This window comes from Candidatus Limimorpha avicola (assembly GCF_056978975.1).
Genome location: NZ_DBMCYK010000001.1, coordinates 115,343 through 173,013, shown reverse-complemented (window position 1 = coordinate 173,013; position 57,671 = coordinate 115,343). Strand labels below are relative to the sequence as shown.

At 38.3% G+C, this 57,671-nt stretch carries 48 protein-coding genes and 3 tRNA genes (2 of these 51 running past the window's edge); 15 read left to right on the top strand and 36 right to left on the bottom strand.

Annotated elements, in window-relative coordinates:
- The 4 genes from infB to ACZOVS_RS00685 form a co-directional block, all read right to left on the bottom strand.
- On the bottom strand, positions 1-517 hold the beginning of the coding sequence (gene infB / locus ACZOVS_RS00700; RefSeq protein WP_483995314.1) for a translation initiation factor IF-2. Its footprint begins 2,696 nt before the window's first position; only the first 517 of its 3,213 coding nucleotides appear in the window; it begins with the start codon at positions 515-517; its stop codon lies off the left edge, out of view.
- Between the two features lie 48 nt (positions 518-565).
- On the bottom strand, positions 566-1,819 hold the full coding sequence (gene nusA, locus ACZOVS_RS00695) for a transcription termination factor NusA (RefSeq protein ID WP_483995313.1): 1,254 nt from the start codon (positions 1,817-1,819) through the stop codon (positions 566-568).
- Positions 1,820-1,840: 21 nt separating this feature from the next.
- Positions 1,841-2,302, bottom strand: a complete 462-nt coding sequence (gene rimP / locus ACZOVS_RS00690) for a ribosome assembly cofactor RimP (protein WP_483995312.1) — start codon at positions 2,300-2,302, stop codon at positions 1,841-1,843.
- Positions 2,303-2,358: 56 nt separating this feature from the next.
- Positions 2,359-2,429, bottom strand: a tRNA-Gln gene (locus tag ACZOVS_RS00685).
- Between the two features lie 216 nt (positions 2,430-2,645).
- Between ACZOVS_RS00685 and ACZOVS_RS00680 the strand changes: the two genes are divergently transcribed.
- Entirely contained in the window at positions 2,646-5,720 is a 3,075-nt protein-coding gene (locus ACZOVS_RS00680) for a protein O-mannosyl-transferase family (RefSeq protein ID WP_483995311.1), read from the top strand.
- Between the two features lie 71 nt (positions 5,721-5,791).
- Here the strand turns inward: ACZOVS_RS00680 and cysS are convergent, their stop codons facing one another.
- Both cysS and ACZOVS_RS00670 read right to left on the bottom strand, forming a co-directional pair.
- Positions 5,792-7,261 (bottom strand): cysteine--tRNA ligase, encoded by a 1,470-nt coding sequence (gene cysS, locus ACZOVS_RS00675; protein WP_483995310.1) that lies wholly within the window; start codon positions 7,259-7,261, stop codon positions 5,792-5,794.
- 153 nt (positions 7,262-7,414) lie between these two features.
- Entirely contained in the window at positions 7,415-7,936 is a 522-nt protein-coding gene (locus tag ACZOVS_RS00670) for a nitroreductase (RefSeq protein WP_483995309.1), read from the bottom strand.
- Between the two features lie 222 nt (positions 7,937-8,158).
- Here ACZOVS_RS00670 and kbl point away from each other — a divergent pair, with 222 nt between their 5' ends.
- Both kbl and ACZOVS_RS00660 read left to right on the top strand, forming a co-directional pair.
- On the top strand, positions 8,159-9,346 hold the full coding sequence (kbl, locus tag ACZOVS_RS00665) for a glycine C-acetyltransferase (protein ID WP_483995308.1): 1,188 nt from the start codon (positions 8,159-8,161) through the stop codon (positions 9,344-9,346).
- Positions 9,343-10,290 (top strand): NAD-dependent epimerase/dehydratase family protein, encoded by a 948-nt coding sequence (locus ACZOVS_RS00660; RefSeq protein ID WP_483995307.1) that lies wholly within the window; start codon positions 9,343-9,345, stop codon positions 10,288-10,290. Before kbl ends, ACZOVS_RS00660 begins: the two co-directional genes overlap by 4 nt.
- A 239-nt stretch (positions 10,291-10,529) precedes the next feature.
- On the opposite strand, the gene ACZOVS_RS00655 is transcribed toward ACZOVS_RS00660, so the two are convergent.
- Positions 10,530-10,934, bottom strand: a complete 405-nt coding sequence (locus tag ACZOVS_RS00655) for a DUF2147 domain-containing protein (RefSeq protein WP_483995306.1) — start codon at positions 10,932-10,934, stop codon at positions 10,530-10,532.
- Positions 10,935-11,217: 283 nt separating this feature from the next.
- On the bottom strand, positions 11,218-12,081 hold the full coding sequence (locus tag ACZOVS_RS00650; RefSeq protein WP_483995305.1) for a class I SAM-dependent methyltransferase: 864 nt from the start codon (positions 12,079-12,081) through the stop codon (positions 11,218-11,220).
- Between the two features lie 1,021 nt (positions 12,082-13,102).
- On the opposite strand from ACZOVS_RS00650, the gene ACZOVS_RS00645 reads away from it, so the two are divergent.
- Together ACZOVS_RS00645 and ACZOVS_RS00640 are read left to right on the top strand one after the other, a co-directional pair.
- Complete coding sequence (locus tag ACZOVS_RS00645; RefSeq protein ID WP_483995304.1) at positions 13,103-13,867, top strand: winged helix-turn-helix domain-containing protein; 765 nt, start codon at positions 13,103-13,105, stop codon at positions 13,865-13,867.
- Between the two features lie 122 nt (positions 13,868-13,989).
- The gene (locus ACZOVS_RS00640; protein ID WP_483995303.1) at positions 13,990-16,302 is read left to right on the top strand and encodes a TonB-dependent receptor; all 2,313 of its coding nucleotides are present in this window, start codon (positions 13,990-13,992) and stop codon (positions 16,300-16,302) included.
- A 659-nt stretch (positions 16,303-16,961) separates the two neighbouring features.
- Here the strand turns inward: ACZOVS_RS00640 and ACZOVS_RS00635 are convergent.
- From ACZOVS_RS00635 to ACZOVS_RS00555, 17 genes are all read right to left on the bottom strand, one after another.
- Positions 16,962-17,498 carry a ferritin-like domain-containing protein gene (locus ACZOVS_RS00635; protein ID WP_483995302.1) on the bottom strand — a complete coding sequence of 179 codons (537 nt, stop codon included), beginning with the start codon at positions 17,496-17,498 and terminating at the stop codon, positions 16,962-16,964.
- 53 nt (positions 17,499-17,551) lie between these two features.
- Positions 17,552-18,112 (bottom strand): phosphoribosylglycinamide formyltransferase, encoded by a 561-nt coding sequence (purN, locus tag ACZOVS_RS00630; RefSeq protein WP_483995301.1) that lies wholly within the window; start codon positions 18,110-18,112, stop codon positions 17,552-17,554.
- A gap of 6 nt (positions 18,113-18,118) precedes the next feature.
- Entirely contained in the window at positions 18,119-20,455 is a 2,337-nt protein-coding gene (locus ACZOVS_RS00625) for a hypothetical protein (protein ID WP_483995300.1), read from the bottom strand.
- Positions 20,456-20,501: 46 nt separating this feature from the next.
- Positions 20,502-21,575 (bottom strand): butyrate kinase, encoded by a 1,074-nt coding sequence (locus ACZOVS_RS00620; RefSeq protein WP_483995299.1) that lies wholly within the window; start codon positions 21,573-21,575, stop codon positions 20,502-20,504.
- Between the two features lie 150 nt (positions 21,576-21,725).
- Positions 21,726-23,246 carry a cell division protein FtsZ gene (gene ftsZ, locus ACZOVS_RS00615; protein ID WP_483995298.1) on the bottom strand — a complete coding sequence of 507 codons (1,521 nt, stop codon included), beginning with the start codon at positions 23,244-23,246 and terminating at the stop codon, positions 21,726-21,728.
- A 6-nt stretch (positions 23,247-23,252) separates the two neighbouring features.
- Complete coding sequence (ftsA, locus tag ACZOVS_RS00610; RefSeq protein ID WP_483995297.1) at positions 23,253-24,596, bottom strand: cell division protein FtsA; 1,344 nt, start codon at positions 24,594-24,596, stop codon at positions 23,253-23,255.
- Between the two features lie 5 nt (positions 24,597-24,601).
- On the bottom strand, positions 24,602-25,381 hold the full coding sequence (locus tag ACZOVS_RS00605) for a cell division protein FtsQ/DivIB (RefSeq protein WP_483995296.1): 780 nt from the start codon (positions 25,379-25,381) through the stop codon (positions 24,602-24,604).
- The gene (gene murC, locus ACZOVS_RS00600) at positions 25,378-26,721 is read right to left on the bottom strand and encodes a UDP-N-acetylmuramate--L-alanine ligase (protein WP_483995295.1); all 1,344 of its coding nucleotides are present in this window, start codon (positions 26,719-26,721) and stop codon (positions 25,378-25,380) included. Before murC ends, ACZOVS_RS00605 begins: the two co-directional genes overlap by 4 nt.
- A 2-nt stretch (positions 26,722-26,723) precedes the next feature.
- Complete coding sequence (gene murG / locus ACZOVS_RS00595; RefSeq protein ID WP_483995294.1) at positions 26,724-27,851, bottom strand: undecaprenyldiphospho-muramoylpentapeptide beta-N-acetylglucosaminyltransferase; 1,128 nt, start codon at positions 27,849-27,851, stop codon at positions 26,724-26,726.
- Entirely contained in the window at positions 27,808-28,977 is a 1,170-nt protein-coding gene (locus ACZOVS_RS00590; RefSeq protein WP_483995293.1) for an FtsW/RodA/SpoVE family cell cycle protein, read from the bottom strand. The genes murG and ACZOVS_RS00590 overlap by 44 nt, the downstream gene beginning before the upstream one ends.
- Positions 28,974-29,540: a hypothetical protein gene (locus ACZOVS_RS00585; protein WP_483995292.1), complete on the bottom strand. Its 567-nt coding sequence runs from the start codon at positions 29,538-29,540 to the stop codon at positions 28,974-28,976. Before ACZOVS_RS00585 ends, ACZOVS_RS00590 begins: the two co-directional genes overlap by 4 nt.
- Before the next feature lie 10 nt (positions 29,541-29,550).
- Positions 29,551-30,831 (bottom strand): phospho-N-acetylmuramoyl-pentapeptide-transferase, encoded by a 1,281-nt coding sequence (locus ACZOVS_RS00580; protein WP_483995291.1) that lies wholly within the window; start codon positions 30,829-30,831, stop codon positions 29,551-29,553.
- 15 nt (positions 30,832-30,846) lie between these two features.
- Complete coding sequence (locus ACZOVS_RS00575; protein ID WP_483995290.1) at positions 30,847-32,307, bottom strand: UDP-N-acetylmuramoyl-L-alanyl-D-glutamate--2,6-diaminopimelate ligase; 1,461 nt, start codon at positions 32,305-32,307, stop codon at positions 30,847-30,849.
- Entirely contained in the window at positions 32,291-34,435 is a 2,145-nt protein-coding gene (locus ACZOVS_RS00570; RefSeq protein WP_483995289.1) for a penicillin-binding protein, read from the bottom strand. The genes ACZOVS_RS00575 and ACZOVS_RS00570 overlap by 17 nt, the downstream gene beginning before the upstream one ends.
- 2 nt (positions 34,436-34,437) lie before the next feature.
- Positions 34,438-34,860 (bottom strand): FtsL-like putative cell division protein, encoded by a 423-nt coding sequence (locus ACZOVS_RS00565; RefSeq protein WP_483995288.1) that lies wholly within the window; start codon positions 34,858-34,860, stop codon positions 34,438-34,440.
- Complete coding sequence (gene rsmH / locus ACZOVS_RS00560; RefSeq protein WP_483995287.1) at positions 34,857-35,756, bottom strand: 16S rRNA (cytosine(1402)-N(4))-methyltransferase RsmH; 900 nt, start codon at positions 35,754-35,756, stop codon at positions 34,857-34,859. Before rsmH ends, ACZOVS_RS00565 begins: the two co-directional genes overlap by 4 nt.
- Before the next feature lie 23 nt (positions 35,757-35,779).
- The gene (locus ACZOVS_RS00555) at positions 35,780-36,247 is read right to left on the bottom strand and encodes a division/cell wall cluster transcriptional repressor MraZ (RefSeq protein ID WP_483995286.1); all 468 of its coding nucleotides are present in this window, start codon (positions 36,245-36,247) and stop codon (positions 35,780-35,782) included.
- Between the two features lie 293 nt (positions 36,248-36,540).
- Here ACZOVS_RS00555 and glsA point away from each other — a divergent pair, with 293 nt between their 5' ends.
- From glsA to yihA, 3 genes are read left to right on the top strand one after another with little or no spacing between them, the layout of a single operon-like run.
- Positions 36,541-37,398 carry a lyso-glycine lipid O-acyltransferase GlsA gene (glsA, locus tag ACZOVS_RS00550; RefSeq protein WP_483995285.1) on the top strand — a complete coding sequence of 286 codons (858 nt, stop codon included), beginning with the start codon at positions 36,541-36,543 and terminating at the stop codon, positions 37,396-37,398.
- A gap of 3 nt (positions 37,399-37,401) precedes the next feature.
- Positions 37,402-38,358, top strand: coding sequence for a glycine N(alpha)-acyltransferase GlsB (glsB, locus tag ACZOVS_RS00545; RefSeq protein ID WP_483995284.1), 957 nt, complete (start codon positions 37,402-37,404; stop codon positions 38,356-38,358).
- Positions 38,355-38,981 (top strand): ribosome biogenesis GTP-binding protein YihA/YsxC, encoded by a 627-nt coding sequence (yihA, locus tag ACZOVS_RS00540; protein ID WP_483995283.1) that lies wholly within the window; start codon positions 38,355-38,357, stop codon positions 38,979-38,981. The genes glsB and yihA overlap by 4 nt, the downstream gene beginning before the upstream one ends.
- Here the strand turns inward: yihA and ACZOVS_RS00535 are convergent, their stop codons facing one another.
- From ACZOVS_RS00535 to ruvX, 3 genes are read right to left on the bottom strand one after another with little or no spacing between them, the layout of a single operon-like run.
- A complete protein-coding gene (locus tag ACZOVS_RS00535) occupies positions 38,982-39,491 on the bottom strand; it encodes a tetratricopeptide repeat protein (protein WP_483995282.1) in 510 nt (169 codons plus the stop codon).
- 3 nt (positions 39,492-39,494) lie between these two features.
- Positions 39,495-40,064 carry a peptide deformylase gene (def, locus tag ACZOVS_RS00530; RefSeq protein WP_483995281.1) on the bottom strand — a complete coding sequence of 190 codons (570 nt, stop codon included), beginning with the start codon at positions 40,062-40,064 and terminating at the stop codon, positions 39,495-39,497.
- Between the two features lie 11 nt (positions 40,065-40,075).
- Positions 40,076-40,507: a Holliday junction resolvase RuvX gene (gene ruvX, locus ACZOVS_RS00525; RefSeq protein WP_483995280.1), complete on the bottom strand. Its 432-nt coding sequence runs from the start codon at positions 40,505-40,507 to the stop codon at positions 40,076-40,078.
- 90 nt (positions 40,508-40,597) lie between these two features.
- Between ruvX and ACZOVS_RS00520 the strand changes: the two genes are divergently transcribed.
- Positions 40,598-41,413, top strand: coding sequence for a 2,3,4,5-tetrahydropyridine-2,6-dicarboxylate N-succinyltransferase (locus ACZOVS_RS00520; protein WP_483995279.1), 816 nt, complete (start codon positions 40,598-40,600; stop codon positions 41,411-41,413).
- A gap of 148 nt (positions 41,414-41,561) precedes the next feature.
- Here ACZOVS_RS00520 and ACZOVS_RS00515 read toward each other — a convergent pair.
- Positions 41,562-41,637, bottom strand: a tRNA-His gene (locus tag ACZOVS_RS00515).
- Between the two features lie 334 nt (positions 41,638-41,971).
- Here ACZOVS_RS00515 and ACZOVS_RS00510 point away from each other — a divergent pair.
- Complete coding sequence (locus ACZOVS_RS00510) at positions 41,972-43,111, top strand: ABC transporter permease (protein ID WP_483995278.1); 1,140 nt, start codon at positions 41,972-41,974, stop codon at positions 43,109-43,111.
- A gap of 66 nt (positions 43,112-43,177) precedes the next feature.
- Here the strand turns inward: ACZOVS_RS00510 and ACZOVS_RS00505 are convergent, their stop codons facing one another.
- Positions 43,178-44,680, bottom strand: a complete 1,503-nt coding sequence (locus ACZOVS_RS00505) for a DUF5723 family protein (RefSeq protein ID WP_483995277.1) — start codon at positions 44,678-44,680, stop codon at positions 43,178-43,180.
- Positions 44,681-44,906: 226 nt separating this feature from the next.
- Between ACZOVS_RS00505 and ACZOVS_RS00500 the strand changes: the two genes are divergently transcribed.
- The 4 genes from ACZOVS_RS00500 (at position 44,907) to clpX (ending at position 48,080) form a co-directional block, all read left to right on the top strand.
- Positions 44,907-44,988 (top strand) — tRNA-Leu (locus ACZOVS_RS00500).
- Between the two features lie 20 nt (positions 44,989-45,008).
- A complete protein-coding gene (locus ACZOVS_RS00495; protein WP_483995276.1) occupies positions 45,009-46,103 on the top strand; it encodes a trigger factor in 1,095 nt (364 codons plus the stop codon).
- 29 nt (positions 46,104-46,132) lie between these two features.
- Positions 46,133-46,801, top strand: coding sequence for an ATP-dependent Clp endopeptidase proteolytic subunit ClpP (clpP, locus tag ACZOVS_RS00490; protein ID WP_483995275.1), 669 nt, complete (start codon positions 46,133-46,135; stop codon positions 46,799-46,801).
- A 52-nt stretch (positions 46,802-46,853) separates the two neighbouring features.
- The gene (gene clpX, locus ACZOVS_RS00485) at positions 46,854-48,080 is read left to right on the top strand and encodes an ATP-dependent Clp protease ATP-binding subunit ClpX (protein ID WP_483995274.1); all 1,227 of its coding nucleotides are present in this window, start codon (positions 46,854-46,856) and stop codon (positions 48,078-48,080) included.
- A gap of 9 nt (positions 48,081-48,089) precedes the next feature.
- Here the strand turns inward: clpX and ACZOVS_RS00480 are convergent, their stop codons facing one another.
- Genes ACZOVS_RS00480 through ACZOVS_RS00470 form a run of 3 tightly spaced genes read right to left on the bottom strand, consistent with a single transcriptional unit; the run spans position 48,090 to position 51,465 of the window.
- Positions 48,090-49,505 carry a sugar transferase gene (locus tag ACZOVS_RS00480; protein WP_483995273.1) on the bottom strand — a complete coding sequence of 472 codons (1,416 nt, stop codon included), beginning with the start codon at positions 49,503-49,505 and terminating at the stop codon, positions 48,090-48,092.
- Between the two features lie 10 nt (positions 49,506-49,515).
- The gene (locus tag ACZOVS_RS00475) at positions 49,516-50,418 is read right to left on the bottom strand and encodes a hypothetical protein (protein ID WP_483995272.1); all 903 of its coding nucleotides are present in this window, start codon (positions 50,416-50,418) and stop codon (positions 49,516-49,518) included.
- A gap of 57 nt (positions 50,419-50,475) precedes the next feature.
- Positions 50,476-51,465: a Gfo/Idh/MocA family protein gene (locus ACZOVS_RS00470; RefSeq protein WP_483995271.1), complete on the bottom strand. Its 990-nt coding sequence runs from the start codon at positions 51,463-51,465 to the stop codon at positions 50,476-50,478.
- A gap of 58 nt (positions 51,466-51,523) precedes the next feature.
- Between ACZOVS_RS00470 and ACZOVS_RS00465 the strand changes: the two genes are divergently transcribed.
- On the top strand, positions 51,524-52,177 hold the full coding sequence (locus ACZOVS_RS00465; RefSeq protein ID WP_483995270.1) for a protein-L-isoaspartate(D-aspartate) O-methyltransferase: 654 nt from the start codon (positions 51,524-51,526) through the stop codon (positions 52,175-52,177).
- 232 nt (positions 52,178-52,409) lie between these two features.
- Here the strand turns inward: ACZOVS_RS00465 and ACZOVS_RS00460 are convergent, their stop codons facing one another.
- The 3 genes in view from ACZOVS_RS00460 to ACZOVS_RS00450 are tightly spaced (at most 18 nt apart) and all read right to left on the bottom strand, a layout consistent with a single transcriptional unit that may run on beyond the window.
- On the bottom strand, positions 52,410-53,219 hold the full coding sequence (locus ACZOVS_RS00460; RefSeq protein WP_483995269.1) for a SusE domain-containing protein: 810 nt from the start codon (positions 53,217-53,219) through the stop codon (positions 52,410-52,412).
- Positions 53,220-53,227: 8 nt separating this feature from the next.
- The gene (locus ACZOVS_RS00455; protein WP_483995268.1) at positions 53,228-54,814 is read right to left on the bottom strand and encodes a RagB/SusD family nutrient uptake outer membrane protein; all 1,587 of its coding nucleotides are present in this window, start codon (positions 54,812-54,814) and stop codon (positions 53,228-53,230) included.
- A gap of 18 nt (positions 54,815-54,832) precedes the next feature.
- On the bottom strand, positions 54,833-57,671 hold the 3' portion of the coding sequence (locus ACZOVS_RS00450) for a SusC/RagA family TonB-linked outer membrane protein (protein ID WP_483995267.1). Its footprint extends 164 nt past the window's final position; only the last 2,839 of its 3,003 coding nucleotides appear in the window; its start codon lies beyond the right edge, outside the window; its stop codon occupies positions 54,833-54,835.

Below are 57,671 nucleotides of genomic sequence, written 5' to 3'. Positions count from 1 at the left end.
CCTGTACAGGTTCCTGTTTAGGTTCCGCGACAGGCCGGACAACAGAGACAGGTGCCAATTTCACCTCTTCCTTCACCTCTGTCACAGGCTCATTCACCTTCACCGGTTCCACTATAGTTGAAACCACCTCCTCTTGTTTCTTTTCTTGTTTTAACTCAGGTTCTTCAACTTTCTTGACAGAACTATAATCACGAGATTGGGAAGACGTCTCCGGAGCATTTTCTATAATATTGGTCTTAATAGAGAGTTTTTCTTCCTCCAACTCATTGTCAGTATTTTTCTGCACTACTTTTTTGCTTATATTTTTAATGAAGATCTGTTCGGAATTCATCTTCACCTCTTTCTCCGAACGATATTCTTTTTCAAGCAAAGCATATAACTCTTTATTTATTTTAGTATTCGGTGAAGGGTCTATCTTATGACCTTTTTTTGCAAGAAATTCAATAATGGTGGACACACCCACATTGAACTCCTTGGCTACTTTTGAAATTCTGATATTTATATTTTCTTCGGACATAGGTAAATGTTAGTTAATAATCAAATCTTTTACGATGTATAACAAAAATTATTCATCTTCGTCAGCGAACTCAGCATTCAAGATGCGGAACACCTCTTGTACTGTTTCTATTTCGAGGTCAGCACGTGAAGCCACTTCTTCAGGTTTATAGGCGAGCACATTCTTTGCCGTGTCACAACCCATATTTATGAGAGACTCGATAATCCATTCATCGATCTCGTCGGTAAACTCTCTAAGGTCAACGTCATCTTCAGTCTCAATTTCTTCTGTATTACGATAGACATCTATGGCATAACCGGTAAGTTTTCCGGCGAGTTTTATATTATATCCGCCCTTACCGATAGCGAGGCTAACCTGGTCATTATCCATATATACCTCGGCAGTTTTCTTATCTTCCTTGATAATAATAGAAGAAATCTTTGCCGGGCTAAGAGCTCTTGTGATAAACAAGTCGGGTTTTGAAGTATAGTTGATAACATCAATATTTTCGTTTCTCAACTCTCTGACAATACCATGGATGCGGGAACCTTTCATACCGACGCAAGCGCCCACGGGGTCAATACGGTCGTCGTATGATTCGACGGCTATCTTGGCTCTTTGTCCGGGTTCTCTCACTATCTTACGAATAGTAATAAGACCGTCATAAACTTCCGGAACTTCCATCTCGAAAAGACGTTGCAAGAATATCTCATCGGTTCTTGACAAAATAATAACCGGCTTGGCATTCTTAATCTCCACACTTTTCACCACAGCGCGAATAGAATCCCCTTTTTTGTAAATATCAGCCGGAATCTGTTCGCTTTTAGGCAATATCAATTCAATGTTATCTTCATCGACAACCAATATCTCTTTTTTAAAGACCTGGTTAACCTCAGCATTGACAATCTCACCAACTTTTTCCTTATATTTATTATAAATATTGTCTTTTTCATATTCAGAGATCTTGGTTTGCAGGTTTTGTCTGATGGCAAGGATATCGCGTCTTCCGAAATCGAGAATATTGACAATCTCAGCCACTTCGTCACCGACTTCGAAATCAGGTTCTATCTTGATGGCGTCAGAATAAGCTATCTCGCTAAGAGGATTAACGACTTCGCCGTCTTCGACGACAACACGATTATGATAGACCTCAAGGTCACCTTTGTCGATGTTGACAATAATATCGAAATATTCGTCGCTTCCATATTTCTTTGCCAACATAGCCTTAAACACATCTTTAAGAATATGCATCATAACCTCACGGTCGATGTTCTTAAAATCCTTAAATTCGGAAAAGGTATCGATTAAGTTCAACGTTTCCATTTTTTTATTTTTTTCTTGTCTTTAAAAGTTTATATACGGTTTTACTTCTTTTATTTCATCAAATTTTATTGTTAGCGCATCGCCAAGAGAGATTTTCGACAATTTGCCATACTTTTTCGTCACAACTTCCATAGCTTCAAGCTGTTTTTCATCGAATGAGTTGAGTCTATATATCTTTTTCTTACCATCATTAAGAGTCACCAATAAATCTTTTCCAACATATTTGTTGTATTGTCTTAATTTCTTCAATGGAAAATCTATACCGGCAGACGACACATTCAACTCATAATCCTCAACATCTCTATTCAAATGTTCCTCAACAAAGCGGCTCAACTCCACACAGTTCTCTATTGTCACTTGAGTATCGGCATCGATAAAAACATCAATAACATTATTTTTATCGACATTGACATCTACGACGAACCTGTCGCTTCCCTCCAAACATTCTTCAGCAATATTTAATATTTGTTCTTTTGTAATCATTTATTCAACAAATAAAAAAACCTGTTACGACCGTAGCAGGTTTTATGATTAACTTGTTGTCGAACAAGGATTCGAACCTTGACAGGCAGAACCAAAATCTGCAGTGCTACCATTACACCATTCGACACCATCTTGTATCATGAATGCGGTTGCAAAATTACTGATTTTTTCTTACATGTCAAGCAAAAACCATAATTTTTTACACTTTTTTAAAATCAAAAAATATTTATTGAAAATCAACAACCTAAGACAAAACTTCTATCATACCTTAAAAAAATATATAATTTTTATAAAAAATAAGTATCTTTGCAAAACATTATTTTGTATAAAAACAAATAAACTCATGAGTTTCAAAAAATTAAACAACATTGTAGGATGGGTGGTATTTCTTATTGCCACTATAGTCTATTTTTTGACATTAGAGCCCACAGTCAGTTGGTGGGATTGTGGTGAATATATTTCAACAGCATATAAATTGCAGGTAGGACATCCTCCGGGAGCGCCTTTATTTCAGATGATAGGACGATTTTTCTCGCTTTTTGCTTTTGGCGATGTCACCAAAGTAGCACTCATGGTAAATATCATGTCTGCCCTTTGCAGCAGTTTGACTATATTGTTTCTTTTCTGGTCCATCACATTGCTTGCGCGCAAGATATGGCTTAAAAATGGAGATGACGCACCTTTATCCAACAAAATAGCCGTACTTGCTGCCGGTGTTGTAGGTGCTTTGGCTTACACTTTCACTGAATCATTCTGGTTCTCCGCTGTAGAAGGTGAAGTTTATGCTATGTCATCTTTCTGTACCGCCTTGACATTCTGGGCAATATTGAAATGGGAACAAGTAGCTGACGAGCCATACAACTATCGCTGGATATTGTTTATAGCATACCTTATTGGTCTTTCCATAGGCGTCCACCTGCTGAACCTGTTATGTATCCCTGCCGTTGTTTATGTAATTTATTTCAAAAAATACAAACCGACAGTAAAAGGGTTTATTCTTTCCGGCATATTATCAATACTGCTTTTAGGATTCATTCAAATAGTTCTGATACCATTGATAGTCTCACTCGCCGGAAAAATAGAATTATTCTTTGTCAACGTGCTCGGAGCTCCTTTCAACGTTGGCACTGTTGTTTATTTCATTTTACTCATTGGATTGATAGTATTCGGTTTATATTATACCCAAAAACATAAGAAAGTAATTCTCAACACTATCGTTTTGTCATTTATGTTCATAGTAATTGGCTATTCATCATTCTTCATGCTTATTATACGAGCCAATGCCAACACTCCCATAAATGAAAACGAACCTAAGGACGCCATTTCCATGCTTTCATATCTGAAACGTGAACAATATGGTTCATGGCCCATTCTGTACGGACCTTATTACAATGCCAAACCATACGATGCAAAGGACGGAAGTCCCATTTATGTCAAAGACACGGAAAAAGGCAAATATATCATCACCGATTACAGAAGAAATACCGAACCTATCTATGACGACAACATGATGACAGTATTTCCTCGCATGTGGAACGGAACGAAAAAGACTTATATAAGCACATATGAACATTACATAGACAAAGCCAAGATGAAGTCCGTGACCGAGAAACAATATAACGGAGAGACAAAACGTGTCTTACGTCCTTCTTTCTGGCAAAATCTAAAATATTTTATAGACTATCAATGCGGACACATGTACTGGCGTTACTTCATGTGGAATTTCGCAGGTCGCCAGAATGACATACAGGGTGAAGGAGAAATAGAAAACGGCAACTGGGTAAGCGGCATAAGTTTCATCGACAATGCCCGATTGGGAGACCAGGATAATCTGCCCAAAAGCATGCAGAATCCCGGACATACCGAATATTATTTCCTGCCTCTCATACTCGGTTTGATTGGTCTCTTCTATCAAATAAACAAGAAACCTGAAGATGCATGGATAGTATTCCTGTTGTTTTTCATGACAGGACTTGCCATAGTGATGTATCTGAATCAAACGCCATATCAGCCACGTGAACGTGATTACGCCTATGCCGGTTCATTTTATGCTTTTGCCATCTGGATTGGCTTCGGAGTACTCTATTTGACAGAACTTGCTCAAAAAGTGATAAAAAACAAAACTGTTGCAGCCTCATCTGTTGGCATTTTATGCCTTTTAATACCTGTTTTGATGGGTGCACAAGGCTGGGAAGGTCATAACCGTTCAGGAAAGACATCGGCATTGGACTGGGGCAAGAATTATCTTACCAATTTAGAGCCTAATGCAGTGATATTTACAAGAGGAGACAACGATACATTCCCATTATGGTATGTTCAAGAGGTAGAAGAATATCGTACCGATGTACGTGTCGCCAATTTCATGCTATCATCAGGATATTGGTATGTTCATCAAATGGCACGCAAGACATACGATTCAGAAAAACTGCCTCTCGCATTGACACCAAAACAATATGACAACGGAGTAAACGACAGAGTGGCTATTTACGATGTCATTGGAGATTATGTTGAGCTCAAAGATGCCATTGATTTCATCAAATCCGATGATCCGAGGACACAACTGCCAATAGTAAGTGGTGAAAAAATCAATTATTTGCCATCCAGAAAACTCAAACTCACTGTTGACAAGGAAGCTGTTGTACGCAACGGCATAGTACCGGAAAATATGAAAGACAGAATTGTTGACACCATTTTCTGGACAATACCGGATAATGTTGACCTTTTATATAAAAACGACCTCATGTTACTCGACTTTTTCGCCTCCAACAACTGGGAGAGGGCTGTTTATTTCACAAGCATCAGTGACATAAAGAATGTGTTAGGCATAGACAAATACCTGCATCAGGAGGGTCTTGTTCACCGTTTCATTCCAGTAGAGGCTGATTATTATTACAAAAACTCCGGAGGTGTTTATGTAGAAGGTTCATACGACTTGCTTATGAACAAAGTCAACTGGGGCAACATCAATGACCCGGATGTCACTTTGGACCCTGAGACAAGACGAAACATTCTGTATGCCAAACAATCATATCTGCGTTTAGCACAAGCTTTGCAAGAACAAGGTAAGAACGACTCCGCTGTAAAAGTTATTGACAAATGTTTGGAATTCTTCCCTGACGATAAAATGGCTTTCGACTTTTACATGATGTATTATCCTGATTTATATTACAAAGCCGGAGCTACAGACAAAGGTGACAATTTGGTTAATACAATAGTAACCAACGCTTTAGATAACATAAACTATTATGATAGTCTAAAACCTCGTTTCAAAAAATATTATACTGAAAGTATTCGTGAGAACCTTGCACTCATCAACCAAATGTATGACATAACAAGTAAAAACAAACGTACTGAGCTAAGTAATGAGCTTCAGTCAATATTAAACGAGAAAATCACCATGTTTTACGACATTTTATGATAACATCAAATATTAAAGTAAAGCGGGCGTATCGAATGACACGCTCGCTTTACTTTAATATCTACAATCAATCATTTAACACTCCATGTAGTCCCCTCCTTACCATCTTTCAACACCACATTGAATTCTGCAAGTTTGTCTCTTATCAAATCGCTTGTTGCCCAATCTTTTTTAGCTCTTGCTTCTTTGCGTATATCGATAATCGTCTGCATCAACCCATCGACAAGGTTATTGTCATCGGACTTTTCAGTATTTACAAGACCAAGTATCTCGAAAACAAAGACATCGAACAATTTTTTCAACGACTCCAGGTCTCTACTATTAATTTTAGAATGACCATCATTGACAGAGTTTACGATACGGACAGCCTCAAACAAATCAGCTATGACAACTGGAGTGTTGAAGTCATCATTCATTGCATCATAACATAAATCTGTAATTTTCTGTATTTCAAGGTCTTCAGCTGTATCATCAGGGATGAGTGTCTTAACAGATTCAGAAGCTTCGATCAAACGTTTATAACCTTTTTCGGCAGCCTGCAAAGCCTCATTGGAAAAATCGAGAGTACTTCTATACTGTGCCTGAAGTATAAAGAAACGTATAGTCATAGGAGAATAAGGACGTTCAAGCAGTTTATGGTTGCCGGCGAAGAAATCTTCGAGTGACATGGCATTACCCAACGACTTACCCATTTTCTGTCCGTTGATGGTAATCATATTATTATGCATCCAATAACGTACCGGCATCTTGCCGTTGGCAGCCATAGACTGGGCAATCTCCGATTCATGATGCGGGAACAGCAAGTCCATGCCGCCACCATGAATATCGAACTGTTCCCCAAGATATTTGCAACCCATGGCAGAACATTCAGCATGCCAGCCCGGGAATCCGTCACTCCAAGGAGACGGCCAACGCATGATATGACGAGCATCAGCCTTCTTCCACAAGGCGAAGTCGACGCCGTTGCGTTTCTCGGATTGTCCCGCCAATTCTCGCGTGTTGTTAAGCAACTCATCTACATTGCGACCTGACAATATACCATAATGATAATCCTTGTCATACTTCTCAATGTCAAAGTAAACAGATCCATTCGACAAATATGCATAACCATTATCCAAGATCTTCTGTATCATGGCTATCTGCTCAATGATATGCCCTGAAGCATTAGGTTCTATCGACGGACGCAGCACATTGAGTTTATCCATACTGTTATGATATCTGACAGTATAATAATGAGCGACTTCCATAGGTTCAAGGTCTTCCAAACGTGCCTTTTTTGCTATCTTGTCTTCTCCCTCGTCTGCATCATGCTCCAAATGTCCCACATCGGTAATATTGCGCACATAACGCACCTTATAACCAAGATGTTTCAAATAACGGAACACTATATCAAATGTTATTGCAGGACGTGCATGCCCCAAATGAGCATCTCCATAAACAGTAGGACCGCAAACATACATTCCCACATGAGGAGCATCAAGTGGCTCGAACAATTCTTTCTTTCGGGAAAGACTGTTGTAAATATAAAGTTTATTTTCCATTATTCTAAAGTTTTAGTATGCAAAGAAACGAAATTTTAATGAGTCTTTGACAAGAAGACACAATTTTTTGTATTTGTAAAAAACGAAATCCTCTCATCTGAAAAGACAAGAATATCAGAGTCAGTACAATATATATTTTCAACAAAGAAAATATTACACAAAGCGGCAATAATCCGGTTTTCTCGGAGAAGCCGGCATAATATTTTCAGAAACCGGATAACCGAGAATACAATGACCTATACCTTCATAATCATCTGTGAGTCCCCATTTTTTCAACAGTTTTTTACCTTCTTCACTGTTGAATACTTCTTTAGCTCTATGAACCCAGCAACTGCCGATGCCCAAGGAGAATGCCGCATTCATAAGATTACCCATCACCAAGGAACCGTCATAAATAAATGTAGGACACTTCCTATCGGCAAGGACTACAAGTACTACGGGAGCACCATAAAAAGGATCGTTGTCAGTACCCAAAACAGCAGCATTAAGTCTTGAAAGATAATCGCGTTCAGTCTTATCAGTAACAGCTATTATCACAGGCGACTGCTGATTACGCCCTGTAGGTGCATAACTGCCGGCTTCCATAATCTTTTCAATAACATCTTTGGAAGGCATGGAATCTTTATATGCCCTCACGCTGCGTCTGTTTTTCAAAACATCCAAAACATCATTCATAGTCATTTATTTTTGCAAATATAACAATTATCAATGAAAAACCGTCATGATGTTCTGTAAAAAAACAAACAATTCGTCAAAAAAACGAAACCTCCTGAAGAACAGGAGACAAGATAATGATAAAAAAAGTTAAAAAAAGTATTTTAAAAAAGTAAAAAAAGAAAATAATTTTCTACTTTTGTAGGTTGGAAAAAGATAAGACAATTTTTAATAACCAATATCATGTACACAAAATTTCAAAACTACTTAAAACAGGAGTTGGCACAAATCGAGGCTGACGGACTGTACAAGAACGAGCGCATCATTGAGAGTCCTCAAGGTGCTGAGATTTTAGTAAAAGGCAAGAAATGTTTGAATTTCTGCGCAAACAACTATCTTGGTTTAGCCGACAATCCAAAACTTATTGAAGCGGCAAAGAAAGGCATGGATGCAAGAGGCTTTGGCATGGCATCAGTAAGATTTATTTGCGGTTGTCAGGATTTACACAAGAAATTAGAGGCTAAGATCTCCGAATTTTTTGGTACTGAAGACACTATATTATATGCAGCATGTTTCGATGCCAACGGTGGTGTATTCGAGCCATTGCTGGGAGCAGAAGATGCCATTATTTCAGATGCACTGAATCATGCCTCCATCATCGACGGAGTACGTCTCTGCAAGGCACAACGTTTCCGTTATGCCAATGCTGACATGGCAGACCTGGAGAAACAGCTCCAAGATGCACAAAAATGCCGTTTCCGTTTAATCGTCACCGACGGTGTATTCTCGATGGACGGCAACGTATGTCCTCTTGACAAGATTTATGAATTGGCACAGAAGTACGATGCCATGGTGATGGTTGACGAGAGTCATTCTGCCGGTGTCGTCGGGACAACAGGACGTGGTGTCACAGAACGTTTCAACCTCAGAGGCAGGATAGAAATACTCACCGGCACACTCGGCAAGGCTTTCGGAGGTGCCATGGGCGGATTTACTACCGGTAAGAAGGAAATCATCGACATGTTACGCCAACGTTCACGTCCTTATCTGTTCTCCAATTCCATGGCACCAGGACTCGTGGCTGCCGGCATTCGCATGTTCGAGATGATGACAGAGACAAACGAACTTCAAGACAAACTGCACTCCAACACCGATTATTTCATAAAACAAATGTTAGCTGCAGGTTTCGACTGTAAACCGTCAGAGTCTGCAATATGCGCTGTAATGTTGTACGATGCTCCTCTCTCACAGAGATTTGCTGCTCGTATGCAGGACGAAGGCATCTTCGTGACAGGTTTCTACTATCCTGTGGTTCCTAAAGGACAGGCTCGTATCCGTGTTCAGATCTCTGCAGCACACGAAAAAGAACATCTGGACAGATGTATAGAGGCTTTTGTTAAGATTGGTAAAGAATTAGGCGTCATCAAATGAAAAAAATATTGATAGTCGGTTCCGGGGGTCAGATAGGAACTGAATTGGTAAAAAAACTGCGTGGCATTTACGGCAATGACAACGTAGTGGCGAGTGATCTGCGTCAACTGACAGGCGAAATAGTTGAAACAGGACCTTTTGAGAGAATAGACTCTACTTGCATGATGCAGATCGTAGAAGCAGTGAAGAAATACAATATCGACACGATATACAACCTGGCTGCCATTCTTTCAGCGACGGCAGAGAAAAATCCAATGCTTGGCTGGAATGTGGGAATAGGCAGTCTGATAAATTGTCTTGAGACAGCAAGGGTATTCAACTGTGCCGTGTTCACTCCGTCTTCAATAGGAGCTTTCGGTCCATCAACACCACACGACATGACACCACAGGACACCATCCAACGTCCCAACACCATTTACGGTGTCACTAAAGTCACAGGAGAACTCTTGAGTGACTATTATTTCAGCCGTTTCGGTGTTGACACACGTTCTGTTAGATTTCCGGGATTAATCTCCAACCTGACTTTGCCGGGTGGCGGCACCACCGACTATGCCGTAGAGATATATTATGCAGCAGTGAGAGGTGAGAAATTCGTCTGTCCTCTCAAAAAAGGCACTTTTATGGATATGATGTACATGCCTGATGCTCTCGGCGCCATGGTTGACATCATGGAAGCCGACCCGTCAAAACTCATACATCGTAATTCATTCAACGTTACTTCCATGAGTTTCGACCCTGAGATATTGTACAACGCCATCAAAAAATATGTACCTGATTTTGAGATGGTTTATGAACCGGAACCTGTCAAACAGGCTATTGCCGATTCTTGGCCGAACAAATTAGATGACAGTTGCGCTCGCGATGAATGGGGCTGGAATCCTAAATTCGACCTCGACAAAATGACTGTTGACATGCTCGATTCCCTCAAGAAAAAATTGAAGTAATACAAAAATATTATCGACAAAGATGTGGTGCATCATTTATTGTTGACGCACCACATCTTTTACTAATGTCACATCGAGACTTATGCAAAACATGTCTGAAAAACGGTAATACAGCCCACCTTATACCTGCCAAACACCAATGACAAACATGACGTAAATGTCCTACAAATACAAAAACGGTATATATTATAAAAACAACAAACTGATTTACAGCAATATAACGTTCTGTTTTTCTTCACTCATCGGACCCATGTCTGCGAACGTCCCAACCACCCTCTTCTATCCAAGGAACCTCGCAAAGTGATTGTATTATCTTCATTGTGATAAATCTTTCCATAATAATTCTTCTTACCCTCCGGTTCATATATTATGCCACCTTGCAAGATACCGTCTTCTTCTTTCATATCTTTTATGACTATCATATTCTCGAAACCTGAATCTTCAAGTTCCTCACCATTGTAAAAAACACGCAATATCCTTCCATAATACAATCCGGTATCCTCATCTTGATAAAACTCCACTATTCCTTTCGTTTCCCCTGTTTTGTCATCAACAGTTCTCCATTCTCCAAGCACCCAGTCAGCCTGAGCAAAACATCCCACAGCCAATACTAAAAATATCACCAATACACCTATTTTTTTCATAATTGCCATTTTATACACAACAATCCAGATAACAGTTTTTCTGTGCAAAGGTATAATTTTTTTTAATCTATAATAATTAAAAACAGCTGCATCCAAAACAATGTAATTCATACATCCAAAAAATTATTTTACAATTTCATGGACAATAAAAATGTTGTAACCTGACAATCAACAATTAAAAAAGCAGAGTATCGACGCGCTTACATGCGACAATTCGTTCACGTCATTTTACACGATAAAGCTCTAATAACATCAAGGAACAACACATTAAAAATATATACGCCTAATTTATCTGCAACCAGAAAGAACCTCCATGTTTTTCCACACCAACCAAATTGGGATGATTCCACATGGGTGCTATGACATCTGACAATTCCTTATCCTCACTGATAAAATAATTCGGCAATATAGTTTTATATTTAGCCGGATTTGCCAAAATAAATGCAGCAAGCATATACTGCTCATTATAAAACCTGTCACACATAAACTGAGGATAGTCGTAAGGAATATAAATGTCATGAAAATGAACTACAACACCTTTCTTTAAAAACGGAAGAAGTTCCAAGAAACAAATCATGGCATCAGAATTGGGAAACACTCTGTGCGAATTGTCAATAAACAATATGTCATTCTCATTCAATGAATCGACTATAAATTTATTATCGAGTAAATCCTCAAAAGGTTTTCTAATCACCTTATCCGACAAATGGTCGATATTGGCTCTCGGATAAGGATCTATGGATATTATTTCAGTATTAAGGTTGTTCTCCTTAATGGATTTTCTTGCCACCTTTGTAGAATTGCCCGAACCGATTTCAATATACTTTGAAGGTTTATATTTAGCAATCATTCCATAAATCCCAATAATATCAAGACCAGGCAAAAAACCGTTATTCCATGCAATCTTGTCTTCATCAGTTTCATCTTTGGAATTTCTTATTTCCTGAATTTTATCAATATGTTCCAAAAATAACATCAAAAGATCATTGTATATCTTTCTGTTAGCATTTACCACCTCGAACAGAAGCGGATGCCATGGATTATCATTTCCACATCTCGGCTTAGTATTGACCTTATAATCCAAATGAACACTCTGAAATTTCGGTGACAAGAACCTGTATAACGATTTAAGTTTTGATTCTCCCATTACTCTCCTGAATTAAACCAATAAAAAACTTTATTTATCAGCCCACAAATATATAAAAATTTTTTAACGTAGTCAAATTTGTTCAATTTTTTTATTATACAGTTTCAATAATACAAATACAATCGAATTTATTTCATTGTTTTGATAATAAGCAATAGCAGAACATATTTATACCAAATGGGATTATTTAAAACAAGAATATAAAATACAATAATTCTTTATTCATTTTATAACAAATTAAAGTTAAATTGACAACAAAAGCATTTAAACTCAATATTTATTTGAGTAATGTTTCAAAAGGTATGTAATTGAGATTCACATTTCGACTGCAGATTATACATTTTTTAAAAAATTTGTCAAATAATTGTCAGATAAAACCGCGCAGGTGGCATGTCGGAACATGCGGCTTTGACAATATGTATTTATTCCTCCCACCCGAATTTCTTATCTTCCTTCTAAACAGTGCCATCTTATATTCACATCTTTTTCGCGTCATCGTTACATATCCCGATAACAATATCGTTGATCCCGGATTAGGTAATTCTCCTCTCTTTCTTGTTGTTCTCTTATTATCTCCGTTAATTCTCTCTATCCAATTGATGGAGTATGTCATACTTCTTATTTTTATAATGACAATCCAAATAAGTAAAATGATAACCGTTTACCTCATTGTTCATCCAATTTACAAAAACATGATAAAAGTTTCATTTTCATATTCCCGGAAATTTCATATCCTATATTTATCCACGTCCATTATGTCTTTCGATACCTGTATCCATTACGCAAGTCATTGGTTATGATATTATGTCCTTACCATTTTTTCTTCATCAGTATCTCCAAACTCATTTTCAATATTTCTCCTATTCCTTTTCCTTCTTTGATTATCTTTTCGATAATTTTTTTATCTTTGCTCCTGTGTAAAATTTATATTTGTATTTTTTAAAATTTGACAAATAAAAAATATTAGACTTTGAATTTTACACACTTTTGGGGACAGTATCATAATTTAAGTAAATAGAATATGAAACCTATAACTGCAATAATAATTTATTTTTCTTTGATGATTCCATCATTGTTCATAAGTTATGGCAACTATACAACAACGAAAGAACATATAATAAATGATGTCAATCAGGCTTTGGCTCAAACCATTCTATATACATCAGATCGTATAACGGCTGATACGTTGAAAGTGTACAGGTCAAAATTGAAAATAGACCAACTAAAAGAAACATCTTATTTGACAATGTGCACAGAAGAACCAAGTAAAGTATCCATTTGTAGTGATACGATAAGTTACAAAGTTGGAAAAGAAAGATTATACATCAGAGCATACCCCAATTGTACAAGAGTTGCTATATTCAGAATGTCTGAACAAAAGACACCCTTTATTCTATTTGTTTTAAGTATAATATGGTGTATATTTTCCTTTATATACCTGAAGACGAAATCGCTCAAAAACAACAATTTTTGCATTGAACCGGAAATTATAAATCTTGGAACATTGCATTTTTCAAAATCTTCAAATCTTTTTTTTGATGAAAAAAAACAAGAAATATACTTCACCCCTATGCAACATCAACTCATGAAGATGCTAATAACAACAAAGAATCATAGATTATCTATAAAAGAAATTTGCCATTGTCTTTGGCCCGGAAAAGAAGATGCCCGCGATACTCTTTATACATTAGTACACCGACTAAAGCCTATTTTAGAAAAAGTCAGCGATGTAAAGATTGAAACAGTAAATGGACATTTCTATATACTTAAAACAAGAAAATCATAAATATCAAATGGTTGTCAGTGAAATGTAAGCCAAATGTAAGCCAAATGTAAGCTAAATGTTTGCATTCTAACAAGGGAATATTCTTACTTTGTATTTACATTTGCAACAACAAATTGCAAATCATGAAAGAAGTAAAAATTATTTTCACAGGTTTATTTTTAATATCATTTTCAATATCATCATGGTCTCAGAATATATTAAAAGGAACTGTTAAAGATTCTGGCAATATTCCCATTATAGGTGCCTCTGTAGTTTTACGCACCATAAATGATACATTAATTTATAAAGGTTGTTTGACAGATATTGATGGTCATTTCTCAATAGAAGAAATAGTTGACAGAAAATACATATTGGAAATATCATTTTTAGGTTATGAAGATTATTTAAAAGAAATCACAGTAGTTGGAAACACTGATATCGGAATAATTACATTAAAAAAACGAATATTTGACCTTGATGAGGTTGTCGTAACTGCAAACATGGTGGAAAGATTCGCTGACAAGAAGGAGTATAAATTAACTAATGTAGAAAAGAAACATTACAGTAGTGCGTTGGCTGCATTGGAATTTCTTCCTAAGATTCAAGTTCTTGATCAAAGTGTTTCATCTGTGGACGGTAAGGCTGTAAAGATTCTGATTAACGGTGTTCCATCAACTCCGACAGACCTATCTGTCCTTTCGCCCGAGAACATTGCAAAAATAGATTATTACACACAACCTCCAATCCAATACTCCAATATGGGATTAGGAGCGGTAATAAATGTAGTAACCAAAGAAAAACAGGACGGAGGTTCTGTCGGCATCAACACCCAGAATGCCGTAACCACAGGCTTCGGCAACAATGTCGTCAATTTCAAATACAATTGGGGCAATTCGCAGATCGGCGTGACATACAATATCAATTACAGAAATTACGACAAAAGGGTATTGGATGAAGAAATGACGTATTCGATTGGAGGAACAGATTACGAAAAGACAAAAAGCGGACGCAACAGCCCGTATGCCTATGAACAGCAGATGGCTGAAATCAGTTTCAACAATTCGAAAGTTGACAACTATCTTTTCAGTGCAAAACTATCCTTCAACTCGTTGAACCGAAGACGCTCTTCGATACAGGACATCATGTCAAAAATAAATGGAGAGGAATCACTTGAAATTGGCGAGAGTTCGGACAAGGACAAATACATCAGTCCTGTTATGGATATGTATTTCAGCAAATCATTCGACTCCAAACATGAACTTATTATGAATCTTGTCGGTACATACTACAAATCCGACTATGACTATGAATACAGAGAATTACCGGATGAAAAAACGGATTTTGAAACAGCAACGGTAATAAACACGGACAAATATTCCGTTATCGGTGAAGCACTGTATAACTATAAAATGGGAAAGACGAACCTGTATGTAGGAACCAGGTATATGTATAACAACAGCACTCAGAACAATTTACCTTCAAATAACCGGATAACTACCAATGAGATTTACTCCTATTTGGGAATAACCGGAATGATGGGTAAAAAATTCAATTACAGTATAAGTGCCGGTGTAAATAACAATATTTTTACCACTATTGAAAACAAGACTTACAATTTCACCTATTTCCGTCCTCAGGTAAAATTGGGATATTTCATAGACAAAAGCTCGGACCTGATGTTCAATTATGAAGTAAACACCGAAAACCCGTCAGTGTCTTCACTGACTTACAATCCTTATTTTAAGGATCCAAATTATATATTCGCGGGAAATCCCAATTTGACGCCAAGCAACAATCACGATTTGTCGCTATCCTACTTCAAAGGCTTCAAAAAATTTGTAATCAATGCTGAAGTAGAATATTCATATACAAAAGATGCCATCGCACCGATTTTCCAATCCGATGATAATAACATCATTGAGACATTCGGCAATTTGGATAATGCACAAAACATGAAAACCAGTTTGTTTTTACAATGGTATCCATTTTCAAACAATATACTCAGATTGAGACTGTACTCCGAAGTGTTCCATCAGATCAATAAATTGGGCGGTTCAGAATGGAACCATACAGGCTATTCAATAATCCCTTCAATATATCTTGCATACAATAAATGGGTATTACAGCTATTCTACCAGACCCAGAAAAAATCCCTTATCGGACAGATGACTAAAAACATTCCAAGCATGGCTTCGGTAGAACTGTCATATAAACCAATAAAGAACCTGACCATTACCGGAGGTATAAGATACCCCTTCTATGATTCATGGAAACAGGTTACTTCCGTATCTGGAACACCACTCTTGCATCGCACTGAAACTGAAAGAATTATCAATAATGCCAATATGGTGTATATAAATCTTGTTTACAATTTCTCATTTGGCAAGTCTAAATCCGGCGTAAAATTAAAGATACAGAATAAAGATAAGGATTCCGGAATACTTAACAGAAACTAATCACAAACCACAAATCATACACATATTCTATAATATAAATTTATTATTTTAAGTATAATATGCTATATCACCAAAAATAATAAGCGATGAAAATCGATTATTTCATAATAATAAAATTATTTATAATATACAATAAGCAGAATAATCTTAACAATATGCAAAACATATTGATTATTCCATGTTTGTAAAACTTATAAATCGACTAATCACACATGTGATAAAAATGAAGTAAAATTTTGAAATAAAAATCTTTCGAACACATGCACATATAAACCAACAAACAGATGAAAGTCAGATTATTGTATATTATTATAATAATATATTATGTACGGAAGTATATGAACATTCACTGTACTGTAATATTGAAGAGCACGAAAATGTTAATGTATTATATATAAAGCTATATTTTTGAAAACCCTGAAATATCAAACAAGCCGAAAAAACAAACTGAGACTATATCCATTCGACTTTAGTGGGAGCTTACTTTTTAAAAATTATTTCCAAATCATATCTTATTGACATCCTAATAAAAACTTTATATAATTTCATCAGCGACGGACAAACCATCAATTCAAATCAACACAAAAAAGGCCGACATTAACAGTCAGCCTCTATAATTGTCAACAATATCCGTAAAACAAATCAGCTACATTAATATATCACATATTCACATCATTAGTAGTCATTTGTTTCATCATGCACTTGTGCATCTCATTGATGTCATCAAGAAAATCCTGCATCTCCTGTTCATGTTCTTCTTCTTCCCGAAGTATATGTTTTGCCATTTCGCAAGTAGTATAATCTATACCATGAGTCATATCAATAATATATTTATATCTGACAATTGCACAACGTTCTCCCTCAATATTTTGGCGCAAGACGACAGCAATATTCTCATCTTTAGGGTCATAATATTTACATTTTGCCATGTCGAACCAGCGTACGGGGTCGGAGACGGGATTACCTTCAAGTTCAATAATGCGGTTAGCGAGCATCTCTGCATGTTTCAGTTCCTCTTGTGCATGTTCCATCAATTCCTTCTGTATGGCTGCCCGTTGATTGCCTTTTATCAGGAAAGAACCTATCCAATATTGATAATATGCAAGCCACTCTTCTGAGAGAGCCATGTTAAGTTGTTCGATAAGTTTATTTACATCAATCTTATCCTTTAAAATTAAAATGCTACCTTTTGCCATAATCTTAATATTGTTTTTCATATAACAAAAGGCAATATGATATGTTCAAAATGTCATTCTATCAAACTTTTAATTATCACCGGGAAATGTTCATATTCGAGTTGATGGATTTTGGCTGCGAGGCTGTCCGGTGTCTCGTCGTCGGCAAGAGGCACCTGTGCCTGAAAAATAATATCACCGCTATCATATTTTTCATTAACATAGTGAATGGTAATTCCAGACACCGGTTCGTGGGCAGCAACAACAGCCTCATGAACATGCTCTCCATAAAATCCCTTACCTCCATATTTAGGCAGCAAAGCCGGATGTATATTGACAATCTTATTGGGATATGCCTTGACGAGTGAAGCAGGTATCAACAACAAGAACCCGGCAAGTACAATAAAATCAACACCTTTATCCTGCAAGAGTTTGACAAAAGATTCATCGTTAAGTGTTTTTTTATCAACCATAATGACAGGTATGTTCATTTTCTCGGCACGCTGCACTGCATAAGCAGCAGGATTGTTACACACCACGCAAACTATATTGACATTGTCATCATTTTGAAAAAAATCGGCAATACGCTGCAAATTAGTACCATTGCCGGAAACGAAAACAGCTATATTAGTCATATTCAATTATTTAATTATCACTTTCTCATCAGGTTCCAAATCGAACCATATCATATATTCTTCATCAGAACGTTTCTTTTCATATTGTTTGTCAACAGCAATAATATCGGATGACGAAACAAGGGTAAGACCTTTTATTAAATCCTTACCATTGTTAATGAGCACGATACTGCCATCATAATTAATAATGTAACTCACATCACGCAACTGTTTCTGATACTGCATATAACGTTCCACCGTTGTAGGCAACAACATTTTTTTCTCTTTAAGAACAGCAATACGCTGAAGAGCTGCATTGAAATCCGGTTTCGCCACTATCTTTCCATTATCATTTGTCCAAAACCCTCTATCTTCTGTCACCCAAGGCGAATAACAATGAATTATGAACACCTCTCTAAAATCAGTAATTTTACGCAGTCTGTTTTCGCTAAGATAATAGCCCCACATAGAAAGAGGTTCCATGGTATATGTCGTTGTCCATAGCATAAAATCCTTATTGTCAGGCAGATAATGAACACGTGGCAAAGGCATGCAGTCTGAGAAAGCAGAATACGGCACTGTCAGATTACAGTCGAACCTGTAGGCATCGAAAATACGTGTTTCTTCCAAAGAAGCATTCCACGGAAACTCCACGCCGTTTTGCTTCCACAAGTCACACAGATAATAAGGAGAAGAAGGATTCAAACCGTCGCATACCATATCTTCTCGGTTATGAACTTCGCTATTGTTGTAGCCATGGTCTATCCATGTTTTGGTATTAAAATGTTTTTTCATGAAAGACATTGCCTGTTCAAGATTCTCAGGTGAAGATGTATATTGTTCCGGAGTATGAAGACAAATATCGAATCCTTTGTTTTTCAATTGAATCATAAAATCGAGAAAATCATCATCACTTAACGAGGCATGCAATCCCGGGAAGTCGGAATTTTTCTCAATATTGCATACGCTGTCAGGATTATTAAAGAACACACTTTTAGTCACAGGCACGTCATAATATACATAACCTCCTACAGCACTATCCGCCGAAACAATATCTTCACTTCCGAAACATACCGCTCTATGTGTCCTAATATCAGACCAGTCGGCATGTTCTGTAAATATCACGGCAGCCTCAAAACCTTCCCATACCGGCATAATGCGTGGCAAATCGCACTTCCTGGAAATAGTGATGACAAAAGAAGAAGAAAGACGTTCTTTTCCGGCAAATCGAGAATGAGAGACATCTACGAAAACGTCGGCAGTGTCGTTTCGCAAAGGGAAATGTATCATAGGATGATCATGATGATAATCCATATTGAGGACCGCTGTCATATCTATCCCATCAAACTGTATTGAAGACAAATGCGACGGATGATAAATACTGATTTGTTCATCGCCATGACTGACACTAAAACCCTCTTTATCAAGGTAATATTCCTGTTTATAACGACTTGTCAACGGAAACCGCCGGTAAAATACTGCATCATCAGCAAAAAAAGGCATCACTAATGAAGCACGCAACAGTTTGACATCATTTTTAAATTTTGTATTCAGTGTAATATCAAGAGAAGTACTGCCTTCAGTAGAAGCGACATTCATCTCATTAACAGCGATATCATTTTTGTTTTTAAAACAATGCATAGTAACATTCGACTCATCCGAAACCTTAGTCAACTTCCACATATCAGATTGACATTCAAGAGTATCACCCTCTATCATATAAGACAAATACAATGACAGCGGCTTGGAAACAGGAATACAGCTCATATCCCCGAGCATAAGTTTTTTGTCTTTTTTAGAATACAACAAAGTCAATGTGCTGTCGATTGTCGAGATATTATAAAGATAGGATGAACAATATGATGATGATAAATTCGGAAGGAAAGAAGGATTTGGCGCCTCACTTATCTCAAGTTCCACATCATCAATAAGTATTCTATCATTAGATTTAACATTGTAAATATAACATTTCAAGTCCGAATCATGATGGTGGTCATAGGGAATAACGACAGAAAGTGAAAAATTCCACCAGGCGCCAGGTTCAATGAATCCGTTTGCAAGAGGAAACGACGCCCAATAAACATTTTCGCCATTTCTATTAGTAGAAACCACGAAAAGAGCATCAGGACATTTTAAAGCATTGAGATACATCGACAATGACATGACAACAGCTTTGTTTCGCATCTCACGAGCGACATGAATGTTAAAGCCAAAACCATAAACAACATTAGTATCACACAAAGCAACATGATTACCATCAGAAAAAACAGTATCAAAAATCACATTGACATTAGACCATATAGAAGACTCTTCAGAAGACTCAAAATCGATGAAATAATGTTGTCCATAAGATGACAATGGCATATTATACAGGAAGAATAACGTCAAAAATAAGACAAAACAAAATTTTTTAAACATATTCAATTGCTTTCAGATCACCGTTAAGATATTTCATCATATTGAAAATCAAAGCTTTCAATCTAAAATCTTCAACATAGACCGAGATTGGAGCCATATTCTCAATTCGTTTGGAAATATACTTAAAAAAACGATTCACCGAAAAAATTTTTCCACTCAACAAAACGGCATCTATTTTACCATCCAAAGGTATAAGGCAAGAGGCAATTTCTTTTGATATTTGATAAGCACAAGCATCGACAATCTGTCTGGCTTTTTTGTTGCCGTCGCGCAACATGGCAGATATCTTATCGACGGAAGAAGTACCGAGATAATATTGAAAAGAGCCGGAGTGAAGGAGCAAATCTTTGATTTCCTGTTCAGTATGATGTTTAAAATAAACCATAGAAAGTATATTGGATGCGGGTACTGTACCGGATTGCTGCAGTCCGAAAGCTCCATAACCGAGATATGCCTGGTTGACATCGACGACTACACCTTCTTTATGAGCGGCGACAGACACCGTTTTATCATCGACATGACAAATGACAAGATTGAGTTTCTTATAATCCGAATGTATTGACAATGAATATAGATATCCAAGATATTTATGTATCATGGCGTGAAAGAGCGATTTTTTTCGCAAGGCAGAATGAGAAACAAAACGTGCCACATCGCTACGTTCATCGATAGAGGCAGGATCAACAACAAAAGACTTAACACCTAAGATATTAGCAACACCGAAAGCTACGAGTCCTCCAAGATTTACGACATCTACACCATTCATTCCGTCGAGCAAATCTTCCACCAAAGGCTTATTAATAGAATAAATTCCGGATACACAAGGGTTCAATAAACCACCTTCAGCAATAACATAACGTATGTCTGCAAGATTGACGCCGTCATTTTTCAGTTGTGAAAGTACTGCATTACGACGTACTGCCATTTGTTCTATCATAGCCATATCTACAGTAACTGCGTCATTATCATGTACTATATCACATTGATATATAATATTTTCAGATTCACATACCGCTATTTTTGTCACCGAATCATCTGTAATGACAACAAGATAAGTATCGCTCATGTCAATTTTTTATAAATAACGAGCGACACAATTAAAATGTTCGTTGAAAATGCAGAGGAAAAAACGAGTCACTCCGACGGCATGACCGTCGAAGGAAACTCGTCAACACAAATCAAAATATTATGCTAATTAAAAATTACACGCATAATGTCAATCCACATTGTCATGCAGATATGAATTATTGGAACTCAACTCTCCATTTTGTTGGGAATAATAGTTACGTGAGAACGTCTGAATCTCCTTAAAAGAGACATTGACGCCGGCACGTTTATAAGCAGGCTGTTTCTCCAACTGTGAAATAGTATATTCCATTTTGTCAAAAGTACTGTTATCACTCAGCAAAGAAAGTCTTTTCCTACGTTCGTCCATTTCAATGGCAACATCTTCCTTATCTACCACGGCAAATTCTTTATCTTCGTATGAATCAAACAGTTTAAGGTCGACGCTGTCTTCGGTTTTAACTTTCTTTTCTGCAACAGTGCGAATTTCTATTCCGGACGTGCTATTTTCATAAACACTTTCGAATTCCACCTTATCCTTAGATTCATTCTGTTTAGGAATTTCTTCACCGAGAGTATGGACAACCACCTTATCCACATTATTGTCCTCAACAATTTTATCTTTCAGAGGCACTGTTTCTTTCACAGGAGAAGTAATATCAACGACTTTCTTTTCCGGTTGTTGTCGTTCATTATTCATGTTAACGATATTGTCATCGCCGAATCCTGTTGCTATGATAGTAACACTGATACTTTCATCCAAGTTACTATCTTCGCCATTGCCCCATATCATATCGGAGTTCAAGCCGGCAGCATCCTGAACATATTCAGTTATCGTCATCACCTCATCGAGTGTAACCTCTTTACTGCCAGAAGTGATATATACGAGCAAATTCTTAGCGCCTTTAATATCGGAATCATTAAGCAGAGGAGAATTCAAAGCATCCTGAACAGCTTTCAATGCCCTATCCTCGCCGGAAGCTATACCAGAACCCATTATTGCTTTGCCACTATTACGCATCACGGTACTGACATCTTCGAAGTCAATATTGACATAACCTGTTACTGTAATTATCTCAGCTATACCTTTAGCTGCGATTTTAAGTACATCGTCAGCTTTTCTAAAAGCCTCAGTCAATTTCATGTCGCCGTATTCCTCTCTAAGTTTATCATTACTAATGACAAGAAGAGTATCGACATTTTGCCTCAATTCTTCAATACCTTTCAGAGCCTGTTTTTCGCGTTTCTTTCCCTCAACGGAAAACGGGATAGTCACAATACCAACAGTAAGAATACCCAACTCTTTAGCTACAGAAGCTATTACCGGGGCAGCACCGGTTCCCGTACCGCCACCCATTCCGGCAGTGATAAACAACATCTTAGTATTATTACTAAGATATTCCCTTATTTCATCTTTTGTTTCTTCGGCAGCCATACGCCCCACATCAGGGACATTACCGGCACCAAGTTCACGTTTTCCAAGATGCACCTTATTGACGACAGGACTTCTCTGCAACGCCTGACTGTCAGTATTACACAAAATAAAATCCACACCACAAATACCTTCGGTAAACATGTGTGTGACAGCATTACTACCGCCGCCTCCGACGCCTATAACTTTAATGATGTTAGGCTTTTCTTCCGGATGTTCAAACTCTATTATGTTACTCATAGTTAATTAAATATTTTGATTTGTATCATTATCATTTTTTTCATCAATACTTTCATCCTTAAACAGGATAGATCCAAAACCTGTTATTATTGCCTTGAGGTGACCTATTCCTCTTTTAGGTCCATTAGATTTACTTTCTTTCTTATTGACAATAACGCTTTCCTCTTCCTCAATATCGTCATTTAGAATAGATAGTTTTTGTCTGTTAAAAGACTCCAATATCAAGCCTATACATGTAGCAAACACAGGACTTTTCAATTCATCAGGATTATCGTTATCAATATGTTCATTAGGGTAACCTATTCTCACATCAAGACTAGTCTTAAAAGCCGCAAGTTGTTGAATATGTTTCATCAAGGCACCGCCACCGGTAAGAACAAGACCACCGGTAAGAGCACATTCGTTAGGACATTTATCTATTTCATTTTTAACCATGTCGAATATTTCGCTAAGACGAGCATGAATTATTTCTGAAAGATTTTTAAACGTTATCTCTTTAGGCTCTCTTCCATGAATACCCGGTATTGATATCACATGATGTTCGTTGTTTTCGTTAGGCAAGGCAGATCCATATCTCACTTTCATCTCTTCGGCATATTTTCTGAGAACAGAACAGCCAATGCGGATATCATCGGTTATGACATTACCGCCGAAAGGTATCACGGCAGTATGATAAATTATAGAATCGGAAAATATTGCAATATCTGTTGTACCGCCACCAATATCGACCAACACCACGCCCGCCTCTTTCTCATCTTCTCCGAGCACAGCCACAGCAGAAGCGATAGGTTCCAATATCAACTTATCCAACACAAGTCCTGCATTTTCCACACATGACACTATGTTTTCCACTGCAGATTTCATACCAATAATGACATGGAAATTAGCCTCTATAGTATTACCCAGCATACCTTTAGGATTACTTATACCGGCTTCATTATCAACAATATACTCTTGTGGTATAGCATCAATGATTTCTTCTCCCGGTTGCATTCCCAATTTAAAAACATTGGAACGCAGTTCATCCAATTCATCTTGTGTGATATATGTTTTGGCATTTTTACGTGTTAAAGAGCCCCTATGCTGTATGCTTTTGATATGATGCCCGGCAATACCGACATTGACATTCGTTATCTCAACTCCGGCCATCTCCGAAGCTTCATCGACAGCTTTCTTAATAGAATCTACGGTTTGCTGAATATTGAAAACCATACCTCTTTTCACACCGTACGATTCTGCTTTACCATAACCAATGACTTTAATCTTATTGTTCTCCGTCAATTCTCCCACGACACATGCTATCTTCGTGGTTCCTATATCCAATCCTGTAATGTAAACCGATTCTTTCATAAGCCTTAATATTTAGTACAAACAACTTGATTGACAAAATTAAAATTCACCTTTTTAAACTGTTTCAACTCTTCACTGCCCAACATCTCATCAAAAAAACGTTGCATATTGGACAACTTGATTTCCATATCATTAATATCTCCGAGTACCACATTGACATCAGTGCTATTAAGCACCAATTCAATATCGCCTTCATTTTCAAAATACACCTGTTTAACGCAACATGAAGTGTATGGATCTTTCAATATTTTCTTCATTACATCATACATCATCAACAATTTAGTATGCGAATATACAGGATCGTCGATATTGCCGGAACTGGTCCTCACCACGGGAAATTTAAGATTTCCATTACCAACCAGGACATGTGGAACATATTCATTTTCGACAGGGAATAATCTTCCCAAAGTATCTGCATAAACCGATTCTCCGTTTTCATTATATATGCGCATGAGAGGTTTGCCTTCTTCCACATGAACCACAAGGATATTATCCAATGTTATCTCGACCTTAACATCAGTAATCCAAGGATTGCCAATCAAATAACTATGGACACTATCCAACGGAACATCTCTTATTGTTTTGTTAGTCAGTGTATCACAAATATCCCATACAGTATGCAATTCTCTGTCATAATCTATAAAACCATCTTTTGTGCCATTGTTATTCAACAACTTCACATCAACAAGTGAATGTCTGAAATGATGTTGATACGATACCCACCACAGAGTTGCCAAAGCAGCCACAGTAAACACCAAAACCAATATTTTCAACACCTTTTTCATTTCAGCATCTCCTCTATTTCAGGAACAAGACGATCAATATCGCCGGCACCCATTGTCACTATCAACTCAGGATGTATTTTTTTCAATACATTCAATAATTCACTTTTATGGCAAAGCATCTTTTCTGCACAACAAATCCTGTCGAGCAATACTGAAGAAGTAATACCTTGAATAGGTTTCTCACGGGCAGGATAAATGTCGAGCAATATCACTCTGTCGGCGATAGAAAGGCTTTCTGCAAAACCATCAAGAAAGTCACGTGTACGGCTAAACAGATGCGGCTGAAATACCACAGTCATCATTCTGTCCGGGAATACCGTACGCACCGTTTTCAATGTTGCCTTAATTTCTTCAGGATGATGAGCATAGTCGTCAATATAGACAGTATCATCATTATTAACCCTGATGTCGAACCGACGCCACACACCTTTAAAAGAACACAAAGCCTCACGAATAACATCTGCACCTACACCCATTTCCATAGCAGCAGTCATAGAAGCGAGAGCATTTAAAATGTTGTGTTCCCCGAATAAAGGCATTCGGAAGACACCCAGATCCAAAGCGCAGCGAGTTACATGAAACTCCGTCATACCATCAACAATTCTTATCGAATCCGCCTTGATGTCAGCATTTTCAAAACCGTAAACTATCATTTTCCTCTCGGTAACGACAGGAAGATTGGTACGGCAAATCACGACACCGTCAACAGCAGTCTTATTTACAAACTCATTAAAACTATCAATAAGATGTTGATTATCATAATATATATCAAGATGATCTGCATCTATGGAAGTTACTATACTGATATATGGCGACAACTGCAGGAAAGAATGGTCATATTCGTCAGCTTCTACAACCATCACCTTGTCATCAGCATCGCCAATGACGACATTACTGTTGAAGTTATTGGCTATACCACCTATGAAGGCAGAAATTTTCATTTTATCGCAGTGCAGGATATGTGTTATCAACGAAGTTGTCGTCGTTTTACCATGAGTACCGCTCACACATATTGCATTACATTTACGAGACAACATTCCGAGTATTTCAGCTCTTTTATAAATCTTCACGCCACGTTGTTTCAATGCCAACAGTTCAATCGAGTCCGCAGGTATAGCAGCTGTCATGACGACAAATGCTATTTCATCCGGAATAACATTAATATCCTCATGATAATGTATCATTGCACCTTCTTTTTCGAGGTTGCAAGTGATGTTGGAAGATGTACGGTCATAACCGGCAACTCTATAACCCTTTTTAAGGAAATAGCGTGCCAAGGCACTCATTCCTATGCCTCCAATACCAAGGAAATAGACCATATCATTTTTCAACATTTCCATAATCATTTATTATTCAGCACATTATCAATTTCATCAACCACAAGTTCGGCAGCATTAGCCTTAGCGAATCCATAAATATTACGACTCATAGCAGCACATCTGTCTTTGTCAGCGAGCAATGCAAACACTGTTGGTATCAATTGTTGCTCAGTAGCATCATTAGGCACGAGCAAAGCAGCGTCGGCATCAACGAGGCGGCGAGCATTTTTCGTCTGATGGTCTTCAGCCGCTGTCGGCAAAGGCACGAATACGACAGTTTTGCGCATGAGTGAAAGTTCAGATATAGAGATAGCACCGGCTCTTGATATGACGACATCAGCAAGAGAATATGCCATATCCATTCTATCAATAAACACAACACATTTTATCTTATATGACAGGTTCATTTCATCCACTGCCTGAGATGCTTTCTCAAAATAAGGTTTGCCAGTCTGCCATATCAACTGCACATCATTATCTTTGAATGAAGACAAAGCAGCAAAAACACCTCTATTGATACCCAAGGCACCCTGACTGCCTCCCACCAACAATATCACAGGTTTTTCAGGGTTAAGATTGAAAAACGCAGCAGATTCCGCTCTGTCAACATTAACATTCATTATATTGTTTCTCAACGGATTACCGGTCAATACAATTTTTTCTGCGGGGAACCACTTATCCATTGCATCATAAGCCACGCAGATTCGTGATGCCTTGTTTGCCATCATTCTATTGGTAACACCCGGAAAAGAATTCTGTTCCTGTATGATGACAGGTATTTTCATGGAAGCGGCGCGGCGCATTGTTGGACCACTGGCAAAACCGCCAACCCCGACGACTAAATCCGGATTAAAACGACGAATAATCTTTCCGGCTTTCACCAGGCTGCACAACAACTTCAACGGGAACAAAAGATTATCGAGAGAAAGACTTCTTTTAAATCCGCTAATCCACAGGCCTTCAATAGGATAACCTGCCTTAGGCACCATATCCATCTCCATCCTGCCTTTTGCTCCAATAAACATTATCTCCGCATCAGGATGGCGTTTTTTAAAGGCATCTGCAATGGCAATGGCCGGAAAGATATGACCTCCCGTACCACCACCGCTAATCAGCAGCCTGCACCTGTTCGAGTTCTTTTCTCTTTTCATCGTTTTTATTTATATCTCTTGTCACACTCAATATTATTCCAAAGGATATACCCGTACATATCATAGAAGTACCGCCTCTACTCACGAAAGGCAGATTTTGTCCTGTAGTAGGCAACAATCCCACTGAGACGCCCATATTGATAAAAGCCTGCATGACAATACACAATATCAGACCAAATGACAAAATAGCTCCGAAAGAGTCGGGACGTTTCACCATTATCATTACCACACGATACAACAAGATAAGATACAAAGACAGCACAATTACACCACCTACAAGTCCATATTCTTCGACAACTATAGCATAGATACAGTCGTTTTCCACCTTAGGGAGGGAATTACGTTCTGTACTCTTGCCGGGCAGTTTACCAAAAATGCCACCGGTAGCGATAGCCGCCTTAGCATAATCCTTTTGATAATTATCCGTATTTGTAATACGGGCTTTCCATGTCGTCTGACGACCGCTACTGCCTGTCATAAACTTTATACATATAAACAATGCAAGGAATAATACGGCAATTCCGACGAAAGACAAAATATACTTCATCTTTATCTTTCCCACAAACATCATGGCAATACATGTAGCAAAAAGCAGCACAGCTGTAGAAAGGTTCTCTGTTGCTATCAGGCCTACAACAAATATCACCGGAAGCATAATATTAAGACAAATATCCTTCCAACCAGGGTCAGGATTATCTTTTCTCAATGCTATTTTTCTGGCAATAAACCCAATAAGAATTATTTTGACAAACTCATTTGGCATAAACGAAGCATTAGGACCCATGAAGGGCAATATTTTTGATAATGACAATGACCTTCTGGCATCATCGCTTTCCGTACCAAACAGTTGAGTAAGTATCAACAAGACAATGGCAACAAAAAACAGCAGATTGAAGATATTAGAATAATATGTATATTTCACACGAGAAGCTCCAAACATAAGAACAAGAGCGGCGACAACAAATACAGCATGTTTCATGAGAACGAAAGTATTATTACCTCCGTAATCTTTAATAGCGACTACACTTGTTGCACTATAGACGCACAACAAAGATATCAGTGCCAATATCCATGCAACCATCCAGATACCTCTATCGCCTTGGAATATCCTGTCAAAGAGTCTCATTTTCCATATAAAATATTAAGGTTTCTTACAATATTCTGAAACATATCTCCACGTTGAGAGCTATCAACAAATGAGTCATCGACATCTGTAGAAGGAGAAAAAAGCACCTTTTCTGAGGGAGAAGCCAATTCTGAAGCCATTATGACAGCCTCGTCAAGTGTCTTAGCATGTAATATTCTATCATTCAGCACATCTCCAAAAGTATCATTAACTATTGTCATATCGTCTCCTACAAAGATAAGATATTTCACATAACGGTGTACCATAGTGACGAGGTCCTCATAGTCAAGACATTTTTCTCCACAACCCGTAATCCAAACCAGAGGAGCGTTTATATTCTCCATGGTAAACCATGTCGCCACGGGGCTGACAGCTCCGGAATCGTCTATATAATCCACTGCATTATGAGAATACACGAGTTCGCTTCTATGTCTCCAATGTTGCAAATCCACGAAAGCGTCTTTTATACTTTGTTTTTTAATCTGCCCCATCTGCGATGATATGGATGCTGCCCTTGTCATCGAGTTTCTTTTTCCCTGTTTTGCCAATTGTTCTAATGTCATGATATATTATTTATCTAATTTTCAATGTTAAAATAGCAAAAGCCGCCAAAATGATGCTTATAATCCAGAAGCGCAATGTTATCTTGCTTTCATGAAGTTTCTCGTCTGAACCCTTAAAAAGCACCTTACATCCCGGAGTTACCTGTTCCACCCAACTGAGATCTGTTCTATAATGGTCATGTATGGGCGTTCTTTTCCATATACGTTGTGGATGTCCTTTTCTCTTACCTTTTTTAAAATACAGTCTCTGCAAGATCACGGAAAGACTTTCTATTAGGAAGACGCCGCAAATTATCGGAAGCAACAATTCTTTATGAATTATTATTGCCGACACGGCGATGATTCCACCTATCGTAAGACTTCCGGTATCACCCATAAAAATCTGTGCCGGGAAAGCGTTATACCACAGGAAGCCTATCAAAGCTCCCACGAAAGCACATAGAAATACCACTACCTCTTCTGAACCTGGAATAAACATGATATTGAGATAATCCGCCATGATGACATTACTTGACACATAAGCCAATATACAAAGTGCCACTCCCATAATTGCAGAGTTACCTGCCGCCATGCCATCCATTCCATCGTTGAGGTTAGAGCCATTAGACACTGCTGTCACAACAAATACCACCACTAAGGTAAAAAATATCCAAGTAACCCAATATTTCCATGGACTCTTAATAAAATTGAATAAATCTGAATAATTAAGATTGTGATTTTTGAAGAACGGAATAGTGGTACGTGTAGATTTAACATCAGGTGATTTCACGACCACTTCTTTATTATCTTCTATTCTAACATCCACTGTCTCATTCATCACCACTGCCGGACTAAAGCGCAATGTCATTGCGACTATGAGACCCAACAGCACCTGAGCAAAGATCTTGTACCACCCTTTCAAACCATCTTTTTTCTTCTTAAAAGTCTTGATATAATCATCTGCAAAACCTGTCAACCCGAGTATTACCGTAGTAATTATCATCAATATCATATAAACATTCAAGATTTTACCCACCAACAAGCAAGGAATAAGAATAGAAGTTATTATTACAAGTCCACCCATAGTAGGAACACCCACTTTATTCACGTTAAACGGGTCTATTTTGACATCACGTTGCACCTCGCTAATCTGGTACTTTTTCAACATTCTGATAAAGGATTTACCCAACCATATCGACAATATCAATGACAGTATTATTGCCAACATGGCTCTGACAGTCACATATTCAAACAATCTCGACCCAGGCAAATCGAATTTATCTTGCAAATAATTAAACAGATAGTACAACATAGTGTCTTATATTACTCATTGTTCCTCAAATGCCTTTTTTAATTCTTCCACATCATCGAAATGATGTTTCACACCTTTTATTTCCTGATAATTCTCATGACCTTTCCCTGCCACGAGTATAATATCATTTTTTTTCGACAAAGCCACGGCAGTACGTATAGCCTCACGGCGGTCAGTGATACACAACAGTTTTTTACAAAAAGCCGTCTCAACACCTTTTTTCATATCATTTATTATGGTGTCAGGTTCCTCAAAACGGGGGTTGTCGCTTGTAAGTATCAGTTTATCGCTATTTTTTACAGCCACATCAGCCATCTCAGGGCGTTTTGTAGTATCACGATTACCTCCGGCACCTGCCACCGTGATAAGCATCTCATTATGGGTACGTATCTCGTTGATGGCTGCAAATATGTTTTTCAAAGCATCAGGAGTATGAGCATAATCCACTATACCGATTATGCCACTGTTGGAACGCACCACCTGAAAACGTCCCGGAGCGCCATGCAACTTACTTATACCCAAGAGTATCTCTTCATCATCCATGCCAAGCAAAGAAGCAGCACCATAAATAGCAAGGATGTTAGAAGCGTTATAATTACCGACAAGACGTGTAAACACATAGCTGCCGTTTATTTTCATCTGCATTCCTTCGAAACAACTCTCCAACACAAGTCCTTTAAAGTCTGCCATTGTTTTCAAAGAATACGACATCTTACGTGCTTTGGTATTCTGCAACATGAAGAGACCGTTTTTATCATCAAGATTTGTAAGAGCAAAAGCAGTCTCCGGTAAATTATCGAAAAACATTTTTTTTGCATCACGATAAGCAGTCACCGTTTTATGATAATCAAGATGATCGTGTGTCAAATTAGTAAATATGCCACCTTCAAAATGTAGTCCGGCAATACGGTTTTGTGCCACTGCATGAGAACTCACCTCCATGAAAACATATTCGCAACCTGCATCCACCATCTTGCTCATCAAGGCATTAAGTTCTATCTGGTCGCCTGTAGTATGAGTAGAAGGCACGACTTTGCCATTGATAAGATTCTCAATTGTTGACAACAAACCACATGGATAGCCGGCATCGGTAAACAAACGGTACAACAAAGTTGCTATTGTTGTCTTGCCATTAGTACCGGTAACACCCACCAAATGCATTTTATATGACGGATTATCATAAAACTCGGAAGCTGCAAAACCAAGAGCCACAGAACAATCATCAACAAGAACATAGACGACATCATCTCTACATTCTACAGGAAGTTTCTCACAGACCACGACGACAGCTCCATTACATATAGCTTTATCTATATAGTCATGTCCATCGACCTGAGTACCTCTTACCGCAAAAAACATACATTTCGTTGTACAACATCTCGAATCGAAAGCAATATAATCGACCACAACCTCGCCTGAGCCTATGATACTTATTGTTTTATAATTTCTAAATATATCTTTAACGCTTTTTCCCATAGCCCAAAACAAGTTTTATCGTCTTTCCTTTTTCAAGTTCTTCATCAGGTTCAACAGACTGCTTCAACACTCTGCCATGTCCTTCAAACTGTGCTTTCCAACCCAATGATTCTATAAGGAACACAGCATCAGTGACATTCATGCCGGTAAAATCCGGGACCAAAGAATAGTTAACATTGACAGGTTCCACATAATAACCATTGATATTTCTTTTCACTTTCACCCATTCCGTACCAATATCGGTATCATACAAATCGATATTCATCAAGTCGCAATATTTGTCAACATCATCAAGATATGCCATTGAAGTCTCTGTATAGACCTCACAATCAGGGTCAGACTGCATAAACACATTGTCAGTATCAGGTATCTTATTGGCATACACTCTTTTAGCAACTTCTTTAAACACAGGAGCCGACACCATTGAGCCATAATACGCACCACCTTTAGGATTACTTACCATGACGATACAAGAATATTTTGGATTCTCATAAGGAAAGAATCCAACAAAAGTGGCAGTATATCTTTTATTGGCATATCCGCTTTTACCCTGAGCTATCTGAGCCGTACCGGTTTTTCCTGCCACAGAGAAAGGAAGGTCATTCAACGACTTGGCTGTACCTTCTTTCACCACACCACGGAGCAGTTCCTGTATCATTCTGATATTCTTAGGTGAGGCAATGCTGTCACTAATCACAACCGGCGGGAATGTCTCAATGACATCTTTGCCGTCGCGAATTTCTCTAACAAATTGAGGTTTCATCATGACACCGTCATTAGCGATAGCATTATAAAAGGTAAGAATGTGCAGAGGTGTCAGTTGCAATTCATAACCCATTGCCATCCAGGGCAATGACAATTTGCTCCAACTTCGACTATCTGTTGTTTTAATATAAGCCTTGCCGCCACCTTTCAAAGAAAGATTCAATGGCACGTTGATACAACTCTTGTAAAGCAAGTCAATAAAACGCTGAGGGTTATCAATGAAAGCCTCTTCCACAAGTTGAGCCATTGCTATATTGGACGAATGTTCAAAAGCCTGTCGTATTGTCGGATTACCTTTATTTACGACATGAGAGTCTTTCAAAGCATGACCATGGAAATATTTAACCCCGGCAGCGCCGGTATTGATTACACGATTCACATCGAAGTTGGGATCATTCTCAAGAAGGGCGAGCATGGTAGCTGCCTTAAAAGTAGAACCAGGCTCCACCAACTCAGCAATGGCAAAATTATATTTCTCGTCATATTCACCTGTTTTCTCATCATATTTCAACGAAGAGATAGCCTCGATATAGCCGGTTTTTACATCCATTATTATCACGCATCCCTGTTCCGCCTTATTATCTGCCAGACACTGAGCAAGAGATTTTTCCACAATATCCTGAACATCGACATCTATTGTCGTACATATATCACATCCATCCTTAGCCGGTATATTATATGAAGATTCTACAGGAATAAATGTACCACCGTTAAGACGACGGCGATATTCCACTCCGTCAACACCTGTAAGATATTTATTATAAGCACCTTCTAAACCTACATATATGCTGTCTTTACCTTCTCTTACATAGCCAATCGTCCTCTTGGCAAGAGTGCCGTAAGGCAACTCCCTTGTATATCTTTTCTCAGCGATAAAACCACCTTTGAACTTATCCAATTTGAAAATAGGGAACTTTGATATTCTTCTATATTCATCCAATGTCAGTTTACCGGCAATTTTATAATATCTGTTTTTTTGTGCCTTTGCCTTTTTCAACTCTCTCAGATATGTCCTGCTATCATATTTTCCTATCATGACGGCAAGGCTGTCAGCGAGTTTTTTATATTCATTTTCAAGTATATACTGTTTACCTTTATACTTAAAAGTATCCTGTGCCACCTGAGTATCAAAGAAAATGTCGTATGTAGGAATAGTAATGGCGAGCGGACTGTCATCTTTTGACAAGACATTACCTCTTGCCGCCATCACGACAAATTTTTTCTGTTCATTTTTCTCAATAAATTCCTGTAAATCCTCTTTTTCATAAATCTGAATATACACTATTTTACCTATCACAAAGAGAGCAAAAAGTAAAAAGGCGAAATATATAAGAAAGACACGCCATAAACCACTTTTATCCATAATCACTCCTTTCCTATAATATCATCAAAATAGTCATTCACAAATACTCGCACCGATTCTTCAGAATCCGCAATACCTTTCGAAGCGAGACGTTCGCCCAAAGATGTACGTTTTGACAACTCCACTATTCTCGACGCATTAGCAGAATACTCATAATGATACACTTGTATCAATTCTTTAGTTTTGACTATCTCGGCGCTCATATCTTCCGCAATAAAAGTATTGGTAATATAAAGCATTCCCAAGAAAACCAGATATATAAGAAACGGAAACCATTTCAGGAATCTGTCACTCGACAACATGCCGCCGCCGAAAAAGGCAAAGAAGAAGTTATTAAGCCTGAATTTCTTCTTTTTCTCCCTAACAGCAGTTTTTGAATCATCCCGTTGTTGGGACTCAATATCGTTAGCAAACATCACCTTCATAATGCCCTCCTTTCCGCCACTCTCAATTTTGCACTTCTCGCTCTGTTATTGGCAGCAATCTCATCATCGTCAGGCACTATAGGTTTACGTGTAACAAGAGAATATGGAGATAAATTATTACCGAAAAAGTCCTTTTCCATCTTACCCTCTGCATTACCTGTTTTCATAAAATTTTTCACCATACGGTCTTCAAGAGAATGATACGAAAGCACCACAAGTCGCCCTCCAACATTAAGGATTTCAGCACATTGCGACAAAAACATCTCCAAAGTCTCCATCTCTCTGTTGACTTCTATTCTAAGAGCCTGGAAAAGTTGCGCCAACATTTTGTTTTCAGAACCTTTTGAAAGATGTGAAGAGACTATATCTTTCAAATCGGATGTTGTCTCTACAGGTTTATACTGTCTGGCATCGACGATAGCAGAAGCCAATATTTTTGCGTTTTTCAGTTCTCCATAACGCCATATCACATCAGCAAGAGATGCCTCGTCATAAGTATTTACCACGGCAGCGGCGTCAAGCGGAGATTTACGGCTCATACGCATGTCGAGTCGCCCTTCGAAGCGTGTAGAAAAGCCTTTTTCCGGAGTATCGAACTGATACGAAGAAACCCCGAGGTCGGCTAAAATACCGTCCACTTTACCGCCATAATACAGACGAATGAAGTTTTTCATATAACAGAAGTTCTGCGGTATGAAAGTGAAACGCTCATCATCAATAATATTGGCAGCAGCATCTTCATCCTGGTCAAATGCATACAAATGACCTTTGTCGAGACATTCCAATATACGACGAGAATGACCGCCTCCGCCGAAAGTAACATCGACATATACGCCATCAGGATTGATATTCAACCCATTGACACTCTCATTCAATAATACCGGAATGTGATACATAATATAAAATTTCCTAAATCAATCTATCTGTCATTAAAATCGATATCACCCAACTTGGCATCAAGCAGTTCGGCAAATTGCTCATCCGACATCAATCCATCTTCTTTCTCTGCAAGTTCCTTATCCCAGATTTGCATTCTGTCTGTCAATGCCGTAATGACAACATCTCTTGTTATTCCGCTTTTCTCAAGAAGATCTTTCGGCAACTGAAGACGCCCGTTACCGTCAATTTTAACCAAACGGGCACCGGCATTGAATCTACGGATCAACATGATATTTTCCCGTTTAAAAGAATTGAGTTTCCCTAATTTGGATTGAATATCACGCCAGTCCGCCATACTATATAATTCCAAACACTGTACAGAGATACCCTGACGCAACACAAACCCCTCTTCTATCGCCTCTCCGAGTTGTTCTTTAAAACTGCTCGGCAGCAACAAACGGCCCTTTGCGTCTAATTTACAATAATATTCACCTATCGGGTACTCCATTTATCCTTAATTGTTTCAAGTTGTAAAAATAATACATTTTTTCCCACTTCTTACCACTTTTACACAATATTTTTAAAAAAGTTATCAACATATTAATCAACATATTGTATTTTATCACAAAATCAGTCATATACTAATGCAGCATCAAAAATTCGAGATAAATGCGAAAACTATTATTATTTAATATATTGTTATTCAATAAATTAAAAATCACACTATGATAATCTTCAAAAAAATGGCATCACTAATTTCATTTTTGTATATCTTTGTATTTAAAATAAAAGTGTTCGGGAATGGGAGACTCAGGCAAGTTTTATATTGATGTTGAAGAGGTTTTCAAGAGCAAAGCACCCAAAACAGCCAAATGGATTCCTTCTTTTGTCTTCAAATATTTAAAAAAGATACTTCATCAAGATGAGATTAACAGTATGATTAGCAGGGGTGAAGGATTATACGGACTTCCTTTTGTTGACATTGTATTGAAAGAATTCAACACCAAAGTAGAAACGGAAGGCAGTGAAAACATCAAAGGCAACCGTTTATTGTTTGCATCCAACCATCCCATGGGAGGTTTGGACGGTATAGCTTTAATAGATACCGTAGGCAGATTTTATCCTGATGTTGTCACTCCCGTCAACGACATCTTGCTATTTGTCCCCAATCTGAGACCATTATTCATACCGGTGAACAAACACGGCAGCAATGCCGAAAACATAAAACTTTTCAACGACACTTTTGCCGGGGACAAGACAATATGCTATTATCCTTTCGGTTTATGTTCAAGAAAAAAGAACGGCAAAATCATCGACCTGGAGTGGAAAAAGACTTTCATTTCCAAAGCGAGAACATACCAACGCGACATAATACCCACACATATCTCCGGCAGAAACAGCGATTTCTTCTACAACTTGTCAAATATTCGCAAAACATTGCATGTCAAAGCAAACATAGAAATGCTCTTTCTTGTCAATGAGTTTTACAAACAGAAAAACAAGACTTTGAAAATCACTTTCGGCAAGCCGATACCGTGGCAAACCTTTGACAAGATATACAATGACACCGTATGGGCTGATAAACTCAGGAAGTTTTCCTATAAGATTGCAGACAATTATAATATTGAATTTAACCCGGACGAAGATTATACAATATAAAAAATGGAAAAAATCATATCACCGGTACCTGCTGATGACATATTAAAAGAGTTGACAGAGGAGCGTTTTGTAAGAAAGACCAACTTTGGCAACAACGAGCTATACATCGTCACAGCACATAATGCTCCCCATACGATGACCGAGATAGGTCGTCTTAGGGAGCTGGCATTCAGAGAAGCAGGAGGAGGAACAGGAAAAAGCATTGATATCGACGACTTCGATACCCGTAGCAAACACTTCTTCGAACAACTGATTGTTTGGGACCCCGTCGCCAAAGAAATCCTTGGCGGATACAGATTCCTGAACTGCAAAGGACTACCTCTCAACAATGCAGGACAAGTGGATACACCAACATCAGAATTATTTTATTATACGAACAAATTTATTACCGATTATCTGCCATATACCATAGAACTCGGACGTTCTTTCGTACAACCCAAACATCAATCCACCGGAGACACAAGAAAAAGTCTTTATACTCTTGACAATCTTTGGGACGGACTTGGCAGCCTATGGTGTAAATACCCTGAGACCAAATACTACTTCGGTAAAGTTACCATGTATCCACAATACAATCCAATGTTAAGAGATATGATCTTGTATTTCATGAAGAAATATTTCCCGGATTACGACAACTTGGTATATCCTTATCCATCCAAGGAACTTCATATCAAGACTTCAAAACTCATCATGGAATTGCGTTTGGTCGGGTTAAATTATCAGAACAATCACCGTATTCTGAGCAAATTCGTCAGAGAACACGGCGCTACCATACCACCATTAGTCAATGCTTATATGAACCTGTCTCCTACCATGAAGACTTTCGGCACTGCCATCAATGAATCTTTCGGCAATGTGGAGGAAACAGGCATCCTTATCACCATAGAAGACATTTACATGGAGAAAATCGAACGTCACCTTATTTACGACAAAACAGAAAAACCATCACATCTGAAATGATAATAAAAAGCGCAGATTTCTTTCAAAGCAACATTTCCGTTGACAAACTACCGGCACCCAACATGGCGGAATATGCTTTCATAGGACGTTCCAATGTAGGCAAATCGTCATTAATCAACATGCTGACTCAACGTAAACAATTGGCAAAAACCTCCGCCACACCGGGCAAGACAATAACCATCAACCATTTCATCATCAACAACAACTGGTATCTCGTAGATCTCCCGGGTTACGGGTTTGCCAAACGTTCCCAAAAAGAAAGAGACTTATGGAGCAAGATGCTTAAAGATTATCTTCGCAAACGTAGAAATCTCATTTGTACCTTTGTACTCATCGACATCAGAATCAAACCCCAAAAGATAGACCTCGACTTTATCAATCAACTTGGAGAAGACGGTATTCCGTTTGTCATTGTATTCACCAAAGCCGACAAACTAAGTCAACGGCAGGCAGATATGAATGTAGCTGCTTACAAAAACACTCTTCTCGAGACATGGGAAGAACTGCCGGAAACATTTGTAACATCCTCGGAGAGCAAAACAGGAAGAGAAGAACTCCTTTCCTTCATTGAAGAAAACAACAAACTGTTTTATCAACAACAGGAAGAAAGTCCAATATTATAATCATTCAGCATTCTGTTGTTCGAATTTACGTATCAGTTCCTCCGGTGTCAAGCCGAGGTTTTCGATAGAAGCCTTTGCATCATTGACGAGTTCACTGTCAGGATAAGCCTTAATAAATTCCTCGTATGCCTTACGTGCCGCCTCTTCGTTACCATACTGCGTTTCATAGACAAAACCCTTCACGAACATGGCAACCGGTGTCTTTGCATAATCGGGATACTCTTTACAAAGACGGTCCGCTATACCTATGGTTCTCTGAGGATTATTGAGATTCAAAGAAACATCCAACGCTTTAAATAGATATTCCGGAGACAAAGAATCAGAAGGATTGTTAGTTGCATAACTGCAATAATAGTTTACAAGGTCTTCTCCGAGTTCCGGGGTCATCACCCCTTCATTTTTCTGAAGTTCTTTTTCAAGTTTAGCAATCTTGTCGGCTGTAGTGGAAGGCTGGCAAGCCGTCATCAGCATTATCAATGCCGCAATAAATAAAGTTTTCAATTCTCTCATAAATTATCTTCTTCTTTTTTTAACAGGAAACAACATACGATAGTCCACATCGACATTACCTTCTGATATGTCGCGCAACTTACTCTTCAAAAGCAACTTACGCATTGAACTTATTCTATCGACATAAACTATGCCATCGAGATGGTCATATTCATGCTGTATCACCCGGGATACTATGCCGTCGTATTCATCTTCATGTTGAATAAAATTCTCATCAAGATAACGTATTTTTATCTTACTTGGTCGCACCACCTCTTCATTAAGATTTGGAAGACTGAGGCATCCCTCTCTGAATGTCCACATCTCCTCTGACACCTCGATGATTTCCGGATTTACAAAGACTTTTTTAATACCTTTACCCTCAGGATACTTTTCCGAAAAAGGGTCGGTATCGATGACAAAGAGACGGATAGATTTATTAATCTGAGGTGCGGCAAGACCAACGCCTTCAGAATAATACATAGTCTCAAACATATCATCGACAAGTTGTTTAAAATCAGGATAATCCGGAGATATTTCTTCCGCAACATGTTTCAAAACCGGATGACCGTAAGCAACAACAGGTAATATCATATCTCTATTTTTTACTTATTTCTATTTTTTGCAGATTCATATTCCATAAATGACTGAAGAATAAGAGTGGCGCTGATGGTATCAACCAAAGCCTTGTTCCGGCGTTGTTTTTTACTCAAACCTGCATCAATCATTGATTGGAATGCCATTCTTGAAGTAAAACGTTCATCGAAGCGTTTTATTTCAACAGAAGGCAATGCCTTACGCAACTGATTAAGAAAAGGCTCGATAAAACGTGTGGAATCCGAAGGGTTGTTGTGCATATCTTTGGGTTCGCCTACAACTATCACGTCAACATGTTCTTTTTTGACATAATCACAAATAAAACTCACCGCATCTTTCGAAGGCACGGTAGTGAGGTTGTTGGCTATGATGCGCAAAGGGTCCGTCACCGCTATTCCGCAACGTTTCTGACCATAATCGACTGCCATTATTCTACCCATACTTCATTTTTTTGCAAAAATAATACTAATTGAGCAATGATTCCATACTTTACACAAAATTTTGTATATTTGTGAACAAATAAGACTGTCATGAACACCTTGAAAGTAAAGATAGAAAGCTATTGGGACGACCGTAAGACCACAGAAAGTAAAGAAGCAAAAAACGACATCAACACTGTCATAGACATGTTGGACAAAGGCATGGTCAGGATAGCCGAGAAAGTTGACGGTAAATGGGTTGTCAATGAATGGCTTAAAAAAGCCGTATTGATGTATTTCCCTATCAACAAGATGGAACTTCTGGAATCCGGCATTTTTGAATATTGCGACAAGGTACCACTGAAACGTGGTTTCATGGACGCCGGCATCAGGGTCGTACCACCGGCAACAGTACGTCATGGGGCCTTTATTAATAAAGGTGTAGTACTGATGCCCTCTTATGTCAACATCGGGGCTTATATCGACAGTGGCACCATGATAGACACATGGGCTACAGTAGGGTCATGTGCGCAGATTGGAAAAGACGTTCATCTCAGCGGTGGCGTCGGCATTGGTGGAGTTCTCGAACCCGTACAAGCATCACCGGTGATAATAGAAGACAATTGTTTTATTGGTTCCCGCTGCATTGTGGTTGAAGGTGTCATAATAGAAGAAGAAGCAGTACTCGGCGCCAACACCGTAATCACTCAGTCAACCAAGATAATAGACGTCAGTGGCAATGAACCCATAGAATACAGAGGAAGAATACCGGCACGCTCAGTAGTGATACCAGGTTCTTATACCAAAAAATTCCCTGCCGGCGACTATCAGGTGGCTTGTGCCCTGATAATAGGAAAACGAAAGGAATCTACCGACAAGAAGACATCTTTGAACGATGCCTTGCGCACTTTCAACGTAAAAATATAATCCAGCAACAAAATACATATCGTAAATCATTGCCTGCAATAGGCAGCGACTTATGTTTTTTATTGAAAATCAAAACTTATTACTAATCAAACACGCTTTGTATGTTCTATCTCTTAAAATAAAAAAGGCGTCCTCGAAGAACGCCTACGGGTGGAAGATGGGACTCGAACCCACGACCCACGGAACCACAATCCGGTACTCTAACCAACTGAGCTACATCCACCGTGTGTTTTATGCGTGCAAAATTACAACATTTTTTAATTTGCCAACAACATTTCGTGATTTTTTTTGATTATTGATACATTTTTTCTTTATCACTTAATTATCAACATAATAATACATTTTAAATTCACGACATGACAGATATATATCCAAAACCATAACACAAAAACCTAATTTACTTAAAACCATGATATTACAAAACACATAAACAGTCATGACAATAATATAAAATTTCACTTTATAATCATCATAACCAATGGCATAGTAAAAAAATTTAACATGTCAATCAGTAATATATCTCCTTTTTCTCTATTTTTGTAAAAGAAAACAGCAATAATGGAAAAAGACAAGATACAGTCACCGGCAAGTATAGCATGGAAACGTTTCAAGAAAAACAGAGCCGGCGTCATATCATCAGCATTCATAATATTATGTGCTTTTGTCGCCATCTTTGCATATTATATTATTCCTGACGATACGCCCAATGCAAACAATCAGATTTTAGAGATAAGCACACAAAAACCAGGATTTTCTGTAGATATGCTGATGATTCCAAAGCCAAACGCAGTGCCGAAGAACAATTTTTGGAAACATCTCATTGAAGGACAGCCAAGTCGATACAGATACGTACCATACGATTCACTGAATATCACTACAGACAACACCACTGTATATGTCTTCAATCCCGAACCGGGAAGCAGCCAAAGGATAGAGACAATCAAAAACAGCGAATTAACATCGACACATTTCATCAATGATGAAGAAGCTCGAGATTACATACTGAATAACAACACAATACACAAAAGATTTCTCTTAGGTACCGATCAGTTCGGGCGAGACTTTCTCAGTCGGCTGCTTCTCGGCACCAGAATAAGTCTGTCTGTAGGTTTCATTGCAGTGATGTTAAGTGTTGTAATAGGACTGTTTATCGGAGGCATTGGAGGATATTTCAGAGGTTTCACAGATGATATCATAATGTGGGTTATCAATGTAGTATGGTCTCTTCCCACACTTCTCGTTGTCATTGCAATAACCTTTGTCTTAGGCAAGGGAGTAGTACAGGTTTTCATTGCGGTAGGCTTCACCATGTGGGTTGAAGTAGCACGTGTATGCAGAGGACAGATATTATCGATCAGGGAGACTAATTTTGTTGAAGCAGGAAGAGCATTAGGTTTTAAAAATTCTCGTATAATAATACGACATATTACACCTAACATACTGAATCCCATCATAGTAATATCTGCAGCCAATTTTGCCACCGCCATATTGTTAGAAGCAGGACTTAGTTTTCTCGGCATAGGAGTACAGCCGCCCATGCCGTCATGGGGCAGTATGATAAAAGAAAACTATGCTTATATCATTTTAAATGAAGCATATCTTGCCATTCTTCCGGGCTTGGCAATAATGATTTTAGTCTTAGCTTTCATGCTCATGGGCAACGCATTACGCGAGGCATTGAACAACAGAGAAATTTAATTGCCAGAAGTTAAAGTAAAGCCAATGTTATAATGTCATGACAACAAGAGGCAAGCATTGAATATATCAACGGAAATCGCTATTCCAGCAAGCATCACGACCGGAGCCGAGACAACGTCCCTTCAGTATATTGAATTTAAGTGAAAAATAAAGGTCCATACCATAGAAATCGCCTATACCGCAGAAACTCAAAATATTTTGTGTACCTATGCTGAAAAACCAAAGACGCATTTCTGCTCCGAGAAACATCTTACTGTAATCATAAAGAGTAACAGGCAAAATAAAATCGAAATATTCATTTTCAAAACGAGGACTCACCACAATTTGCGCAGCTTTTCTCACAGAATTTTCCGACAAGGCGAAAGGTTGAATCCACATGGCTCCAACATAAAATTTATCATTTATATTGAAATCCAACTGCATATTAAGAGAAGAAGGCAATGTCATGGTGAACTCATCACCCACAACAGAAGCAAGTGAGTCGCCATGGAAAAATATGGCACTCAATGTTTTTGACAAATCATCTATGCTATTCACATCATCCAGGGCTGAATGTATAAACAAAGTCGGTTCATCATTAAAATAATGATGTGAACGAGCATTGCCTTTAAACTTGACAAAGCCGATATCAGTGACAGAGACTCCAAGTCTCCACCTGTAAAGTACAGGGTCCATGTCGCAACTGCTGACACTTCTTCGATTCATGCCGACCGATTTTCTTTTAGTATATACAAAACCAAAGTCAACACCAAAACCCAAACCATTTTTCAACTTATCAGACATAAAGACATCGTTTGAAGAAAACTGCGAGCTGTAATTCAAAGGTGCAGCATAATGTATATCAGCATCTATAGCATAAACATTGGAAGTATCTTTTGAAAGAATCTCATAATCGAGGTTATTGACATTCAACACAGCACCACCGTATGCGATGATGCCTTTAAGACTTATTCCAACATCAAACTTGTTAAGAAATCTATCATAAACTGTTCTTGAATAACCCAATGCCAATTCCGACCATTCCATTGTGGCAATACGAATATCTTCCGAGGAATATCTATCAAAATAAAGAGAATCAAGTCCTTCAATGGCAATACGTCCAAACTCCCAAGGCAAATTCGTTACACTCGAATATACCCTGTTATTCAACGACAAAGCCAGAGACTGTCGAGAGTCAATATTAATAAACATTGATAATATATTAAGATCTATCGATTCTGTCAGAGAATTTGGCATTGTATCCCTAACATACAAAAACTCATGAGGTACACCATATTGATTATACATAGTCCAATCATAACTGCTCCATGAGTTATATCCTGAGAACAAAAACTTCGAAAAATCTCTGCTTTTCAGATACATCAAATCATTATAAGAATAAACTCCGAAACTTAAACCGGCATCAAAATACAAAAAAGAAGTAGAAATGAGCGCCGGGTTAATCATTAAAGCTTTAGACCCACTATAATTGGATTGTGTTCCAATAATATTTTGTGCAGATGCCAAAGAAGGAACCCCAAAAAACAACATCAATGCCAACAGCACTGAAGCACAAACATTTCTACACATGATTTTCAATTTTCTTTACTTTACAAAAGTACAACATATTTTACAGATAATAACGAATCTATAAAAAAGATTATTACTTATTACAAAGTTTTTCCAAAATTTTTTTTACAAAGAAATCATATCTAACACCACAAAACCACTGTTTCTAAAAAAGATAAAAAACAAAAAGAATAAAAAGAGGTTTGTTTTCAAAAAATTAGTATTTTTGCAACTCGAAATTTCGAACGCGGGTGTGGCGAAATTGGCAGACGCGTCAGACTTAGGATCTGATGCCGAAAGGCGTGGGGGTTCGAGTCCCTTCATCCGCACAAAATAAACACTTAATATAATGAATACTACACTTACAGCAAAAAACGATTTGATAACATCGATACAAATCGATATAGTGAAAGCAGATTACGAAGACGAAGTAAAAAAAACTTTAAAACAATATCAACATAAAGCTATACTTCCGGGATTTCGTCAGGGTAAAGTGCCGTTTGGAATGATAGAAAGAATGCACGGACAAACAGTGAAACTTGATGTCATTAATAAAATGGTCTCTGAGACCCTCAATAATCAAATCATTGAAAATAAACTCGATATAATAGGGTATCCTTTGCCTGATCAAGAAAAAGAGCAGGTGATAGACATAGCAAAAGACGATAACATGACATTCTACTTTGAAGTTGCCAACAAACCTAAGTTAGATATAAATTTCAGCGACTTTCAAGTCAATAAATACAACATATCCATTACTGATAAAGAAATCGACAATATCGTACAACGTCTCCGGGAAAACAACAAAAAGGATGACCAACTACCGGAACTCAATGAAGAATTTTTCAATCTGATATTCCCCGGTGCTGATATCAAAGATATAGATTCTTTCAGAAAAAAAATATACGACGAACTTGATATACAATATAACAAGGAAAGTGAGAGAATGTTTTACAACAATGCAGTTGACACTCTCATAAATAATATCACTTTCAACTTGCCGGACGATTTTCTTAAACGTCTTATCATTGCCAACAGCGAAGGAAAACTCACAAGAGAAGAAGTCGATCAAAACTATGAGAAAAACTATCTCACCGGCATGAAATGGCAACTCATAGAAGACTATATTGTTGGCAAATATCCTGAGTTGGCAGTCAATGAAGACGATTTACGTAATTTCGTCAAGACAAGTTATTTCGGACATCTCAACAATGACACTATGGATGATGAGATGAAAGAAAGAATGAACAACATTATTGATACTGTATTAAAAGACCAACAGCAACGTTCTTATATCACCAACCAAATTATCAGCAACAAACTTACCGCTTTCTTCAACGAGAACCTTAAAGTTGAACCTGTAAATGTCAATTATGAAGAGTTTATGAAAGCGACCATGCCGGAACTTGACAAAAAAGAAGAGGTTGAGGAAACAAAAGAATAATTTTTAAGTTATTACAAAAAAACAACATTATGAACAACGAATTTTACAAGTATGCCACCAAACATAGAGGCATCAATGGTCTCGGGTTAGAGAAATATACATCATCCATAACCAATTTCATCTCCCCTACCATCATTGAAGAAAGACAACTCAACGTGGCACAGATGGATGTATTTTCCAGACTTATGATGGACAGAATTATCTTTTTGGGCGATCAGATTGATGATTATGTCGCCAACATCATTCAGGCGCAACTGTTATTTTTGGAATCGACCGACAAGAAGAGTGATATTATGATATATCTCAATTCGCCCGGCGGCTCTGTTTATGCCGGTCTCGGCATTTATGATACCATGCAGTATATAGCACCCGATGTTTCCACCATTTGCACCGGCATGGCAGCTTCCATGGCTGCTGTACTGTTGTGTGCCGGAACAAAGGGCAAACGCTCTGCCTTGAAACATTCCCGCATCATGATACACCAACCCATGGGCGGTATGCAAGGACAGGCTTCCGACATAGAAATAACAGCAAGAGAAATACAAAAGTTAAAGAAAGAATTGTATGAAATCATAGCTGCACATACCGGACAGGAATATGACAAGGTATGGGCAGACTCTGACCGTGACTATTGGATGACATCCGAAGAAGCTCTCAGTTACGGCATGATAGATGAAATTCTTGTCAAGAATACATAATTTTTTTATTTTAATTCATTAGGACAGGTTTATCCTGTCCTTTTTATTTATTATGGGAACCAAGTATAACCACTGTTCATTCTGCGGAAGAACTGAAAAAGAAACCGGATTATTAATAGCCGGTATAGATGGCAATATATGTGTCGATTGCATAGAACGTGCTCATTCCATCTTGAAAGAAGAAATGTCCAGCATGTCAAAAAAAGACATTCCGGACTTCAAGTTGCTTAAACCATTGGAGATAAAAAGCTTCCTCGACAAATATGTCATAGGGCAAGATGAAGCCAAGAAGGTTATATCTGTTGCCGTATATAATCATTACAAACGTATCAACCAACCCAATGATGACAATGATGTTGAGATAGAAAAATCCAATGTCATTCTTATTGGAGAGACAGGTACCGGCAAGACATTGCTTGCCCGCACCATAGCACGAATGCTAAACGTTCCTTTCGCCATCGCCGATGCTACTGTTTTGACTGAAGCAGGTTATGTTGGAGAAGATGTAGAAAATATACTTGTAAAACTGTTGCAAGCCGCCGACTATAATGTGGCAATGGCAGAGAAAGGCATTGTTTTCATCGACGAGATAGACAAAATAGCACGTAAAGGTGATAATCCCAGCATAACACGTGACGTATCCGGCGAAGGAGTACAACAAGCAATGTTGAAACTTCTTGAAGGCGCCATTGTCAACGTACCGCCTCAAGGTGGCAGAAAACACCCGGAACAAAAAATGATACAAGTCAACACCAAAGACATACTGTTCATTGCAGGAGGTGCCTTTGAAGGTATCGACAGGATAATAGCCAACAGAGTGGGTTCCAATGTAATAGGATACAACTCAACTAAAAAAGAAGATATTGACCGCGACAACTTGCTTCAATATATCGCACCTTCCGACATTAAGAAATTCGGTCTTATACCTGAGATTGTGGGGCGTTTCCCGGTATTGTCATATCTCGACCCTCTCGACAGAGATACTTTGAAACGCATACTCACCGAACCCAAAAATGCCATCACCAAACAATTTGAAAAGCTTTTTGAAATGGACGGCATCAAACTCGTCATAAAAGAGGAAGTGTATGATTTTATCGTTGACAAGAGTATCGAGTTCAAATTAGGTGCCAGAGGTTTGCGTTCCATACTGGAAGCCATTCTCAACGATGCCATGTTCGAATTGCCATCGAAAAAATGCAAGAAGTTGACGATAGACCTTAATTATGCTGAAAACGCCTTCAAGAAAGCCAAAATATCACAGTTCAGTATGGGAGAATAACGCAAACTATTATTTCCCTCTACCCTGCATCACTATCAAGACTGTATATATCAATATTTTAATATCAAGAGCGAGACTCATATTCTCAATATAGAGTATGTCATATTTCAATCTTTCTATCATCTCATCTACATTGGAAGCATAGCCAAATTTCACCTCGCCCCAACTTGTTATTCCGGGTTTTATTTTAAGCAACATCCTATAGTGAGGAGCTCTTTGCACAATCTGGTCTATATAATATTGACGTTCAGGACGATAGCCTACAATAGACATCTTACCCTGAAGGACAGTAAAGAACTGTGGTATCTCATCAAGGCGGACCTTGCGCATAAACTTGCCCCATGGAGTAATCCTGGGATCGTCATCTTTAGACAGTTGTGGTCCCATATCTTCTGCATTGACATACATACTTCTGAATTTCAGCATGTTAAAAGGCTTACCATGTTGTCCTATACGTTCTTGACGATAAAATACAGGACCCGGTGAAGAGCGTTTCACCATTATGGCAACAAAAAGGTACAAAGGAGAGAGTATCACTATAACCAAAACTGAGATAATGATATCCGAAAGGCGTTTGACAACCTGTTGCCACACCGGCATAGGCTCCGGAGTAACCTGTATAAGGGGAGCATGCCATATACCATCCTGCTTAACAGTTCCAAACACAATGTCCTGCATTATAGGTATTATCTTCACTCTTACATCAATAGTTTCAAGAGTAGCCAAAATTCTGTCAATGGTCTCTGTCTCAGAACGCTCTATTGCAATGATAACCTCTTCAACATCATATTCTTTAATTATACTGAGTACATTGTCATAATGACCGAGATGAGGCAAATATTTACCTACTTTATAAAAGTTTTTATCGAAGACATTGACAAAGCCAACAAAATTATTTCCGGATGAATACATCTGATTTTGAATCTCCTCATAAATAGAACAGGCATTGCCATTGCTGCCAATAATAAGAGTATTATAGCCTATTTCGCCTCTATGTATGCGTCTCGTAGTACGTGTAGTAATGATGAAACGTGGAATATACGTAAGTATGAACTGTAATGCAAACAGTATCAGAAAAAAAAGATAATATGTCTTGTAAGTAACAATGATATCGTTCAATATAGTGGCAAAAAATAACACTAAACAGCCTATCAAAATACTCACCAATGTCTGTCCAAGTTCTTTAAGACGAGATTTGAAATAAGCGTTTCTATAAGTACCTACCAAAGTATATAACACCACCCATCCCACAGGAATACAGGTAATACCTATCCAAAAGTTTTTATCTGCCAAAATATCATTATAATGGTCAAAAAATGTCGGGTCATCGTTATATTTCCTAAAACAGAAAAACGCAATCCACGCCACTAACGCTGACAACCAATCGAAAAAGACATATTTAAATGTCTGTCTCGAATTATTCATTTTAGAACATTTAGTCACGATAAACTATTTTTATATTATCAAAATAGAGATTAGCCTCTTGTCCTTCTTCCACAGATGCTCTTATATACAGTTTAAAATAAAGGGCATTGTTGGCATTATCCGAAATTGAAGGTCCCAGATTGATATATATTTTATTCCAATCTTCAGAAGGATTAACATAAACAAGTTCTATATCATTGATACTACCTGTGATACTTGCATAAAGACCTACCAGAAATTCCGTCTCGCATTTATAATCCATTTCTACCAGGACATAATTGCCTTGTCCGGGGAAAGCAGGCAACTCCGGTGTTGACACACAGACATAGTTAAGGGTATCGCCTATCCATATATGACCGGAATATTGAGAATCATCAGAGAGCCACGCATTCTCGTCATTTCTCTCTGTTTTTATCATAGCAGTATCGCTTGCATGCGTTTTCTCGAACTTAATCGACGGTTGTTCAAAATCCTCAAACCAGAACTTAATTGTAGATTCATCGGAAGTATAATAACGTGTACTTGGAGAGATGGTATCCACCTGCCCAACAAGTTTATCCAAATCGCCGAAATCGTATGAATCAATAATATAAGGTTTATAGAACGGATATATTATTCTTGTAGATGCTATGCCGTTCATTTTAATGCCGGGATATAAAGTGACTTTATGTTTGCCATGTTCCAACACCGGTATCGTAGCCGGCAACTCATAACAGCCTTGATAGCTGTCATCGACATAGAGCCATACATCAGTAATTTTATGAGTAGCAGCCCCTTCATCAGCATAATTGGTTCTCAAACTGAACCCATCCACATGCAAATATGCAGGGATCTCCTGATTTCCTTTAAATTTATTGCATGACCCCAGAATCAAAATGCAACATATAACAAGTAAAATCTTAATACCTCTCATTACTTTTTTTTGTTTAAACGAAAACAATAAAAATATATTGTCGTATTATCGAATAAATTATAAATTTTCAAGTAACTCCCGATGTTTTTTCATTTCGTCGAGTATCATGTAAGCAACTTTAAGTACTTCGACTCCGTCTTCGATAGTCACAGGAGGTTCTGTATTGCCTACTATCGCATCATGAAATCGTTCCAATTCTGTTTTAATCGCATTATTTTGTAGGACTTCCTGCTGTTCAATGGTAATCTGTTTACATGAGCCATCCGGGAGGTTCAATGTCATGGCAAGAGGAGAAGGCTCTCCCTGTACATCATGAATGCTAACTATATCGGTTTTTTTATCGAGAAAATCTATAGTGATATAAGCATCTTTCTGGAAGACACGATGCTTTCTCATGTTCTTCAATGAGATACGACTTGCAGTAAGATTAGCCACAGCGCCATTCTCAAATTCAATGCGGGCATTGGCGATATCAGGTGTAGGACTGACTATGGAAACTCCACTTGCCGATACTGTCTTAATAGGAGATTTTATGATAGTGAGGATAATGTCAATATCATGTACCATAAGATCGAGAACCACAGGCACATCGCAACCGCGAGGGTTAAACATTGCAAGACGATGAGCCTCAACAAACAAAGGATTGTTCAACTTGTGTTCTGCAGCAATAAAAGCGGGATTGAAACGTTCCACATGACCCACCTGAACTTTGACACCGGCATTTTTTGCAAGCTCAACAAGACGATTCGCTTCCTCTACCGTCGCAACTATAGGTTTTTCAATAAAGACATGACGTCCTTTTGACAATGCCTTGGATGCACATTCGAAATGTGCTATTGTTGGAGTAACGATATCTACAACATCGACAGCATCAACCAATTCATCTATGGTATTATAACATTTGACTTGCATATCGGCAGACACCTTTCCCGAAGTTGCGACATCCTGATCATAAAAGCCAACAAGTTGATAATTAGCAATTTGTTTTATACAATTAATATGTATTTTCCCCAAATGTCCGGCACCTAAAACACCTATTTTTAACATATATATATTTTTTTGCAAATATAGATATTTTTTGTATCTTCGCAAAATAAAAAATGACATGCAAGCTGACACATACAGACATAAGGGAATGAGGCTTAAGATGACCGAATTGCTTAAAAACAAAGGCATTAGCGATGAATCTGTGCTAAACGCCATCAATACTGTGCCACGGCATGTTTTCCTCGATTCTTCATTTGTTGAGTTTGCATATCAAGACACTGCATTTCCCATAGGTTCAGGACAGACCATCTCGCAGCCTTCAACGGTTGCTTTTCAGTCTCAATTACTTAAGGTAAAAAAAGATATGAAGGTTTTGGAGATAGGCACCGGGTCCGGCTATCAGGCATGTGTACTTGCCCAAATTGGAGCGAAAGTTTTTACAATAGAACGTCAACGCAACTTATTCTTGAAAACCAAGGCTTTGCTTGCCGAATTTCCTTATCATATCAAGACTTTCCTCGGAGACGGCAATAAGGGCTTACCCACATATTCTCCATTCGACCGTATTATTATCACAGCAGCAGCTCCGGAAATACCCGAAATATTGATAGACCAGTTGAAACCTAACGGTATCATGGTATTGCCTCTTAACGATGACAATAACGAACAGAAAATGTTACGCATAACCAAAAACTCAGACGGCAGCCTCAGCAAAGAAGAATTCGGCAACTTCCGTTTTGTTCCTATGCTGAAAGAAATAGGCAATGACTGATTACTCGAGACATTCCTTCATAAACATTTGCTTTTCCATACATAAATGCTAAGTCTATTTAAAAGCACAAATGCAGCCTCACTTTAAATAAAAGACATCGGACAAGGTTTCAAAAGCAAATCCCTCTATTAAGGTACTATTATTCATTCACTTATACATCGACTAATATCACAAATCTTCAAAACCTATATCCGGCAATATTACATCTTGAAAAACAAAAAAGATTAAAGATTCATTCCATAAAGGATATATTGTACAACATATTCAAGGTATCGACTGTTATTTGATATATTCCATCTTGAGGAGGAGCAGGAATAGCCGAGGGGTCCGGATCTGACTCTACGGCTCTGTAAACGAGCGTACCATTTTCCCATGTTCCATTGGCATTTGTCCCCCATTGGGGCACCCAGCTGCCTATATCTGCAATAAATTTCAATGAGCCTGAGGAAGATAGAGGTTGTATTACAGAGAAAGTACTTCCGGAATGATGGGGCACCTCGACAGCTTTGGTATTATCCCAACCAGCGACAGTGGCATCACCCAACAAATATATCGGCGGATATGTAATATCTGTCTGATAAGGTGTAATGCTCATCTTAAACACTTCTGACATACAAGTCTCACGACTACCAAGCGATACTATATAGGATGCAATGCGAAAATAAACATCTACAGGCTGTCCGTATGGCACGTCAGACATCAAAAGTCTTGTATTCATGGCCGCCTGTGTCAATGAATATGCGGTAGTATCTGTATTTGTCAAGGTAGAATATCTGTAAAAACAGCCATCTTCTATATCCATCTGCAAAGAATAAGTGATATTGGCAAGTCCATATTCGAAATCATATCGAGTGGCAGTCCAGGAAAATTCCGGAAACAGCATGTCAGCCATTTCTTCACTCAACACCACAGAATCCACTTCAGGGGTTAGAAAACGCGGCGGAACAGTATTGTCAAGATAAATTACCGGACCGTCGTCATTTCTGCATGAAATACAAAAAATACATAATGTCAACAGGAAAAAATGCAATGTCTTCATCATTATAAAATTTAATAGCCAATATTTTGTTTGAGATTAGGATTTGCCGTAAGGTCTGAAGCCGGTATAGGAAAGACATTGTAAACAGGAGACGTGGTAATACCTTCCATAACTCTGCCTTTCCATGGCCATACATAACTGCCATTAGTAAACTGACCGAAACGTATCAAATCAGTACGACGGTACATCTCCCAATACAATTCTCTCGCTCGTTCATCAAGAATAAAGTCGAGAGTAAGATCACCTAATGCAATATCTCCGCTATTATCTCCGTATGCTCTGTATCTCAATTCATTAACATAATCCAAGGCATCAGAAATACTACCGCCTCCACCTCTGAGAACTGCTTCGGCATACATCAGATATACATCGGCAAGACGGAACAATGGAAAATCAGTGTCAGCAAATTCCAAATCAGAGCCATTATTACCGTTTCTATCAACATTCTTCCATTTTGTAACAGCCCAACCCTGATTGAAATCACCAACATCTTCTATCTCAAGAGTCTGATCTTCATTATAGAATAGTGCTCTTTTATCTTTCGTTTCATTAATATTTTTCAAATCCGGATAAAATTTGCGTACCAAAGCTGAAGTCGAACGCATGCCGCTCCAACCCCCATTGACGCCAAATTCCTGAGGATTTATACTTCCACCTATGGCTGCATGAATGATAAAGGTTGTACCACCATAAGATTTTGTAAATGTACCATCAAAATTGACTGAAAATATAACCTCATCGAGATAATGATTATCAGCAAGAAATAGATACTGATATTCAGGCGACAATGAATAGCCTGCATCAATGACTTTACGAGAATAGGTGACACATTCCGAATAATGAGGAATGCCGGTATATATTTCAGCATTGAGATAAAGTTTTGCGAGAAGAGTCCATACACATGCCTTATCTGCCCTTCCATACTCATTCATGCGAGGAGCTATCATTTGGTTTTCAATATCCAACAATTCAGACTCTATGTAATCGAACAATGCAGCACGAGAAATCTGAGGAGGAAAGAAAGATCCCACTTCATCATTTTCCGTTACAAAAGGGACATTGGCAAACATATCGATAGCATGATAATAACTCAAAGCCCTCATGAAACGTGCCTCTGCACGATAAACGGCAATTGTCTGTTGCATACTCTCACTGACGCCACGTTCATCGAGCAGTTCTTGCGTTGTCTGTCTTAGGAACTCATTGACGACACCTATCTGATAAAATATCCTGTAATACATGGCTGTAATAAATACATCAGAGGAGCTCCACGCCTGATAATGCAAGTCTCTGATAGTCTGGTCATCCCAGCCGGTAATAGCCTCATCGGTAGTAAATTCTTGAAGATAAAACAATGCTCTGAGATATTGACCATAACCCGGGTCCACACCATAGATATCTACTTCACCTGAAGGACCGTTTTGTCCTGAGACAGCAAGTCCGGCATATATCTTTGCCAAAATTTGATAATAACTCGACTCATCATCAAAAACCGAGGCAGAAGTCACAACGTCCTTATCCAAAGGTTCCACATCAAGGTCCTTGACACATGAAGAAAACAGCAAACCAACAGCAAACAACAATATTATTTTTTTCATAACTTTATTTTTTCATTATTACAGTCCAAGATTTACACCAAAAACAAAAGCGCGTGTTGAAGGATAAATATTATTGTCAATTCCGCCAAACACCTCAGGGTCTATACCCTTATAAGGTGTTATGGTAAAGACATTATTTACTGTAAACGTAGCTTTCAGTTTGAATTTGTTTTTCAACAAATCTGTAAAATCATATCCTATTGTTATATAATCCAATTTAAAGAAATCAGCACGTTGAACATAATAATCGCTGAGATATTGGGGAGAATAAAAGCCGGCAACGTCAGTATTTTCAGCAATATTGCTCAGATAAGGTCCTTCTGAGCGATACAGACGGCTGTAAACAGCATTGTTGGAACTGAAATTGTTATAAACATAATTACCAAAACATGCCCTGCCGCCAAAAGAGAAATCCCAATTCTTATAAGAAAACCTCGATGATATGCCAAAATAAAAATCAGGCACTGCATCTTTATAATAATATAAATCCCCTGCATTGATGACGCCGTCACCGTTGCGGTCAACATACAGGCCTTCTACCGGTTTACCGTTTTCATCATAGACCTGTTCATAAACGAAAAAGGTAAATGAAGGATATCCAACAGCGTGAATCTCGACGGTATTGCCGGTACCACCGGATATTCCGCCCACCAACACGCCCAAATAGTCAGGATTGTCGGACGCTGTCAACTTAGTGATTTTGTTCACGTTATAAGTAAAATTAGTCCCAATCTCCCAATACATATCTTTATTACTCAGTGGAATCCCAACAATAGAAAACTCAAAACCCTTATTCTCGAGGTCTCCAACATTAGTCAGGACATAATTCGTCAAATTGGAGCCTGCCGGCACCGGAATAAAGTTTATCAAATCTTTGGTATGACGCAGATAGACATCCAAAGAGCCGTAAAGACGTTGATTGAAAAAACCATAGTCAAACCCCATATTATAAGTATATGTTTCTTCCCATTTGATATTAGCGTCGTAGCCATCAGGGCGTAAGGTCACAATATACTGATTACCAATCTGATACAGTGCATTTTGTTGACTATATGTATAATTGGCAAGGTATGGATAATCATCATCCGTGATATTTTGTTGTCCGGTAATGCCCCAGCCGAGACGTAGTTTCAATTCAGTGATATTGTCGTATTTCTGCATCCATTTTTCTTTGTCTATTCTCCATGCCAGGGCAGTAGAAGGGAAAAATCCCCATCTGTTGTCAGGAGCAAAACGTGAGGAACCGTCACCTCGAGCCGTTACAGTAAGAAGATAACGGTCTTTCATCACATAATTCACTCTTCCGAAGAAAGAAACGATATAATTTTCAGTATTATAGTCCGTACTGTCAAGCACTCTTCTTTCCACGAGTAACGGACTTGTCAAATCATTGGTTTTAAAGTTATTGCCACTTCTCTGGAAATGTTGCCATGAATAACCTGCCAATGCATCCAACTTCCCATCCACTGCCTTCAACTCTTTTGAATAATTTACAGTGAAATTAAACAATTCATTCCATTTTCTCTGTTCATACTCACTGTTGACACCTCCTCCGTAAAGATTATCGTATGCGAAAGCGGCATCAGCAGGCACAAAGACCGTACCATGGGAATGGGAATAATCGAGACCCATATCCATATTGGCACTCAATTCCGGAAGGAACGGCATTGAATAATTCAATTGCATATTGCCAATGAAGCGACCGACATCAGATTTGTCTTTCTGTTGATAAAGAAGAGCCATCGGGTTTGCCGTCGCCTGTTTGACAGGCTCTCCATTACTCTGAGTCCAAGCCCAATAACCGCCAAAAGCATTATCAGGGTCATAGACCGGTTTTGTAGGGTCCATCATGACAGCAGCTCCTATAGCAGCTGTATTGCCAAAGTTATTGTTGGTAAACAAACCCTTAGTACTGATATTGACTTTCAGCCTATCTTTAAACAAGGAAGGATTCAGGTTCAAGCCCAAAGTGGTACGTTGCATGTCATCAGTCTTTAAGACGCCCTCATAATCAGCATAACTCAACGAAAAACGATAAGGCAAGGACTTATATTTGCCTCCGACACTTATATTTTGGTCAATGCCAATGGCATTACGGTAAATCTGTTTCTGCCAGTCAGTATTATAAGAGCCTATCATTCCAATGATAGCCGGGTCATCAGAATAACGCTGCAGCATCAACTCGCGAAACTCATCGCCATCCAACACCTTATGCAGTTTAGGAAGAGCATATAAAGAAACCGAACCATTATAATCAATAGAGAAAGGCAATTTCGCTCCATAGCCTGTTGCTTTACCTTTCTTAGTAGTAATAATGACAACACCATTAGAAGCACGAGAACCGTATATTGCCGACGCCGAAGCATCTTTCAAAATGGTAAAACTCTCAATATCGTTAGGGTTAAGCATACTGAGAGGATTTCTTGTACCGGCAATGCCATCATTATCTACAGGTATGCCGTCAATGACATAAAGAGGGTCGTTACTTGCCGACAAGGAAGAGCCACCTCGTATTCTAATTGTAGCCCCACTTCCGGGAGCCCCGCTGTTAGGTGTCACTTGTACACCTGCCGTCTTTCCTGCAACAAGTTCAAGAGGATTGATAATAGCGCCTTGGTTAAAATCCTCTTCCCCTATAGCCGTCACTGCTCCAGTAGCATCTCCTTTCTTCACCTCGCCATAACCTATCACAACGACCTCGTCAAGATATGTTACCGATGGTTCAAGACTGATATTCAAGAATTTAGAATCCTTAATCACGACATCTTGCGTAACATAACCGATAAAAGAAAATTGCAATATTGCATCCGGATTAACTTTAAGGGAAAAATAACCATCCAAATCTGTAGCTGTACCT

Excerpts from the sequence above, each read along its gene's own strand:
- nusA (WP_483995313.1), bottom strand. The coding sequence starts at position 1,819 with ATGGAAACGTTGAACTTAATCGATACCTTTTCCGAATTTAAGGATTTT.
- rimP (WP_483995312.1), bottom strand. The coding sequence starts at position 2,302 with ATGATTACAAAAGAACAAATATTAAATATTGCTGAAGAATGTTTGGAG.
- ACZOVS_RS00680 (WP_483995311.1), top strand. The coding sequence starts at position 2,646 with ATGAGTTTCAAAAAATTAAACAACATTGTAGGATGGGTGGTATTTCTT.
- cysS (WP_483995310.1), bottom strand. The coding sequence starts at position 7,261 with ATGGAAAATAAACTTTATATTTACAACAGTCTTTCCCGAAAGAAAGAA.
- ACZOVS_RS00670 (WP_483995309.1), bottom strand. The coding sequence starts at position 7,936 with ATGAATGATGTTTTGGATGTTTTGAAAAACAGACGCAGCGTGAGGGCA.
- kbl (WP_483995308.1), top strand. The coding sequence starts at position 8,159 with ATGTACACAAAATTTCAAAACTACTTAAAACAGGAGTTGGCACAAATC.
- ACZOVS_RS00660 (WP_483995307.1), top strand. The coding sequence starts at position 9,343 with ATGAAAAAAATATTGATAGTCGGTTCCGGGGGTCAGATAGGAACTGAA.
- ACZOVS_RS00655 (WP_483995306.1), bottom strand. The coding sequence starts at position 10,934 with ATGAAAAAAATAGGTGTATTGGTGATATTTTTAGTATTGGCTGTGGGA.
- ACZOVS_RS00650 (WP_483995305.1), bottom strand. The coding sequence starts at position 12,081 with ATGGGAGAATCAAAACTTAAATCGTTATACAGGTTCTTGTCACCGAAA.
- ACZOVS_RS00645 (WP_483995304.1), top strand. The coding sequence starts at position 13,103 with ATGAAACCTATAACTGCAATAATAATTTATTTTTCTTTGATGATTCCA.
- ACZOVS_RS00640 (WP_483995303.1), top strand. The coding sequence starts at position 13,990 with ATGAAAGAAGTAAAAATTATTTTCACAGGTTTATTTTTAATATCATTT.
- ACZOVS_RS00635 (WP_483995302.1), bottom strand. The coding sequence starts at position 17,498 with ATGGCAAAAGGTAGCATTTTAATTTTAAAGGATAAGATTGATGTAAAT.
- purN (WP_483995301.1), bottom strand. The coding sequence starts at position 18,112 with ATGACTAATATAGCTGTTTTCGTTTCCGGCAATGGTACTAATTTGCAG.
- ACZOVS_RS00625 (WP_483995300.1), bottom strand. The coding sequence starts at position 20,455 with ATGCCATTGTCATCTTATGGACAACATTATTTCATCGATTTTGAGTCT.
- ACZOVS_RS00620 (WP_483995299.1), bottom strand. The coding sequence starts at position 21,575 with ATGAGCGATACTTATCTTGTTGTCATTACAGATGATTCGGTGACAAAA.
- ftsZ (WP_483995298.1), bottom strand. The coding sequence starts at position 23,246 with ATGAGTAACATAATAGAGTTTGAACATCCGGAAGAAAAGCCTAACATC.
- ftsA (WP_483995297.1), bottom strand. The coding sequence starts at position 24,596 with ATGAAAGAATCGGTTTACATTACAGGATTGGATATAGGAACCACGAAG.
- ACZOVS_RS00605 (WP_483995296.1), bottom strand. The coding sequence starts at position 25,381 with ATGAAAAAGGTGTTGAAAATATTGGTTTTGGTGTTTACTGTGGCTGCT.
- murC (WP_483995295.1), bottom strand. The coding sequence starts at position 26,721 with ATGGAAATGTTGAAAAATGATATGGTCTATTTCCTTGGTATTGGAGGC.
- murG (WP_483995294.1), bottom strand. The coding sequence starts at position 27,851 with ATGAAAAGAGAAAAGAACTCGAACAGGTGCAGGCTGCTGATTAGCGGT.
- ACZOVS_RS00590 (WP_483995293.1), bottom strand. The coding sequence starts at position 28,977 with ATGAGACTCTTTGACAGGATATTCCAAGGCGATAGAGGTATCTGGATG.
- ACZOVS_RS00585 (WP_483995292.1), bottom strand. The coding sequence starts at position 29,540 with ATGACATTAGAACAATTGGCAAAACAGGGAAAAAGAAACTCGATGACA.
- ACZOVS_RS00580 (WP_483995291.1), bottom strand. The coding sequence starts at position 30,831 with ATGTTGTACTATCTGTTTAATTATTTGCAAGATAAATTCGATTTGCCT.
- ACZOVS_RS00575 (WP_483995290.1), bottom strand. The coding sequence starts at position 32,307 with ATGGGAAAAAGCGTTAAAGATATATTTAGAAATTATAAAACAATAAGT.
- ACZOVS_RS00570 (WP_483995289.1), bottom strand. The coding sequence starts at position 34,435 with ATGGATAAAAGTGGTTTATGGCGTGTCTTTCTTATATATTTCGCCTTT.
- ACZOVS_RS00565 (WP_483995288.1), bottom strand. The coding sequence starts at position 34,860 with ATGAAGGTGATGTTTGCTAACGATATTGAGTCCCAACAACGGGATGAT.
- rsmH (WP_483995287.1), bottom strand. The coding sequence starts at position 35,756 with ATGTATCACATTCCGGTATTATTGAATGAGAGTGTCAATGGGTTGAAT.
- ACZOVS_RS00555 (WP_483995286.1), bottom strand. The coding sequence starts at position 36,247 with ATGGAGTACCCGATAGGTGAATATTATTGTAAATTAGACGCAAAGGGC.
- glsA (WP_483995285.1), top strand. The coding sequence starts at position 36,541 with ATGGGAGACTCAGGCAAGTTTTATATTGATGTTGAAGAGGTTTTCAAG.
- glsB (WP_483995284.1), top strand. The coding sequence starts at position 37,402 with ATGGAAAAAATCATATCACCGGTACCTGCTGATGACATATTAAAAGAG.
- yihA (WP_483995283.1), top strand. The coding sequence starts at position 38,355 with ATGATAATAAAAAGCGCAGATTTCTTTCAAAGCAACATTTCCGTTGAC.
- ACZOVS_RS00535 (WP_483995282.1), bottom strand. The coding sequence starts at position 39,491 with ATGAGAGAATTGAAAACTTTATTTATTGCGGCATTGATAATGCTGATG.
- def (WP_483995281.1), bottom strand. The coding sequence starts at position 40,064 with ATGATATTACCTGTTGTTGCTTACGGTCATCCGGTTTTGAAACATGTT.
- ruvX (WP_483995280.1), bottom strand. The coding sequence starts at position 40,507 with ATGGGTAGAATAATGGCAGTCGATTATGGTCAGAAACGTTGCGGAATA.
- ACZOVS_RS00520 (WP_483995279.1), top strand. The coding sequence starts at position 40,598 with ATGAACACCTTGAAAGTAAAGATAGAAAGCTATTGGGACGACCGTAAG.
- ACZOVS_RS00510 (WP_483995278.1), top strand. The coding sequence starts at position 41,972 with ATGGAAAAAGACAAGATACAGTCACCGGCAAGTATAGCATGGAAACGT.
- ACZOVS_RS00505 (WP_483995277.1), bottom strand. The coding sequence starts at position 44,680 with ATGTGTAGAAATGTTTGTGCTTCAGTGCTGTTGGCATTGATGTTGTTT.
- ACZOVS_RS00495 (WP_483995276.1), top strand. The coding sequence starts at position 45,009 with ATGAATACTACACTTACAGCAAAAAACGATTTGATAACATCGATACAA.
- clpP (WP_483995275.1), top strand. The coding sequence starts at position 46,133 with ATGAACAACGAATTTTACAAGTATGCCACCAAACATAGAGGCATCAAT.
- clpX (WP_483995274.1), top strand. The coding sequence starts at position 46,854 with ATGGGAACCAAGTATAACCACTGTTCATTCTGCGGAAGAACTGAAAAA.
- ACZOVS_RS00480 (WP_483995273.1), bottom strand. The coding sequence starts at position 49,505 with ATGAATAATTCGAGACAGACATTTAAATATGTCTTTTTCGATTGGTTG.
- ACZOVS_RS00475 (WP_483995272.1), bottom strand. The coding sequence starts at position 50,418 with ATGAGAGGTATTAAGATTTTACTTGTTATATGTTGCATTTTGATTCTG.
- ACZOVS_RS00470 (WP_483995271.1), bottom strand. The coding sequence starts at position 51,465 with ATGTTAAAAATAGGTGTTTTAGGTGCCGGACATTTGGGGAAAATACAT.
- ACZOVS_RS00465 (WP_483995270.1), top strand. The coding sequence starts at position 51,524 with ATGCAAGCTGACACATACAGACATAAGGGAATGAGGCTTAAGATGACC.
- ACZOVS_RS00460 (WP_483995269.1), bottom strand. The coding sequence starts at position 53,219 with ATGATGAAGACATTGCATTTTTTCCTGTTGACATTATGTATTTTTTGT.
- ACZOVS_RS00455 (WP_483995268.1), bottom strand. The coding sequence starts at position 54,814 with ATGAAAAAAATAATATTGTTGTTTGCTGTTGGTTTGCTGTTTTCTTCA.